The 57671-nt window shown below is 64.9% G+C and carries 51 protein-coding genes (2 of these 51 cut by a window edge); 33 read left to right on the forward strand and 18 right to left on the reverse strand.

All coding sequences use genetic code 11. The features are described 5' to 3' along the window. Positions 1-3039, reverse strand: partial view of a TM0106 family RecB-like putative nuclease gene (locus CH289_RS16230; protein ID WP_094728168.1) — the 5' portion only. The gene continues 384 nt to the left of window position 1, outside the view; 3039 of the gene's 3423 nt are visible here — the first part of the coding sequence; its start codon is at positions 3037-3039; its stop codon lies beyond the left edge, outside the window. A gap of 56 nt (positions 3040-3095) precedes the next feature. Here CH289_RS16230 and CH289_RS16235 point away from each other — a divergent pair, with 56 nt between their 5' ends. Continuing rightward, positions 3096-3710 carry an alpha/beta hydrolase gene (locus CH289_RS16235; protein WP_020113087.1) on the forward strand — a complete coding sequence of 205 codons (615 nt, stop codon included), beginning with the start codon at positions 3096-3098 and terminating at the stop codon, positions 3708-3710. A gap of 43 nt (positions 3711-3753) precedes the next feature. Here the strand turns inward: CH289_RS16235 and CH289_RS16240 are convergent, their stop codons facing one another. Next, the gene (locus CH289_RS16240; protein ID WP_027499048.1) at positions 3754-5541 is read right to left on the reverse strand and encodes an AMP-dependent synthetase/ligase; all 1788 of its coding nucleotides are present in this window, start codon (positions 5539-5541) and stop codon (positions 3754-3756) included. A 450-nt stretch (positions 5542-5991) separates the two neighbouring features. On the opposite strand from CH289_RS16240, the gene CH289_RS16250 reads away from it, so the two are divergent. The 5 genes from CH289_RS16250 to CH289_RS16270 all read left to right on the forward strand — a co-directional run bounded on the left by CH289_RS16250 (position 5992) and on the right by CH289_RS16270 (position 12921). Then, positions 5992-7683, forward strand: a complete 1692-nt coding sequence (locus CH289_RS16250; protein WP_170945279.1) for a DEAD/DEAH box helicase — start codon at positions 5992-5994, stop codon at positions 7681-7683. A gap of 134 nt (positions 7684-7817) precedes the next feature. Beyond that, positions 7818-9296, forward strand: coding sequence for a carboxylesterase/lipase family protein (locus CH289_RS16255; protein WP_094724297.1), 1479 nt, complete (start codon positions 7818-7820; stop codon positions 9294-9296). Between the two features lie 90 nt (positions 9297-9386). Further along, positions 9387-9881 carry a 2Fe-2S iron-sulfur cluster-binding protein gene (locus CH289_RS16260; RefSeq protein ID WP_019665325.1) on the forward strand — a complete coding sequence of 165 codons (495 nt, stop codon included), beginning with the start codon at positions 9387-9389 and terminating at the stop codon, positions 9879-9881. Continuing rightward, positions 9878-10873, forward strand: a complete 996-nt coding sequence (locus tag CH289_RS16265) for an FAD binding domain-containing protein (RefSeq protein ID WP_020113083.1) — start codon at positions 9878-9880, stop codon at positions 10871-10873. The genes CH289_RS16260 and CH289_RS16265 overlap by 4 nt, the downstream gene beginning before the upstream one ends. Further along, the gene (locus CH289_RS16270) at positions 10870-12921 is read left to right on the forward strand and encodes a xanthine dehydrogenase family protein molybdopterin-binding subunit (RefSeq protein WP_094724298.1); all 2052 of its coding nucleotides are present in this window, start codon (positions 10870-10872) and stop codon (positions 12919-12921) included. The genes CH289_RS16265 and CH289_RS16270 overlap by 4 nt, the downstream gene beginning before the upstream one ends. A gap of 40 nt (positions 12922-12961) precedes the next feature. Here CH289_RS16270 and CH289_RS16275 read toward each other — a convergent pair whose 3' ends face one another. From CH289_RS16275 to CH289_RS16290, 4 genes are read right to left on the reverse strand one after another with little or no spacing between them, the layout of a single operon-like run. Beyond that, positions 12962-13708 carry an amino acid ABC transporter ATP-binding protein gene (locus CH289_RS16275; RefSeq protein WP_019665322.1) on the reverse strand — a complete coding sequence of 249 codons (747 nt, stop codon included), beginning with the start codon at positions 13706-13708 and terminating at the stop codon, positions 12962-12964. After that, entirely contained in the window at positions 13705-15189 is a 1485-nt protein-coding gene (locus CH289_RS16280; protein WP_094728169.1) for an ABC transporter permease subunit, read from the reverse strand. Before CH289_RS16280 ends, CH289_RS16275 begins: the two co-directional genes overlap by 4 nt. A 9-nt stretch (positions 15190-15198) precedes the next feature. Further along, positions 15199-15681 carry a RidA family protein gene (locus CH289_RS16285; protein ID WP_020113080.1) on the reverse strand — a complete coding sequence of 161 codons (483 nt, stop codon included), beginning with the start codon at positions 15679-15681 and terminating at the stop codon, positions 15199-15201. A 1-nt stretch (position 15682) separates the two neighbouring features. Further along, positions 15683-16249, reverse strand: a complete 567-nt coding sequence (locus CH289_RS16290; protein WP_033188082.1) for a histidine phosphatase family protein — start codon at positions 16247-16249, stop codon at positions 15683-15685. A 77-nt stretch (positions 16250-16326) separates the two neighbouring features. On the opposite strand from CH289_RS16290, the gene CH289_RS16295 reads away from it, so the two are divergent. After that, entirely contained in the window at positions 16327-17502 is a 1176-nt protein-coding gene (locus CH289_RS16295; RefSeq protein WP_094728170.1) for an acyl-CoA dehydrogenase family protein, read from the forward strand. Between the two features lie 10 nt (positions 17503-17512). Continuing rightward, complete coding sequence (locus CH289_RS16300) at positions 17513-18610, forward strand: acyl-CoA dehydrogenase family protein (protein WP_019665317.1); 1098 nt, start codon at positions 17513-17515, stop codon at positions 18608-18610. Positions 18611-18663: 53 nt separating this feature from the next. Here CH289_RS16300 and CH289_RS16305 read toward each other — a convergent pair whose 3' ends face one another. Further along, positions 18664-19458, reverse strand: a complete 795-nt coding sequence (locus CH289_RS16305; RefSeq protein ID WP_094728171.1) for an alpha/beta fold hydrolase — start codon at positions 19456-19458, stop codon at positions 18664-18666. A 190-nt stretch (positions 19459-19648) separates the two neighbouring features. Between CH289_RS16305 and CH289_RS16310 the strand changes: the two genes are divergently transcribed. Next, positions 19649-20554 (forward strand): phosphodiesterase, encoded by a 906-nt coding sequence (locus CH289_RS16310; RefSeq protein ID WP_019665315.1) that lies wholly within the window; start codon positions 19649-19651, stop codon positions 20552-20554. Between the two features lies 1 nt (position 20555). Here CH289_RS16310 and CH289_RS16315 read toward each other — a convergent pair whose 3' ends face one another. The 3 genes from CH289_RS16315 to CH289_RS16325 all read right to left on the reverse strand — a co-directional run bounded on the left by CH289_RS16315 (position 20556) and on the right by CH289_RS16325 (position 23218). Further along, on the reverse strand, positions 20556-21986 hold the full coding sequence (locus tag CH289_RS16315; protein ID WP_019665314.1) for a stealth family protein: 1431 nt from the start codon (positions 21984-21986) through the stop codon (positions 20556-20558). A gap of 229 nt (positions 21987-22215) precedes the next feature. Then, the gene (locus CH289_RS16320) at positions 22216-22575 is read right to left on the reverse strand and encodes a VanZ family protein (protein ID WP_020113078.1); all 360 of its coding nucleotides are present in this window, start codon (positions 22573-22575) and stop codon (positions 22216-22218) included. A 10-nt stretch (positions 22576-22585) separates the two neighbouring features. Then, entirely contained in the window at positions 22586-23218 is a 633-nt protein-coding gene (locus CH289_RS16325; RefSeq protein ID WP_019665312.1) for a class I SAM-dependent methyltransferase, read from the reverse strand. A gap of 85 nt (positions 23219-23303) precedes the next feature. Here CH289_RS16325 and CH289_RS16330 point away from each other — a divergent pair, with 85 nt between their 5' ends. Further along, complete coding sequence (locus tag CH289_RS16330) at positions 23304-23783, forward strand: phosphoribosyltransferase (protein ID WP_019665311.1); 480 nt, start codon at positions 23304-23306, stop codon at positions 23781-23783. Positions 23784-23858: 75 nt separating this feature from the next. After that, positions 23859-24941 (forward strand): M20 family metallopeptidase, encoded by a 1083-nt coding sequence (locus tag CH289_RS16335; RefSeq protein ID WP_020113077.1) that lies wholly within the window; start codon positions 23859-23861, stop codon positions 24939-24941. On the opposite strand, the gene CH289_RS16340 is transcribed toward CH289_RS16335, so the two are convergent. Beyond that, positions 24902-25927 (reverse strand): LacI family DNA-binding transcriptional regulator, encoded by a 1026-nt coding sequence (locus CH289_RS16340; RefSeq protein ID WP_020113076.1) that lies wholly within the window; start codon positions 25925-25927, stop codon positions 24902-24904. The two genes, CH289_RS16335 and CH289_RS16340, sit on opposite strands and share 40 nt — an antisense overlap. 214 nt (positions 25928-26141) lie before the next feature. Between CH289_RS16340 and CH289_RS16345 the strand changes: the two genes are divergently transcribed. The 8 genes from CH289_RS16345 to CH289_RS16380 are packed head-to-tail and all read left to right on the forward strand — an operon-like array spanning position 26142 to position 33132. Beyond that, entirely contained in the window at positions 26142-26984 is an 843-nt protein-coding gene (locus tag CH289_RS16345; protein ID WP_020113075.1) for a BtpA/SgcQ family protein, read from the forward strand. A 4-nt stretch (positions 26985-26988) separates the two neighbouring features. Continuing rightward, a complete protein-coding gene (locus CH289_RS16350; protein WP_020113074.1) occupies positions 26989-27885 on the forward strand; it encodes a carbohydrate kinase family protein in 897 nt (298 codons plus the stop codon). Next, positions 27886-28899 (forward strand): substrate-binding domain-containing protein, encoded by a 1014-nt coding sequence (locus tag CH289_RS16355; RefSeq protein WP_019665306.1) that lies wholly within the window; start codon positions 27886-27888, stop codon positions 28897-28899. It abuts the gene before it with no gap. 3 nt (positions 28900-28902) lie between these two features. Beyond that, entirely contained in the window at positions 28903-29688 is a 786-nt protein-coding gene (locus tag CH289_RS16360) for an ATP-binding cassette domain-containing protein (protein WP_019665305.1), read from the forward strand. Further along, entirely contained in the window at positions 29685-30719 is a 1035-nt protein-coding gene (locus tag CH289_RS16365) for an ABC transporter permease (protein ID WP_019665304.1), read from the forward strand. The genes CH289_RS16360 and CH289_RS16365 overlap by 4 nt, the downstream gene beginning before the upstream one ends. Then, positions 30683-31744, forward strand: a complete 1062-nt coding sequence (locus CH289_RS16370; RefSeq protein WP_231383916.1) for a phosphotriesterase family protein — start codon at positions 30683-30685, stop codon at positions 31742-31744. Before CH289_RS16365 ends, CH289_RS16370 begins: the two co-directional genes overlap by 37 nt. Positions 31745-31753: 9 nt before the next feature. Further along, a complete protein-coding gene (locus CH289_RS16375) occupies positions 31754-32506 on the forward strand; it encodes a glutamine amidotransferase (protein ID WP_094728172.1) in 753 nt (250 codons plus the stop codon). Next, complete coding sequence (locus CH289_RS16380) at positions 32503-33132, forward strand: TenA family protein (RefSeq protein WP_019665301.1); 630 nt, start codon at positions 32503-32505, stop codon at positions 33130-33132. The genes CH289_RS16375 and CH289_RS16380 overlap by 4 nt, the downstream gene beginning before the upstream one ends. A gap of 60 nt (positions 33133-33192) precedes the next feature. Here the strand turns inward: CH289_RS16380 and CH289_RS16385 are convergent, their stop codons facing one another. Further along, positions 33193-34257, reverse strand: a complete 1065-nt coding sequence (locus tag CH289_RS16385) for an NADPH:quinone reductase (RefSeq protein WP_094728185.1) — start codon at positions 34255-34257, stop codon at positions 33193-33195. Between the two features lie 33 nt (positions 34258-34290). Here CH289_RS16385 and CH289_RS16390 point away from each other — a divergent pair, with 33 nt between their 5' ends. Next, positions 34291-34803: a mycothiol transferase gene (locus CH289_RS16390; protein WP_033188085.1), complete on the forward strand. Its 513-nt coding sequence runs from the start codon at positions 34291-34293 to the stop codon at positions 34801-34803. Here the strand turns inward: CH289_RS16390 and CH289_RS16395 are convergent. After that, positions 34773-36179 (reverse strand): MFS transporter, encoded by a 1407-nt coding sequence (locus CH289_RS16395; protein WP_094728173.1) that lies wholly within the window; start codon positions 36177-36179, stop codon positions 34773-34775. The two genes, CH289_RS16390 and CH289_RS16395, sit on opposite strands and share 31 nt — an antisense overlap. Before the next feature lie 66 nt (positions 36180-36245). Here CH289_RS16395 and CH289_RS16400 point away from each other — a divergent pair, with 66 nt between their 5' ends. Further along, positions 36246-36896 carry a TetR/AcrR family transcriptional regulator gene (locus tag CH289_RS16400; protein ID WP_019665297.1) on the forward strand — a complete coding sequence of 217 codons (651 nt, stop codon included), beginning with the start codon at positions 36246-36248 and terminating at the stop codon, positions 36894-36896. On the opposite strand, the gene CH289_RS16405 is transcribed toward CH289_RS16400, so the two are convergent. Next, the gene (locus CH289_RS16405; RefSeq protein ID WP_019665296.1) at positions 36878-37378 is read right to left on the reverse strand and encodes an SRPBCC family protein; all 501 of its coding nucleotides are present in this window, start codon (positions 37376-37378) and stop codon (positions 36878-36880) included. The genes CH289_RS16400 and CH289_RS16405 overlap by 19 nt on opposite strands. Beyond that, a complete protein-coding gene (locus tag CH289_RS16410) occupies positions 37375-38196 on the reverse strand; it encodes an SDR family NAD(P)-dependent oxidoreductase (protein ID WP_019665295.1) in 822 nt (273 codons plus the stop codon). The genes CH289_RS16405 and CH289_RS16410 overlap by 4 nt, the downstream gene beginning before the upstream one ends. 72 nt (positions 38197-38268) lie before the next feature. Between CH289_RS16410 and CH289_RS16415 the strand changes: the two genes are divergently transcribed. Next, positions 38269-39291, forward strand: coding sequence for an iron-siderophore ABC transporter substrate-binding protein (locus CH289_RS16415; protein WP_094728186.1), 1023 nt, complete (start codon positions 38269-38271; stop codon positions 39289-39291). A 5-nt stretch (positions 39292-39296) separates the two neighbouring features. On the opposite strand, the gene CH289_RS16420 is transcribed toward CH289_RS16415, so the two are convergent. Then, positions 39297-39764: a GbsR/MarR family transcriptional regulator gene (locus tag CH289_RS16420; protein ID WP_020113066.1), complete on the reverse strand. Its 468-nt coding sequence runs from the start codon at positions 39762-39764 to the stop codon at positions 39297-39299. 35 nt (positions 39765-39799) lie between these two features. After that, positions 39800-41278 carry a cryptochrome/photolyase family protein gene (locus CH289_RS16425; RefSeq protein WP_019665292.1) on the reverse strand — a complete coding sequence of 493 codons (1479 nt, stop codon included), beginning with the start codon at positions 41276-41278 and terminating at the stop codon, positions 39800-39802. A 57-nt stretch (positions 41279-41335) separates the two neighbouring features. Between CH289_RS16425 and CH289_RS28765 the strand changes: the two genes are divergently transcribed. The 10 genes from CH289_RS28765 (at position 41336) to CH289_RS16470 (ending at position 51180) form a co-directional block, all read left to right on the forward strand. Next, positions 41336-41470 (forward strand): ParA family protein, encoded by a 135-nt coding sequence (locus CH289_RS28765; protein ID WP_143545090.1) that lies wholly within the window; start codon positions 41336-41338, stop codon positions 41468-41470. 52 nt (positions 41471-41522) lie between these two features. Beyond that, on the forward strand, positions 41523-42263 hold the full coding sequence (locus tag CH289_RS16430) for a GNAT family N-acetyltransferase (RefSeq protein WP_019665290.1): 741 nt from the start codon (positions 41523-41525) through the stop codon (positions 42261-42263). Positions 42264-42325: 62 nt separating this feature from the next. Beyond that, on the forward strand, positions 42326-43996 hold the full coding sequence (locus tag CH289_RS16435; RefSeq protein WP_094713710.1) for an alkaline phosphatase D family protein: 1671 nt from the start codon (positions 42326-42328) through the stop codon (positions 43994-43996). A gap of 92 nt (positions 43997-44088) precedes the next feature. Further along, positions 44089-44931 (forward strand): oxygen-dependent tRNA uridine(34) hydroxylase TrhO, encoded by an 843-nt coding sequence (gene trhO, locus CH289_RS16440; RefSeq protein ID WP_020113064.1) that lies wholly within the window; start codon positions 44089-44091, stop codon positions 44929-44931. Beyond that, positions 44924-45820, forward strand: coding sequence for a pseudouridine synthase (locus CH289_RS16445; protein ID WP_094728174.1), 897 nt, complete (start codon positions 44924-44926; stop codon positions 45818-45820). Before trhO ends, CH289_RS16445 begins: the two co-directional genes overlap by 8 nt. A gap of 95 nt (positions 45821-45915) precedes the next feature. Next, complete coding sequence (locus tag CH289_RS16450; RefSeq protein WP_019665286.1) at positions 45916-46260, forward strand: hypothetical protein; 345 nt, start codon at positions 45916-45918, stop codon at positions 46258-46260. Then, positions 46250-47779 (forward strand): ATP-binding protein, encoded by a 1530-nt coding sequence (locus tag CH289_RS16455; protein WP_256977261.1) that lies wholly within the window; start codon positions 46250-46252, stop codon positions 47777-47779. Before CH289_RS16450 ends, CH289_RS16455 begins: the two co-directional genes overlap by 11 nt. Then, positions 47776-48435, forward strand: a complete 660-nt coding sequence (locus tag CH289_RS16460) for a response regulator transcription factor (RefSeq protein ID WP_019665284.1) — start codon at positions 47776-47778, stop codon at positions 48433-48435. The genes CH289_RS16455 and CH289_RS16460 overlap by 4 nt, the downstream gene beginning before the upstream one ends. Next, on the forward strand, positions 48432-49931 hold the full coding sequence (locus CH289_RS16465) for an SLC13 family permease (protein ID WP_033188090.1): 1500 nt from the start codon (positions 48432-48434) through the stop codon (positions 49929-49931). The genes CH289_RS16460 and CH289_RS16465 overlap by 4 nt, the downstream gene beginning before the upstream one ends. Before the next feature lie 28 nt (positions 49932-49959). Further along, positions 49960-51180, forward strand: coding sequence for a glycerate kinase family protein (locus tag CH289_RS16470; RefSeq protein ID WP_033188091.1), 1221 nt, complete (start codon positions 49960-49962; stop codon positions 51178-51180). Between the two features lie 146 nt (positions 51181-51326). Here the strand turns inward: CH289_RS16470 and CH289_RS16475 are convergent, their stop codons facing one another. Then, positions 51327-56795, reverse strand: coding sequence for an ATP-binding protein (locus CH289_RS16475; RefSeq protein WP_094728175.1), 5469 nt, complete (start codon positions 56793-56795; stop codon positions 51327-51329). An 801-nt stretch (positions 56796-57596) separates the two neighbouring features. Here CH289_RS16475 and CH289_RS16480 point away from each other — a divergent pair. Next, positions 57597-57671, forward strand: partial view of an AAA domain-containing protein gene (locus CH289_RS16480; RefSeq protein ID WP_094728176.1) — the 5' portion only. 4623 nt of this gene lie beyond the right edge of the window; the window shows 75 of its 4698 coding nt (coding positions 1-75); it begins with the start codon at positions 57597-57599; its stop codon lies off the right edge, out of view.

A 57671-nucleotide genomic window follows, 5' to 3' on the forward strand; every position in this document is an offset into this window, starting at 1 on the left:
GCCGACCATCTTCTCGATCTGTCGACGAACTTCTTCTGCTTCTTCGGGCGATTCGGTGGTTCTGGCGTCGTGGTCGATGGTCACCGTGTGCAGTCCGGGTCGCAGGCCGTCCAGGACGCGTCGGGACGTGGCGTCCTCGTTGGAGAACAGTTTGTTCTCGTAGGACAACGCGGAGACCGGTGCGCACAGGTCGGGGTGCATGCGCCAGGTGCGGCTGAGGAAGTAGCCGCGGTCGGCGGGAAGTGCACCATGCCCGGCGGCGAGCCATCCGAGCGCGGACTCGTCGACGGGCTCCGGATGTGTTCCTTGGCTGACCTGGGGGAGTTGCTGAGGGTCGCCCAGTAGCAACAGGTTTCGTGCGGACCCTGCGACGGCGATGGTGTTGGCCAGGGAGAATTGTCCGGCTTCGTCGACGACGAGCAGGTCGAGCGATCCGGGGACGACGCGGGTGGTGTGCGAGAAATCCCAGGCGGTTCCGCCGACGACGCAACCCTCCGCTGCGTCGGCCACGAAGGACGGGTACTTGCCCTCCTCGAGCTCGGTCACGCCGTCGGGCGCCTTCTTCTTGCCGACGAGCTGTTCGGGGACCCCGGCGCGGACGATCCCGTCGAGCAGGTTGTCCACCACAGAATGTGACTGTGCGACAACGCCGATACGCCAGTGGTGATCGCGGACGAGCGAGGAGATGACCGCGGCCGCGGTGTAGGTCTTGCCGGTTCCGGGTGGTCCTTGCACGGCGAGGTACGAGTTGTCGAGATCGGTCAGTGCGCCGAGGATCGCGCCGATGTAGTCGCTGCCGACGACGGCGGGAAGCCCGGAGCCGGACCGCGTGCGAGGAGCCGACCGTGATGTCAGATCGGCGACTGCCGTTGCAGGGAGGTCGGGCAACGATGCCGCGAGTTCCTCGGCGGCAGTGACGATCGCCGCTTCGATGCTGACCGTGGGGATGGGTGAGACCGGCGCTGCGGCCATCGGCAGCGCCGACCACGGGTCCGCGCCTGCTGTCAGCTTCTCCTCGATCACGACGACGTCGTCCTCGGCCTCGACCAGGTCGCCTCGGCTGCACGCCCGGTACGACGGGTGAGGCTGTTCCAGGCCGTCGGGTGCGGGTGTGTCGTAGAGCAACCGGACCGACTTCTCGACGCTTCCCGCGCCCGTCAGTCTCAGTCGCCGTCTCAGCAACTTCTGCCGCGGCGTGGTCTTCGCCCATTCGCTCTCGGCTTCCGCCGAGTCGACGGTGAACACTCCCGGGGCGTCGGCCCACTCGTCGACGGGGCTCTGCAACCGGTCGAAGTGTGCCCACCAGAACGGCTTTCGTTCGCGTCGGTGGTATCCGATGGATCCGCCGTAGAGTGCGACGGCGTGCTGAAGATCGGACCTGTCGCCGGTGAGTCCGGCGAATTCGCGGAGCGATTCTTCCAGCGGGGTGGCTTCTTCCTCGGTGTCGGCGCCGATGTCCGCCGCGTGGCGGGGTGGGATTCCTGCGTCGGAAGCCCTCTCCAGCAGCCAGTCTCGTAGTTTCAGAGTGGAATCACAGTCGTAGCGGTTGTAGTCGGCGATCTCGTTCAGTAGTGCATCGGCTTCCTCGGTCCTGCCCTCGTCTCGGAGGTCGCACCAGTTGGCGTACTCGACGATCGACGCCGCGGCGTTGGTGACGTCGCCGTCGCGACCCGCGGGCATGTAGAGGGGTTCGAGTTTCTTGATGCTGTAGGAGCGTTCGCCGATGCGTAGCGATGCTCGTACGACGGGGTAGAGGTCGACGAGCACGTTGTCGCGGAGGAGGTCGTCGACGACCTCCTCGCCGACGCCGTATCGCCCGGCGAGCCTGAGCAGCGCGGTCTTCTCGTAGGCGGCGTAGTGGTAGACGTGCATGCCGGGAAATTGTTTCCGGCGTTCGACGACGTAGGCGAGGAAGTCGATCAGGGCCTGGCGTTCCTGTACGCGGTCGTGCGCCCACAACGGAAGAAACTGCCCGTCGGTGTCGAGAACGCCGAACAGATATTCCAGGCCCCACTCGGTGGATCCTGCCGGGAGTGCAGCCCGCGGATCGGCTCCTGAGGTTGGTTCTGCCCAGAGTGGGTCGCCTTCGAAGTCGAAGAAGATGTCGCCGGGATTCGGTTCGGGGATGGCGCCGAGCGCGTCGGCGTCGAAGATCTCGTACTCTGTTCTGCCGCTTGCGGACTGGGTGATCTGCAGACCTGCTTGCGCGCGCAGGTTGCCGAGGATGCGAGCCGAGATGCCGTCGATCGGGCCGTCGCCGGATGCCAGTTGGACGGTTGTGGTGACGTCGGCGTCGTGCAGATGCGCTCGGTGACCTCCGGTCAATCCGGCGACGAGGAGGAGGTCGTCCCGTGCGACGACTTGCTCGTCGCACATCTCGCAGCGCCCGCACTTGGTGAAGCGCGGGTCGGCCCAGTCGACGGCGTCGCCGTCGCGCACGTGTTCGTCGAGGATGTCTTCGAGGTGGGCACGTTGGCGACGGTAGATCGGGAGTAGGTTCCGCCTGGCGTGGTCGGTGGTCGTTCCGTCGCCCAGCATGAGGTGCAGGGTGTCGGCGACATCGATTCCGCTCGATCCGAGTGCGTCGGCGTAGGCGGCGAGCTGCAGTAGTGCCGGGACGCGTGCGTGGCGGGACAGCTTGGTGTCGTACACGGAGTACCCCGCGTCCTCCTTGACGAGGAAGTCGCAGAATCCGAGGAACCGGCCGTCGAAGAATGTCGCCTGGTACAGGACGTCGTACCCCCACAGCGCGGTTTCGATGGTGGCGGCGTGCGCGTCGGCGAGGCCCTGCATGGTTCGTTCGGGGCGCGGCATGATGGACACGCCCGCGCCGAACCGTTTCCGGAACGCGTCGAGTTGGCGTCGTTCGTGGGCGAATCCGAGTTCCGACGTGCGTTCCAGCATCGGGTCGGGTGCGGTGGGGACCGGCTTCGTCCGGCCGAGTTTGGTGTCGAGGGTGCGCAGCAATGCGTATTCGCATTCGGCTGCGGCCGACAGGTCGCTGGCGCTGTAGATGACCTGATCACCGAGTACGAACACGCGCCCAACTGTAGGTGAATGCAGCGACAGGTCCGTCGAGAAGGCAAAATAGTCGAATGCCGTTTTTCGAAGGAGTCACCGGGGCCGTGCACTATCGGTCCTGGACCACGCCGCATCCCCGTCTCGTACTGGTGTTTCTGCACGGCTTGGGCCAGAACAGCGGCAATTATCATCGGTTCGCCCGCGTCATGAACACCGAGAACATCGACGTGTGGGCGGTCGATCACGTCGGTCACGGGCTGACCGAGGGCGAGTTGTCCGACGCGTCGCAGATCACCGGTCTTGCCGACAATGCCCTGCAGCTCGCGGACATCGCACGCTCCGAGCGTTCGGGTGTCCCGGTCGCGCTGATGGGCCACTCGCTCGGTGCCGCGACGGCAATCTCTGCGCTCGGAAAGAACCCGGACGGTTTCGCGTCGGTCGTACTGTGCGGAACTCCCAAGTCGACGACGGGCAAGCCGACCGATCTGAGCGATTCCACCTTGCCGCTGCTGGCGATGCACGGTGTCGACGACCGCATGGCGCCCATCGACGCAGTCCGGTCGTGGATCCCGAACGTGCCGGGCGCCCGCCTTCGTGAATTCGAGGACGCGGGCCACGATCTACTGCACGAGAAGGTTCACCGGACGGTTTCGCTCGAAGCCGCGGAGTTCCTCCTGACACACGTGTGACGGGCGGCCCGGTCCGGGTCCGCCCGCCACACGCAGAAACTGTCTACTTGGCGTAGATCGACTCGATCTCCGAGCCGCGCTCCTGGTGGATGATGTTCCGCTTGAGCTTCATCGTTGGGGTCAGTTCTCCCGATTCGACGGTGAAGTCCTGCTCCAGGATCTTGTACTTCTTGATCTGCTCGGCGTTGGACACCTTCTTGTTGGCGTCGGCGACGGCCTTGTCGATCTCGGCGACCAAGTCGGGGTGCTTCTTCAGGTCCTCGAACGAGATGTCGGTGAGGTTGTGCCGTTCCTTCCACCCGGGCAGGGCTTCGGGATCCAGGGTGAGAAGCGCGCCGATGAACGGCTTGGCGTCTCCGACGACGAGGGTCTGGCTGATCAGGGCGTGTGCGCGCAGTGCGTCCTCGAGCACGGCAGGTGCGACGTTCTTGCCGCCGGCCGTGACGATGATTTCCTTCTTGCGGCCGGTGATGGAGACGTATCCGTCCTGGTCGATGGCACCGAGGTCGCCGGTGTGGAACCACCCGTCAACGATGGACTCCGCAGTCGCCTTCTCGTTGTGCCAGTAGCCACCGAAGACGACCGGGCCCTTGAGCAACAGTTCGCCGTCCTCGGCGATCTTGGCGGCGTGGCCGTTGAGCGGTTTGCCGACGCTGCCGATGCGCTGCTCGGCGGTGGTGTTTACGGTGATGGCCGCGCTGGTCTCGGTGAGGCCGTAGCCCTCGTAGACGGGGATTCCCACGCCGCGGAAGAAGTGACCGAGGCGTGCGCCGAGGGGAGCGCCGCCGGAGATCGCGCGGTCGCAGTTGCCGCCGAGTGCTGCGCGCAGCTTGGAATAGACGAGCTTGTCGAACACGGTGTGCTTGATGTTCAGGAGCAGTCCGGCGCCGCCCTTGTCCTGGGCTTCGCTCCACTCGATCGCGGTGGCCGCGGCCTTGTCGAAGATGCCGCCCTTGCCGCCGTCGTGTGCCTTCTGTTTGGCCGAGTTGTAGACCTTCTCGAACACACGCGGGACGGACAGGATGAAGTCCGGCTTGAACGTCGCGAACTGGTCGAGCAGCGTGGTGATGTCCGAGGTGTGGCCGATAGTGGCCTTCGACTCGAATGCGCCGAAGGAGACAGCGCGTGCGAACACGTGCGCCATCGGCAGGAACATCAGGGTGCGGTTGCCCTCCTTCATCGAATCGTGCAGAGCGAGCTGTGTGGCCTGCACCTCGGCGTAGAAGTTGGCGTGCGTCAGCTGGACACCCTTGGGGCGACCGGTCGTTCCGGAGGTGTAGATCAGCGTTGCGGGCGCCGACGCCTTCACCTGGTGACGCCTGGTGTCGAGGTCCTCGTCGCTGATCCCTGCACCGCGGGTGGTCAGTTCGTCGATGGCGCCTGCGTCGATCTGCAGCACCTCGCGCAGGTCTGCTGCGCCTTCGGTGACCTCCTTCAGTGCCTCGGCATGTGCGGGAGTCTCGAGAATCAGCAGTTTGGTGGCGGAGTCCTCGAGGATCCACTGAGCCTGATCGGCTGCGGAGGTCTCGTAGATCGCGACGGTGCAGCCGCCTGCGGTCCAGATGGCGTAGTCGAGGACGACCCACTCGTAGCGGGTTGCCGACAGGATCGCGACGCGGTCGCCCAGCTCGACGCCGGAGGCGATCAGGCCCTTGGCGACGGCCTTGACCTCCTTGGCGAACTGCGCTGCGGTGACGTCGGTCCAGGTTCCGCCGACGAGACGCTGGAACGGTACGAGGTTCGGGGACTCCTTCTCGTACCGGAAAACGGTATCGGCCATCGAAGCATCGTCGGGAATGGTGAATGACGCCGGCACAGAATATTCGCGCACTGTAGGACCCCTCCGGGAAAATGACGTAACAGGTGTGCATTTCATCACATTCGGGGCCGTGTTGCACTACCGAGGGTGTCCGGTTTGCGAATTTTTCCGACCAGTCGTGTGGAGTTAGGTGTGACTCGCAGTGCACAATAACTGTTGCGACCGTCGATTTCGACAGCGAGTGTCGCCTCGGTCACCACGACACCGACGATGCTGGTCGGCGGGACGGGGCGTGGGAGGTGACGTCGACCGCTGATTTGCGACACTCGTCTGTCCGAGTCCGTGACAGGGACTAAGCTCGGCTGTATATGAGCACAATCGACTACTTGTTCAACACTGCCGAATCAGGATGCCGCTGTGACGACTGACGAGTCCACTTCGAGCGGGTCGGCATCGGCGTCCTCCGAAGCGACCCCCTCCGCCGAGTCCCCTTCCGAGTCTCCCACCACCACGTTCGCCGATCTGGGTATCGACGAGCGCGTGCTGAAGGCTCTGCATGCCGTGGGCTACGAGAGTCCGTCGCCGATTCAGGCGGCGACGATTCCGCCGTTGATGAACGGCAGCGACGTCGTCGGCCTCGCGCAGACCGGCACCGGTAAGACCGCCGCGTTCGCCGTGCCGATCCTGTCGCGTCTGGACGTAGAGCGGCGTGTTCCGCAGGCGCTCGTCCTGGCGCCGACGCGTGAGCTGGCGCTGCAGGTGGCCGAGGCGTTCGGCAAGTACGCGGCCAACATTCCGGGCCTGCACATTCTTCCGATCTACGGCGGCCAGGCCTACGGTATCCAGCTGTCCGGGTTGCGCAAGGGCGCGCAGATCATCGTCGGAACGCCCGGTCGTGTCATCGACCACCTGGAGAAGGGGACGCTCGATCTGTCGCATCTCGAGTATCTGGTGCTCGACGAGGCCGACGAGATGCTCAAGATGGGCTTCCAGGAGGACGTCGAGCGCATTCTCTCGGACACTCCGGAGTACAAGCAGGTTGCGCTGTTCTCCGCGACGATGCCGCCTGCCATTCGCAAGATCTCCAAGCAGTACCTGCACGATCCGGTGGAGATCACCGTCAAGACCAAGACGTCGACGGCACCGAACATCACCCAGCGGTACGTCCAGGTGGCGCATCAGCGCAAGCTCGAGGCACTCACTCGCATCTTCGAGGTCGAAGAGTTCGAGGCGATGATCATGTTCGTCCGTACCAAGCAGGCCACCGAGGAACTCGCGGAGAAACTGCGGGCCAGGGGCTTCTCGGCAGCGGCCATCAACGGTGACATCGTCCAGGCTCAGCGTGAGCGCACCATCGGTCAGCTCAAGAACGGCACCATCGACGTTCTGGTCGCGACCGATGTCGCGGCACGCGGACTCGACGTCGACCGAATTTCGCACGTCATCAACTACGACATTCCGCACGACACCGAGTCCTACGTGCACCGCATCGGTCGCACCGGGCGAGCGGGACGTGCAGGCGAGGCGCTGCTGTTCGTCGCACCGCGGGAGCGTCACCTGCTCAAGGCGATCGAACGTGCGACGCGTCAGCCGATCACCGAGATCCAGTTGCCGAGCGTCGACGACGTCAATGCCCAACGTGTCACGAAGTTCGGCGACTCCATCACCGAGAGCCTGAACTCGCCGAACCTGAGTTTGTTCCGCAAGCTCATCGAGGATTACGAGCGTGAGCACGACGTCCCGTTGGCGGACATCGCAGCGGCTCTGGCCGTTCAATCCCGTGACGGCGAGGAGTTCCTGCTCAAGCCCGAGCCTCCTGCCCCGCCGCGCGCACCTCGCGAGAAGCGCGAGCCGCGGCCGGCGCGGACGTTCGACGACGATGCCGCAAGCTCGCACCACCGCAAGACCGGCCAGGCGATGGCGACGTACCGCATCGCCGTCGGCAAGCGTCATCACGTCGCTCCCGGTGCCATCGTCGGTGCCATCGCCAACGAGGGTGGGCTCCGGCGCTCGGACTTCGGGCACATCAGCATTCGTCCCGATCACTCGCTCGTCGAGCTGCCCGCCGATCTCGCCGACGAGACGGTCGAGGCGTTGCGGCGCACCAGGATCAGCGGTGTGTTGATTCAGCTTCAGCCTGATTCGGGTCCTCCCGGTGGCCGCGGTGGCCCCCGCGGCGGCGGCAAGTTCAAGGGCCGTCGTCCCCGGGACTGACACGAGCACACGAGAAACCCCCACCCGCACGTCGGATGGGGGTTTTCTCGTGTCCACCGGGCCGGTGGTCGCGCACCTCGAGAATTCGATCGACTTGTCGGGACGACGCACCGCCGGCAGGGGATCATGAGTCGGTGATCGCGCAGACACTGTATGGACAGGTGCAGGGAATCGTCGACGACGGTGTGACCGTGTGGAAGGGAATTCCCTACGCGGCGCCCCCGGTGGGCGATCTGCGGCTGCGGGCACCGCGGCCGCCGACGGCATGGTCGGGCGTGCGCGACGCGACCGAGTTCGGGCACATCGCGCCGCAGACCGAGCACGGCCCCCTGCCCATCGACCCGGGCCTGACCGTCGGCGAGGACTGCCTGACGCTCAACGTGTGGAGCCCGGCCGGCGCCCGAGGCTTGCCGGTGATGGTGTGGATTCACGGCGGCGCGTACTACCTGGGCAACTCCGCGCAACGGGTGTACGACGGCAGGACGCTGGTCACCGACGGTCAGGTGGTGCTGGTGACGGTGGGCTACCGTCTCGGTGCGCTGGGGTTTCTGGATTTCTCGGCGTTCGGGGATTTCGATTCCAACGTCGGTCTGCGTGATCAGATCGCGGCTCTGGAATGGGTGCGGGACAACATTGCGGGCTTCGGCGGTGATCCGTCGCAGGTGACGCTGTTCGGGGAGTCGGCGGGCGGTGGGTCGGTCACCACCCTGATGGTCTCGCCTGCGGCTGCCGGACTGTTCCACCGGGTCATCGCGGAGAGCTCTCCGGCGACATCGGTGTACGGGGCGCAGAGGGCGTCGTCCATTGCGGAGCGTTTCCTGGAACTCGCGGGGGTGGAGGCGTCGGGACTGCGGGGGCTCGACATCGGGGACATCGTGCGAGCGACGGGTGAGTTGGTGCAGGAGATCCCGGCGAAAGTGCCGGGAACCTTGGCGCTGGCTCCCGTCGTCGACAGGGATCTGGTCCCGCACTACCCGGTCGCGGCCTTCCAGAAGGGGTACCAGCACGCGGTCCCTCTGTTGATCGGGACCAACCACGACGAATCGTCGATGTTCAAGCTGATGAAGTCGCCGTTGATGCCGATCACCCCGGACAAGGTGCACGAGATGTTCCAGGCGATCGCCGAGGATCATCCCGAGATGAGGTCCGACGAGGAAGTGGAGGTCACGTCGGCCTATCCGGGGTATCCGACGAAGCGGTCGGCGCTCGAAATTTCGCGCGATGCAGCGTTTCGAATGCCGACGCTGTGGATCGCGGAGGCGCACAGTCGTCGGGCACGCACTTTTCTGTATCGCTTCGACCAGGCGACTCCGTTCCTGAAGATCACCAGGCTGGGCGCGATGCACGGTACCGAGGTGCCCTATGTGTTCGGCAACTTCGGCGTCGTTCCCAAGGATCCGACGTTCAAGCTGGGTGGTCGCAGAACTGCAGAAGCGGTCGGTGAGCGTCTCCGGCGCCGCTGGGTCGATTTCGCGTACGGACGTGATCCGTGGGCTCCGTACGACGAGGCGACTCGGACGACTCTGTTGATCGACAAGCACGACACGGAGGTCGACGACCCGGACCGCGAACTCCGTCGGGCATGGGGTGAGGAGATTCTCGGGTTCACCTAGATTTACTCACATAGGCGAGGGAGGTTAGGCTGGCCTTTGTTGTGCGCCACTATGTTTGAGAATTCTACGATCCTGGGTAATTGCGACCGCATGACCAGAGTGACGCTGCGCGTGAACGGCACCGACCACGATTTCGACTGCGATGTGCGGACGACTCTGCTCGACGCACTTCGAGAACATCTCGATCTGATCGGCGCCAAGAAGGGATGCGATCACGGACAGTGCGGTGCGTGCACCGTGCTCGTCGACGGCCGCCGCATCAACAGCTGCCTCGCCCTCGCAGTCGGCTACCAGGGCCGCGAGGTGGTGACCGTGGAGGGCCTCGCCGACGGTGACACGCTCCATCCTGTGCAACAGGCCTTCGTCGACAACGACGCGTTTCAGTGCGGATACTGTACGTCCGGGCAGATCTGCTCGGCCGTTGCCGTCATCGAGGAGGCGAAGCAAGGCTGGCCGAGCGCGGTCACCGAGGACGATCACCCACGCCTGACCCGCGAGGAAGTCCGCGAACGGATGTCCGGCAACCTGTGCCGCTGCGGTGCCTACGCCAACATCGTGCCCGCAGTGATGGAGGCAAGCGAATGAAGACGTTCACCTACGACGTCGCCACCGACGTCGCCGACGCTGTGAATCGGCTTGCGTCGGATCCGGATTCCGCGCTTCTGGGCGGTGGGACCAACCTGGTCGATCTGATGAAGCTCGGTGCGGCGCAACCGTCGTCGCTCATCGACGTGACGAGGTTGCCGCTCGGTGAGATCGACATTCTGGACGACGGGTCGCTTCGGGTCGGCGCAGCGGTGAGCAACAGTGATCTGGCTGTGCATCCGGTGGTTCGCTCGCGCTATCCCGTGTTGTCGCGTGCGGTGTTGTCCGGTGCGTCGGGTCAGCTCCGCAACATGGCCACCGTCGGGGGCAATCTGTTCCAGCGCACGAGGTGTGTCTACTTCATGGACACCTCCAAGCCGTGCAACAAACGTGATCCTGGTTCCGGCTGTCCGGCCATCGCGGGTGATCATCGCAACCTCGCCATCCTCGGGGCGTCGGATCATTGTGTGGCGACGCATCCGTCGGACATGGCAGTGGCGTTGACCGCGTTGGATGCGGTGGTGAACATTCAGGGCCCGCACGGGGCCCATCGTGTGCCGATCGGGGAGCTGTACCGGCTACCCGGACACGATCCCGATCTGGACACCACCATCGGCCACGACGAGATCGTCACCTCCATCGACATTCCTGCGCTGCCCGACGGCGCGGTGTCGCTGTACCGGAAGGTGCGCGACCGTGCGTCCTACGCATTCGCGCTCGCGTCGGTGGCTGCGGTCCTTCGGGTGGAGGGCGGTCAGGTCACCGAGGCGCGCGTGGCGCTCGGCGGAGTCGCGCACAAGCCGTGGCGTGCGATCACCGCGGAGGGTGAACTGCTGGGCAGGTCGGCGAAGCACGAGGCGTTTCGTGAAGCGATCGACTTGGAATTGAAGGCCGCGGTGCCGTTGCGGGACAACGGGTTCAAAGTTCCCCTGGTGCGCAATCTGGTGACCGAGGCCCTGACCGATCTGGCAGCCAGGAGTGTGCAGGAATGAGTACCGCATCGATAGGGCAGTCGATCCCCCGGACGGAGAGCGTCGCGAAGGTGACCGGCCGGGCGCGATACGCTGTCGAGCAGCATGCGGAGACGGCGCCGGCCTACTGCTGGTATGTCCCGGCGGAGATTCCTACAGGTCGCGTCTCCCAGGTGACCGCGCCGGCCGACGTCACGCTGCTGTGGCACGAGAACGCCGAGAAATTGGGTGAGATCGAGGACACCGAACTTGCTGTGCTGCAATCCGATCGAGTCGCCTACCGTGGTCAGATCGTCGCCGCAGTGGTGGCCGACTCCCTGGAGGCCGCACGCGAGGGCGCCGCGCAGGTTCGGGTGACGTACGCGGACGAGGCGCGGCCGGACAACGAACTGACGACGGATCACGCGTCGCTGTATGCGCCGGAGACCGTCAACGCAGGGTTTCCGACCGACGTGACCGTCGGCGATCCTGACTCGGCGTTGGCGTCCGCGGCCCACGTCGTCGACCGCTGGTACACGACGGCTCCCATGCACAACAGTCCGATGGAACCGCACGCGACGACAGCGCTGTGGTCGGATGGTGTCCTGACGGTGTGGGATTCGACGCAGGCGCCTTCCGGAGTCCAGGGTGATCTCGCGACGGTGTTCGGTCTGGATCCGTCGAATGTTCGGGTCGTCGCCGAGAATGTCGGTGGCGGGTTCGGCGCCAAGGGCAGTACCCGGCCGAACGCGGTGCTGGCGGCCATGGCGTCGCGTGCCGTCGGCCGCACTGTCAAGCTGGCGTTGCCGAGGCAGGCGTTGTTCGATCTCGTCGGATACCGCACGCCGACGATCAACCACGTCCAGTTGGGTGCATCCGCCGACGGCACCCTCGCGGCGTTGGCACACGACACGTTTCAGCAGACGTCGCAGATCTTCGAATTCTGCGAGCAGACCGCGGAGTCGTCGCGCCACATCTACGCCTCGCCCCACCGTCGCACCACGCATCGACTGGCAGTGCTGGATGTCCCGACGCCGCGCTGGATGCGGGCACCTGGCGAGGCTCCCGGGATGTTCGCGGTGGAGACGGCGATCGACGAGTTGTCCTACGAGGTCGGAATCGATCCGATCGAGTTGCGAATACTGAACGAACCGGACGTGGACCCGGCGAGTGGCAACGCGTTTTCCTCGCGCAGCGTCGTCGAGTGTCTGCGTGAGGGAGCCGAGAGGTTCGGGTGGGCGGAGCGCGATCCACGTCCGGGGCATCGCAGGGAAGGGCGCAAGCTCATCGGTACCGGTGTCGCCACGGCGAGTTACCCGGTGCTGATCAGCCCGTCGACGGCGTCGGCGACGCGGGCCGAGGACGGCTCCGTCACGGTGTCCGTGGCGGCGTCGGACATCGGTACCGGCGCTCGAACCGTGTTGCGGCAGATCGCCGCCGATGCCCTCGGTGTGTCCGCGGATCTCGTGGTCCTGAAGCTGGGTGACAGTGCGCTGCCGAAGGCCCCAGGTGCAGGCGGTTCCTCGGGCACGTCGTCCTGGGGGTGGGCGGTGACGAAGGCGTGCACGGAACTCGCCTCGAAGACCGGCCCGGCCGAGGTCACCGTCGACACCTCCGACGACCTGGACGCGCAGAAGGACTTCGCACGCATGGCGTTCGGTGCGCAGTTCGCCGAGGTCGAGGTGGACGTCGACACCGGTGAGGTGCGGGTCCGGCGAATGCTCGGTGTCTTCGGGATCGGGCGTGTGATGAATCCGCGCCTCGCTCGGTCGCAACTGATCGGCGGCATGACCTTCGGGATCGGCATGGCGTTGATGGAAGCGGGAAACACCGATCCGGAGTTCGGCGGATTCTCCAACCACGACTTCGCCGAGTATCACGTTCCGGTGTGCGCGGACATTCCCGTCGACATCGAGGCGACCTGGGTCGAGGAGCGCGACGACGAACTGAGCCCCATGGGAGGCAAGGGAATCGGCGAAATCGGTACGGTCGGTTCCCCCGCAGCGATCGGTAACGCCGTCTTCCATGCCACCGGCGTGCGGGTCCGGGACCTTCCCATCACTCTGGACAAGGTCCTTCCGCACCTCTAGTCACGTGCGCGGAAATGTAGGCCAATGCCTACATTTCCGCTCACAGGAGCAGACGGCTGAGGAACTGCCTCGTTCGGGCCTCGGCGGGGTTCTTCAGTACGTCGGCGGGAGTTCCGCGTTCGACCACGACGCCGCCTTCGATGAACAGCACCTCGTCGGCGACCTGCTCGGCGAACCGGATCTCGTGGGTCACTATGACCATCGTCCAGCCCTCGGACGCGAGTTGTTTGATGACGGCGAGGACTTCGCCGACGAGTTCGGGATCGAGTGCCGACGTCGGTTCGTCGAACAGCATCAGTTTCGGTTTCAGCGCCAATGCCCGTGCGATGCCGACGCGTTGCTGTTGGCCGCCGGAGAGCTGGAACGGGTACTGATCGGCCTTGGCGTCGAGGCCGACCTGGTCGAGCAGGCGGTGTGCGTCGGCTTCGGCGTCCGCGCGGGGGCGCTTCTGCACGATGACCGGGCCTTCGGTGATGTTCTGCAACACGGTCTTGTGCGGGAACAGGTTGTGCTGCTGAAACACCATTCCGCTCTGGGCGCGATATGCGCGCAGAGCTGCGGCGGAGGGGTTCGCGCCGAAGTCCACGGTCACGTCGCCGATGCGGACGATGCCTGCATCGGCGGGATCGAGAGCGTTCAGAGATCGCAGAACCGTGGTCTTGCCCGATCCCGACGGGCCGATGATGACGGTGACCGTGCCCGACGGCACCGTGAAGGAGACGTCGCTGAGGACGTCGATCGGGCCGAACGACTTTCGCAGAGACTTGACTTCGAGAAGATCTGTCATTTGGCCACGTACCTGTCGAGTCGGACTTCGAGTTTGCCTTGGAAGAACGAGAGAATCATGCAGATCACCCAGTAGTAGAGGGCGGCGACGCTGTAGAGCGCGAAGAAGTCGAAGGTGGGTGCGGCGGCGAGCTGGGCGACGCGCAGAAGTTCGGTCACGAGGATCGTCGACGCCAGCGAAGTGTCCTTCACCAGCGAGATCAGTGTGTTCGACAGCGGAGGGACCGCGGTACGCAGGGCTTGGGGAAGGACGATGCGCTGCAGCGTGGTCCGGTAGCCCATACCGATGGTCTGCGACGCTTCCCACTGGCCCTTGGGCACGCTGAGGATGGCGGCTCGGATGACTTCCGCGGCGTATCCGCCGACGTTGAGGGAGAAGGCGATCACCGCGGCAGGGAACGGATCGATCACGACGCCGAACTGAGGCAGCGCGTAGAAGACGATGAACAGCTGCAGCAGCAGGGGAGTGCCGCGAATGATCGAGACGTAGAACCGGGCGGCCGACGAGAGCGCTGTGGTGGACGAGATCCGCGCCAGCGCGACGCCGAGGGCGATGACGAGTCCGACGACGAAACTGATGGCGGTGAGCGGAATCGTCATGGTGACGGTGGCCTTCAGCATCGGCCAGAGGTTGTCGAGGATCAGGTCGAACTTCGACTGTTGTTCGCTCGCAGCGCCGTCGGACGTCGGAGCCTGGGTGTCCGCGGTGGGTGCAGCGACGGCCGAGCCGAAGTACTTCTCGGAGATCCGGGCGAGTGTGCCGTCGGCCTGAAGGGTGTCGATCGCGGCGTCGATGTCGTCCATCAGTCCGCTGTCCTTGCGGGCGGCGAACGCCTGATAGCTGGTGTCTCCGGTTTGTGCGGCGACCTTCACGCCGGTGTCGCCGGTTTCCTTCAGATATTCGGCGACGGCGAGGCTGTCGTTCACGGTGGCGTCGACTCGGCCGTCCTTCACCAGGGTGACCGCTTGGACGAACCCTTCGACGGCCTCCACGTCGGCACCGGCATCGGCGGCCACCTCGGCCCAGTTGCTCGTCGACGACTGCGCGGTGGTCTTGCCGGCGAGGTCGGCGACGGAGGTGATGGAAGTGTTGTTCGCCGCGGTGAGGATCTCGCCTTCGGAGACGGTGTACGGCTTGGACAGGTCGTACGCGCTCTGCCGTTCGGGGTTGATGGTGACCTGGTTGGCGATCAGGTCGAAGCGCTGCGATTCGAGGCCGGCGAAGATCGAATCGAACGGTGTCTGCACGAATTCGACGCCGACCCCGAGTTCGCCGGCGACGGCTTTGACGACGTCGATGTCGTACCCGGTCAGTTGGCCGTCGGAACCTTGGAAGCTGAACGGACTGTAGGTCCCTTCGGTGCCGACGACGATCACGCCGTCGTCGCGGATCTTGTCCAGTACCGAACCGGACGATCCGCAGCCGGCCACGGCGAGCAGAGCGACGATCGCGGCCAGTAGAGCGAGCGCTTTTCGGTGCACTGGAAAAACCTACCCGTCGATTTCCAATTCCGCCGAGACAACCACGGCATTGTTCATCGGTAGCGCGGCCACGCCGATCGCGCTGCGGGCATGTGCCCCGATCTCCGGGCCGAACACCTGAAGGACGACGTCGGAGAAACCGTTGATCACGGTGGTGGTCTGTGTGAAGCCGTGGTCCGCGTTCACCATCCCGGAGACGGTCAGCCAGGCCGAGACGCGGTCGAGGTCGCCGACAGCGCGACGGACGCTGGCCAGCACCGCGAGAGCCGCGTCTCGCGCCGCGTCGGTGGCCGCGTCGAGGGAGATGTCCGACGGCACCGCACCGAACGGGCCTGCGAGGGAGCCGTCGGGACGCTGCGGTGAGTGACCGGATACGTACACGCGGTTGCCGCGGACCCGGGCCCAGTCGAAGCAGAATTCGAATCCGGGAGGTGCCTGCGCCTCGGCGGGGAGGACGAAGCCGAGTTCTTCGATGCGTTTCTCGATGTGCATGTCACCACAGCCTCGTCGTCGGGACACCGTTGATCGTCTCGACGGTCCATCCGGATCCGTCGTGCAGGAGCGTCGAGACGCCCGCGTTGAGGATCCGTGGGGACGTGACGCCCCGGATGGCGTCGAGAATGCCGCGGATGACTCCGCCGTGCGCGACGGCGATGACCGAGGACTCGGGATTCGCGGCCGCGATCTCGTCGACCGCGCGCACTCCGCGGACGATCATGTCGCGTCGTGGCTCGAGGCCGGGATACATCCCGTGCGGCCAGTGGGAGTACGCGTCGTAGTCGGTGAACCCCTCCGCGGCGCCGAAGTGACGTTCGGCGAGATCGGGGTAGGTGGCGGTGCGGGAGATACCGAGGTGCGAGCCGATGATGTCGGCCGTCTCGGCCGCACGCGAGAGCGGTGAGGAGACCAGCAGGTCCCACGAGTGATCGGACAGTTCGTACACGGCTTCGCGGGCCTGTGCGCGTCCGGTGTCGTTGAGTGGGATGTCGGAACTGCCCTGGAGACGGCCGTGAAGATTCCAGTCGGTTTCTCCGTGCCGGACCAGTGCCAGAAAAGTCATAGTGAAGAGAAGATTATCGCAGTTACCGCAGAGTACGGTCGAAGAGGACATACGTGGTCGATATCGGAGGCACCCTTATGAATCTTGCCCTGACAGAGGAGGAAGCCGCATTTCGCGACGAGATGCGGACGTTCTTCACCACCGAGATTCCCGCGGAGATCCGCGAGAAGAACCGGGTGGGCATCGAGCTGAGCCGTGAGGACATGGTGACGACGATGCGAATTCTCAACGCCAACGGCCTCGCGGTCCCGCACTGGCCCAGCGAGTTCGGTGGCAGGGATTGGACGGCAGTACAGCATCACATCTGGCTCGACGAGATGCAGCTGGCATCGGTTCCCGAGCCGCTCGCGTTCAACGCGTCGATGGTCGGGCCGGTCATCGCGACGTTCGGTTCGCGGGAACAGAAGGAGAAGTTCCTCCCGAAGACCGCGAATCTGGACATCTGGTGGTGTCAGGGATTCTCGGAGCCGGAGGCAGGTTCGGACCTCGCGTCGCTGCGGACGACGGCACTGCGTGACGGAGACGACTACATCGTCAACGGGCAGAAGACGTGGACGACGCTGGGGCAGTATGCGGATTGGATTTTCGCGCTCGTGCGGACGAATCCTGATGCGCCGAAGAAGCAGGCAGGTATTTCATTCCTGTTGATCGATCTGCAGACGCCGGGCATCACGGTGCGCCCGATCAAGTTGATCGACGGCAGCGTCGAGGTCAACGAGGTGTTCTTCGAGAACGTGCGCGTTCCCGCGGAAAACCTTGTGGGCGAGGAGAACCAGGGCTGGAGTTACGCGAAGTTCCTGCTGGGGAACGAGCGGACGGGTGTCGCCCGCGTCGGCCACACCAAGGTTCGGCTCGAGCGCGCGAAGGAGTACGCGGCGGCGACGAAGGTCGGCGAGGGTACGTTGCTCGAGGACCCGCTGTTCGCGGCGCGGTTCGCGGAGCTGGAAAACGAGGTTCTGGCACTGGAACTGACTCAGCTGCGATTGGTGTCGAGTTCCGCCGACGGCAAGCCCAACCCGGCGTCGTCGATTTTGAAGCTCCGCGGTTCGGAATTGCAGCAGTCCGCGACGGAGGTGTTGATGGACATCGCCGGTCCGGATTCGTTGCCCTACGAGGCCGGTGACGACATCGAGAGTCCCGGCTGGGCTCAACGTTCGGTTCCGACGTATCTGAACTATCGCAAGGTCTCCATCTACGGTGGCTCCAACGAAGTTCAGCGGCAGATCATCGCGTCGACGATTCTCGGACTGTGAGGGTAGGGCAATGGATTTCGAACTGAACGAAGAGCAGAAACTTCTCCGCGACACCACGCGTGAGGTGCTCACCCGCGCGTACGACACCGAGAAGCGCAACAAGATCGTGGCCGCTGATCCGGGGTGGTCGACGGACGTGTGGAAGCAATTGGCCGAGGTGGGTTTGCTCGGGCTGAGCTTCAGCGAGGACGACGGCGGCATGGATGCCGGTCCGGTCGAGATCATGGCCGTCATGACCGAGGTGGGTCGACGGCTCGCCCCGGAGCCGATTCTCGACGCCGTCCTCCTTCCCGGTGGGCTGATCTCCGCGGTCGGTTCTGCCGATCAGCGCAAGCGTGTGCTGCCGGGGGTTTCGGAGGGATCGACGTTGCTTGCGTTCGCGCACAACGAAACCGGCAGCCGGTGGCCCGACGTCGAGGTGAAGGTCGCTGCGACGGAGGACGGTGGATCCTGGTCCTTGAGTGGTGTCAAGAATCCGGTTCCGCACGGCGGTTCGGCGAACGTGATCGTGGTCAGTGCGGCGCTTCCGGGCGGCGGAACGGGACTGTTTCTGGTCGACGGTGACGCAACGGGTCTCGAGCGAAAGAGCTACGTGACGCACGACGGCGGCCGGGCGGCGCAGCTGTCCTTCACCGACGTCGCGGCCGAGCCGTTGGGTGACGGATCGGACGCGAGTGCTGCGATCGTTGCTGCCGAGGTCAAGGCGCAGGCTGCCCTGGCGGCCGAGGCTGTCGGCGCGATGGAGGAAGCGCTGCGTCTGACGACCGATTATCTGAAGCAGCGCAAGCAGTTCGGCGTTCCGCTCGCCAAGTTCCAGGCGCTCACGTTCCGCGCCGCGGACATGTACGTGCTGCTCGAACTGGCGCGCAGCATGTCGCTGTACGCGACGATGAACCTGGCCGACGACGTGGTCGATCAGATGGTGGCGTCGCGCACGAAGCTGCAGATCTCGCGGTCGTCGCGCAAGATCGGGCAGGAAGCGATCCAGTTGCACGGTGGTATCGGCGTGACCGCCGAGTACCCGGTGGGTCATTACGTGTCGCGGTTGACGGCGATCGAGCACACCTTCGGTGGTGCGGACGAGCACCTGCGCATTCTGTCTCGCTGATCCCACGTGCGCGGAAATGTAGGCCCTGGCCTACATTTCCGCGCACAGCGGAGTCAGGACGCGTCGACGATCAGGTCGACGACTGCACCCGGGTTGGACACGAGGATCGCGTGCGAGCCCGGGACCTCGGTGATCTCTGCGCCTGCGCGTTCGGCCATGAACTTCTCCGAGGCCGGCGGAATGATCTGGTCCTGCTGGGGGATCAGTGCGTAGCTCTTGGTGTCCGCCCAGGACGGCGGTTCGCTCGGCTCGATCAGGGCGGTGGCCGCGATCGACTTCTGGCTCGCGATCATCTTCGCCGCCTGCTCGTCGCTGACGTCGGGAGCGAAGTACTGCTTGAACAGACTCGGCGAGATGTAGCCGTCCACGTTCTTGCCGAGGATGTTGGTCGAGTCGTCGACGATGCCGAGGCCGAGCACCGGCGGCAGCAGCGATGTCAGACCGAAACGGAACGGGTCGAGTGCCAGCGCGGCGGGTTCGCCCGCGGCGGGTGCGAAGGCCGCGACGTACACCAAGGATTCCACGTTCGACGCGTGCACGTTGGTGATGACCGAGCCGCCGTAGGAATGCCCGACGAGCACTACGGGCCCGTCGATGCCCTGGACGACCTTCTCGACGGCTGCGGAGTCGTAGCCGGGCCCACGGAGCGGGTTGTCCGGAACGACGACGTCGTATCCCCGAGCGCGTAGGTCTGCTGCGACGCCGTCCCAGCTGGAGGTGTCGGCGAAGGCGCCGTGGACGAGCACGACGGTGGGCAGGTCCTGCGCAGCTGCGGTTCCTGTGCCGAGCAGCAGGCTTGCTGCCAGTGCCGCGGTGGCAGCGGCGACTTTGGATCGAGTGAACGTCATGGGCGGGATCCTCTCGTAGGGAGTGGACCCAAATCTAGGCCACTGCGCCGGTGCCGGGACTCCCGGCAGATGTTCGTTCCATGTTGGTGTGACGTACCCGCGCTATTTTCCTCTGGAGTCTTGGCTAGGGTTGAGGAAGAGGACCACGCGATCAGCGTGCCCACCACGGCCGATCGGAAGCGAGTTACCGATGAAGGCTCGGACGGCGGAGTATCCACGCCCGAATCACTGCTTGTTGCACGTCAGCGATACCCATCTGGTTGCCGACGGAGATCTGTACGGCGCAGTGGACAGTACTGCCAGGTTGACCCGTCTTCTCGCCGACGTCGAGGCGTCCGGTGTTCGCCCCGACGCGTTCGTCTTCACGGGGGATCTGACCGATCGAGGGGAGCCGGGCGCGTACGACACCTTGCGCCGCCTCGTCGAACCCGTTGCCGACGCCTTGGGTGCGACGGTCGTCTGGGCGATGGGCAATCACGACGATCGGGCGACGTTTCGGTCGCGGCTGCTCGATCAGGAGCACGCGTCGGGGTCGGTCGATCGTGTCCACGACATCGACGGCCTCCGCGTGATCACCCTCGATTCGACGGTCCCCGGCGCACATCACGGTGAAGTGACGGCCGCGCAGTTGGATTGGCTCGCCGATGTTCTCGCCACCCCGGCCGAGTTCGGGACCATTCTCGCCATGCATCATCCTCCGGTTCCGACGGTGCTGGATCTGGCGGTGCTCGTCGAACTGGTCGATCAGCACAGGCTGGCCGACGTGGTCCGCGGCACCGATGTTCGGTCCATCATCGCCGGGCATCTGCATTATTCGACGACGGCGACGTTCGCCGGAATTCCGGTGTCGGTGGCGTCGGCGACGTGTTACACCCAGGACTTGAGTGTGGAGCCGGGCGCGATCCGTGGCCGGGACGGGGCCCAGGCGTTCAACCTGGTGCACGTCTACGACGACACCGTCGTGCATTCGGTGGTGCCGATAGGCTCGTACGACACCGTCGGCGAGTACGTCTCGGCCGACGAGGTCGCACGGCGGCTCGACCGCGCGGGCGTGACGATTGCCGACAGCACCCGCCACTCGAGAGTGGACGTCTAGTTCACTCGGCCCGAGCCGAACTTTCCCACGGCGCGACGATGGGGAAGTAGCGGTCGAGGAACTCGGTGACGCGATGGGTGCGCACTTCGAGATCGACCTCCGGAAAGCTGCCGTCGTTGAGACAGAAGAAGTCGACTGCGCGTTTGGGCAGCATCGATTCCATCCGGTGGAGACCGGCGTATGCCGTGGTGTCGATGTAGGTGACCTTCGCGTCGCGTTGCACCACCGCTCGGCCGCTCATCAGGGCGTAGTAGTGGTAGAGCGAGTTCGTCACCGAGATGTTGGTGCTCGCACGGAACACGCTGGCCGCGGTGGACGCGAACTCGTCGGGAAACTCGTTCTCCATCTCCTGCATGACGCTCTTGCGCAACGGGGTCGCTGCGTGTTCGAGGTGGCGGGTGGTCGTCATGCCGAATCGGTCCTGTAGGAGCCGACGGTTGACGCGGGCGGCGTTCTCGAATCCGCTCCGGTCGGCGTCGTTGTAGCCCAGTCCGATTCGGATGGGGGCTTCGATGAACATGCTGATGCCGCCGGGGGAGAAGAACATCTGCGGTCCGACGGGTCGACCGAAGAACATGTCGTCGTTGGAGTAGAGGAAGTGCTCGGACAGTCCGGGGATGTGGTGCAGCTGGCACTCGACGGCCTGTGAATTGTGGGTCGGCAGTACGGACGTGTCGACGAAGAAGGTCTCGCTCGGCACGAACGTGACGCGTGGATCGTCGGCGAGCCACGACGGCCGGTCGGAGTCGGTTGCGACGAAGATTCGCCTGATCCACGGTGCATACATGTGGATCGATCGGAGGGCGTACTTCAGCTCGTCGATCTGACGGAAGCGTGCGGCGGACGCGTCCCCCTCGCCGACGACGTAGTTCTGCATGCGCTTCGCGCGTTGAGCCTGGAATTCCGCCGACGAACCGTCGACCCAGGAGAACACGATGTCGATGTCGAAATTGATGTCGGACGCGTGGTCGGCGAACATGTTCTCGATGGTCGGCCACGTCTTGCCGAACCGGTCGACGGTGCCGCGTACCGCTTCCTCCGGTTTGATCGTTCGGCGGGTCAGAGAGTTCTCGACGGGCAGAACGATGTCCGACGCCGAGATGTCCCACAGTTCGATCTGTACCGCGGTGGACGCGCCGTAGTTCAAACCGCTCGTCGGTTCTGCGCGGGGTCGGAACAACCGGAAGATTCGTGCGTTGGGTGAGTCGTCGAGTCCTCCGTCGGCGACGAGCACTGCCTTGCCGCGTTTGACGTCGACGGTCTTGCAGTAGAACGGCTCGGCGGTGCATGCCGCCACCAGTGCGTCCCGAAGAGCAGCGCGACGCGAATCGTCGATGGCGACGACCGGACGTTCGTCGTTTCCTCGCACCAGGAGGTACGGGATCGCTGCGTCGTCGAGCACGGCCCGAACGAACAGAAGATCCTCGACCATCGCCTGGTGAGGCGTCGTCGAGGTGATCTTCAGTGCGAACCGACCGCCGAACGGAACGATGTCCGCGCGGCCGGTGAGGCGTGCAGTCGTATCGGCCGACGCGCCGAGGACGGGTTCGTCCGAGTCCTGCTCGGGAGGAACGAGGTAGATATCGTGCGGAGCGGACGTCGAGGTGATGGTGAACCTTCCGGAGGTGGCGTGCGAGCCGAGGACCCCCGGAGCAGTGTGCTCAGTGTATAGCCGACCGGGCCGGAAGGACGCGGACGGCGATCAGCAGGCCTGCGCAGACGCCGAGGACGTCGAACACCGCGTCGAGTGCCGACCCGCTGCGCCCCAGTGGAAGCAGAGCCTGGAGGACCTCCGACGCCGCCGCGAACGCCACCGTCCAGGCGAGGGTCACCCGCACGGTGATACCGGCGAATCGCGACGAGTACGCCAGCGCCGCGAACAGGAGGAAGTGAATGATCTTGTCGCTGTGCTGAAAACCACTGGGAACGCCGGACGCCGGTGTGAACAGGATGATCATTGCCGCCGACAGCGACACGGCCAACGGGGCGTAGTACTTCAGCGGCATGTACTTCAGCGGCATTCGGTCGAGTCTAGGTGCGTTCCGTCGGCTGGGAGCGACGCAGGAGGACCACCGTGTCGGTGCGCTCGGCGGGTGTGCCGTCCGGGTCGATTCCGGGACGGGCGCGGTCCTCGGCGACGACCGTCGTCCACTGGTCCTCGTCGAAGAGGGCAGTGATGGTGTCGACGTCGAACAGCATCTGCGCGTGCTGGTGGTGCGACGCGAGGTGGTCGTTGGGGCTGTGCCCGACGATCAGCAGGTGCCCGCCGGGGGCCACCGCGGTACCGAAACGCTGGAACGCGGGGCCGACCTGATGGGGAGGCAGTTGGAAGAAGTGCGCAGTGACGAGGTCGTACCGTTCCTCGGGCTCCCACGTCAGCAAATCGCGGTGCAGCCACGTGATGGTGCGGTCGCCTTGTGTCTCTCGGGCGCGCTCGATGGCAACCGCCGAGATGTCGGCGCCGGTCGTCGTCCACCCGTTGTCGGCCAGCCAGCGTGCGTCGCCGCCCTCGCCACTGCCGATGTCGAGCGCAGTTCCCGGGATGAGCTCGGAGGCCTCGGTGATCAGGACTGGGTTGGCGTTCCCGCTCCAGCGCTGCGCCTGCTCGGTGTAGAGATTGTCCCAGAAGGCCTGATCGAACACGGGCTCGTCATGTGTGTGCATGGGTCCAGGATGCAAGGCTTCTTACCGATTCGCAACACTGTTTGCTGTTTCGGCAAGACTTTGTCGATCGGCCTACGCTTCGTGCATGACAGACGGAGGACGCGAAGTCCTGACCTGGGAGACGTTCGGAACCGCATCTCGTGAGCTGACGCGGTCGATTGTGGACAGCGGGTTCGAGCCCGAAATCGTGATTGCGATCGCTCGCGGCGGTTTGATCCCTGCAGGCGCCATCGCGTACGCGATGGGAATCAAGGCTGCGGGCACGCTGAACGTGGAGTTCTACTCCGACGTCGAGGAGACGCTGCCGGATCCGGTGGTTCTGGAGCCGCTGCTCGACACCGACGCCATCGTCGGCAAGCGGTTGCTCGTGGTCGACGACGTCGCGGATTCCGGTCGCACACTCGCACTCGTCGTCGAGCTGCTGAAGAAACACACGGACGAGGTGAAGTCGGCGGTCATCTATACCAAGCCGCAGTCGATCATCGCACCGGATTTCTCCTGGCGCGAGACGGAGCTGTGGATCAATTTTCCGTGGAGTACTTTGCCCGTCATCACCCCCACGTGAGTGGAAATGTTTGCCCCAGCAAACATTTCCACTCACATCGGGCATGGACGCGCAACCTCAGGGCATACTCGGGTCATGGATTCCAGCGGATTGCTCTCGGAACTGGTGACACAGCGAACCGTCTCGGGTGACCCGGCGCCGCAACGCCTCTCGATGGAGGTGATCGTGTCGGTGATCCGGTCCGCGGGAGTCGCGACAACAGTCGAAGGCGACCCCGACGGACCGCATCCATGGATCCTGATCACCAACGAGGCCCCGCCGGGTACGCCGCGCTTGATGTTCGCGTGCCACGTCGACACGGTTCCTGCGGGCGATCCATGCAACTGGGAGTTCGACCCCTTCGCCGCATCGATCGAGAGCGGTCTGATGCTCGGCAGGGGGGCCTCGGACATGAAGGCGGGTCTTGTTGCAGCAACTGCCGCGGTGATCGATGCACTGCAGCGAGGCACCCCGATCGCGTTGTTGCTGACGAGCGACGAGGAGATCGGATCGCTGGGGGCGAGGGCGTCGCGGCATGCCGTTGCCGAGTGCACCGTCGGCGCCGTCGTAGTACCCGAGGCGACGGCGAATGTCGTTCACCTCGGCCATCGAGGGGCGCTCTGGCTCGACATCGGCACCAAAGGTATTGCGGCGCATGGGAGTACGCCGTCGAAGGGTGAGAGTGCGATCATGAAGTTGGTCGACGTTCTCTCGCGCGCGCGGACCGAGCTCCCGCTTGGATCCGATGCGTTCTTGGGGGAGGAGACCTTCAACGTCGGCACGATCGACGGCGGATCAGCGCCCAACATCGTCCCGGACGCCGCGCATGTGGTCGTCGACCATCGCACTGTGGGTAACGGCTCGGAACTTGTGTCGTGGTGGCGAAGTCAGCCGGAGGTCGACTCGGTCTCGGCGCGGATCGATCTCCCTGGAGTAGTGACGTCGCCCGACGCGCCGTGGGTTCGAGACATGTCCTCGACGATCGCGGGCACGCCGGTCACCTACTTCACGGACGCGTCGATTCTGGCCGAAGCCGCGCCGGGAGCCCCGATCGTCGTCTGGGGTCCCGGAACGCCGGCGTTGATGCACGCCGCGAACGAAAGCGCATCCCTCGCGGAAGTGGACGGAGCGATCGAGGCCTACACGTCCGCCGTCCGTGCCTGGCCCACGGTCGACTGACGAACGATCAGCTCCGGCTTCAACGCGATGTGGGCGGTGCCGGCGTTGTCGGAATTCATGGCTTGGTCCAACAACCGCGCGGCCTCGACCGCGATCCGTTCCTGAGGTTGACGAATTGTGGTGAGCGGCGGATTGCTCAGTGCCGAGAACGGAATGTCGTCGAATCCGGTGACAAGCACATCGCCGGGAACCGATAGGCCAAGGCTCTGGCACGACTGCAGCACACCGAGCGCGATGAGATCGTCGGCGCACACCACTGCGTCGGGCTTGACGTTCTCGTTCAACATCTTTCGAGACGATTCGCGTCCCCATTCGATCGAGTAGTCGCCCAGCAAGGTCCATTCGTCCCTGGTCTCGATCCCGACCCGCTTGGCATGCCGGAAAAATCCAGCCCGCCTGAGTTCGGTCGAAGAATTGGTCAACTCCGAGCTGATGAACGCAGCGCTACGAACCCCGTGTGAGGAAAGATGCTCCATCACCAGGGACTGTGCGGCGTCGTCGTCGACGCCGACCCAGTCGGTGTGCGTATCGAGGGCGAAGCGGTCGAGTTGTACTACGGGTAACGAACGGGCGCTGGTGCGCACTGCTCTGGCTGACCGTTCTCCGTGGCACGGGCTGATGATGATGCCGTCGACCTGCCGAGACACGAGACTGCGTAACCGTTTCGCCTCGACGTCGGGGTCGGAGCGCGAGTCGCACAGGAACAGCTGCAGACCTCGCTGCGAGAGAACGTGCTCGACGTTGACCACCAGCGACGTGAAGAACGGGTTCGCGATGCTGGGGACGACCATCCCGACGGTGTCGGTCCGGCTTCTTCGTAGCGAACTTGCGATGATGTTGCCCGAGTAGCCGAGATCGTCGGCCGCCTGGCGGATCGTCTTCGCCAACTCGTCCGAGACCGGTCGCGAGCCGGAGAGAGCGCGCGACACCGTCGCGGTCGACACTCCTGCGCGATCGGCTACATCGCGGATGGTCGCCTTGCGCATTCTTCTCCTACAACTCTTCGGTGAGCCCCGAGATTATCGAACCGACCGGGTGCTTGGTGTCGAAGTAACACAATAGAGGTAATCGTTTACATAAACGACTCGCGAATTCCTTGACACAACCCGGTGGACATCGCATACGGTGCATGTACGCAAGGCAATCGATTACATCCCGAGGTCTTCGGGTCGCCTGTTCTCTGGACTCTAGGAGTATTTCGTGACCGCTTCACCGCTGGGAGTGTTCCCGGCCAAGCCGTCGGCGCTGGCCGAGATGTTCGACGGCAATCCCTCGCTCATCGGAGCGATCCACCTGCCTGCGTTGCCGGGTAGCCCCCACTACACGGGACAGCCCGTTGCCGAGATTGCTGCATTCGCGGTCGAGGAAGCGCACGCCTACATCGACAACGGGTTCGACGGTGTCATTGTCGAGAACCATTGGGACATACCGTTCCTCAAGCCCGGCGAGCACGGCTACGAGACGGCTGCAAGCATGGGTGTGGTCACCGCAGCCGTCGTCGCCGATTTCGGCAAGCGGGTGGGAGTCAGCATCCTGTCCAATGCGGGTGAGTGCGGAGTCGCTGCCGCGTGGGCAGCGGGCGCCAGTTTCGTACGCGTCAATCAGTGGGCCAATGCGTACGTCGCGAACGAAGGATTCATCGAAGGCCAGGCCGCGAAGACCACGCGCTTCCGTCACCGGATCGGCGCCGACCCCATCCGCATCTTCGCCGACGTTCACGTCAAGCACGGTGCGCACGCGATCGTCGCTGACCGCACCATTGCCGAGCAGACGGAGGACGCCGAGTTCTTCGATGCCGACGTGTTGATCGCCACCGGATCTCGCACCGGAGACGCAGCGTCGGTGGACGAAGTGTCCGTCATCAAGAGCAACACCGTTCTTCCGGTCATCATCGGCTCGGGCATCACGGCCGGCAACGTTGCATCGCTGATGAAGGAATGCGACGGAGCGATCATCGCGTCGTCGGTGAAGGAGAACAGTCGTTGGTGGGGGCGCGTCGCGGCCGAGAAGGTGCGCGCAGTGTCGCGCGCAGCAGGTAAATGACGCAATGATCGTATTCTTCGGCTACGCCAACAACGATGTCACGGTCCATGTTCCGCACGTACCGGTTCTCGGCGAACGCGTACAAGCCACGTCCATCTCGATGATCGACGGCGGTATGAACGCCAATGCAGCCGTCTCCGCTGCGCGGATGGGGGCACAGGTGGCCTTCGCCGGTGCTGTGGGCCCGGACACTCGATCTGCCGAGTTCCTCGCGCATCTCGAACTCGACGGCGTCGACACCAGCTGGTCACCGCGTGATGCGTTTCTCTCCACTGCGGTCGTGCTCATCGCCGACGGCGGGGACCGTTCGATCATCAGCCAGGACGATCCCAACGACGGAACGCGCATCGGCGAACTGCTGGGCAGAATGGAGAATGCGGGCGGCGGGCGATTGTTCGTCGACGGTTACCGCGCAGCCATCCTGCCCGATCGGCTTCCCGAGAACGTGAGCCTGGCAATCGATCTCGATGGATGCGAGGACAGGGCCGCAGCTCTGCGAGCCTTTGCTCTCGCCGATCACGTCATCGTCGGACGACCCCTCTGGGAAGAAGTATTCGGCATCGAATCCGAACACTGGTCGACGCTGACCGCAGAGCACGGCACCACACTCGTCGTCACCGACGGCGAGCGCGGATGGACGCTCGTCACCGAAGACGGCGACACCACGCACGAGCCCGCAGTGACGGTGGAGGTCATCGACGCCGTCGGCGCAGGCGACTGCTTCTGCGGGACGTACATCGCCTTCGTCGACGCAGGGAGAACACCACTGGAGGCTGCTCGCCTTGCCGGTGCATCCGCTGCGATGGCGTGCGCGACCGCAGGCCCACGCGGATGCCCGAGTCTCACCGAACTGACCCGATTCACCGAATCGCTCACTACCCTCGATCTTCAGGAGATCTAAATGATGAAACGCGCTCTTCCCCTCGCCATCGGTGCCGTCGTCGCGCTGACCCTCGCGGGATGCGACTCGGCCGCGCCCAGCGATTCCGCCTCGGGCGGTGACGCGGCGGCATCCGCCATTCCTGGCCCGTCGCGGGTCGCCGAGACGTGCGAAGGCAAAACCGGGACGCTCAAGGTAGGCCTGGTCACGATCAACCTGCAGGCGCTGTTTTTCAACCAGATCAACAGCGCAGCACAGAAAGTCGCCGACGACGCGGGCGTCGATCTGCAGATCATCAGCGGCAACGACGACTCCGTCACACAGGCCAACGCGTTCGACAACCTGATTGCATCGAACGTCGACGCAATCATCGTGGCAGCCATCGACACCGACGGAATCAAACCGTCGATCTCCAAAGCAGCCGCCGCAGGCATTCCGGTGGTCGCCGTCGACGCAGTGGTCGACGACCCGGGCGTCTCGACGCAGGTCGGCACCGCGAACGAGCAGGGCGGCATTCAGATCGGTGAGACGTTGACCGAGCTGTCCGGTGGTACCGGCACGGTCGGCATCGTCGGCGCGCTCAACAGCACCATCCAGCTCGAGCGCCAGAAAGGCTTCACCGACACCGTGTCCGCGTCGGGAATGACGGTAGGCACGGTGGTCGACGGTCGAAACATCCAGGAAAACGCCCAGACCGCCGCGGAGAACCTGCTGACGGGTAACCCCGACATGGAGTACGTCTACGCAACCGGCGAACCGGCGCTGATCGGACTCGTCGCAGCAGTGAACAGCCAAAGCGCCCAGGACCGAGTCCAGGCCGTCGGATGGGACCTCTCGGATCAGGCTGTCAGCGCGCTGAACGCAGGCTGGCTGAAGGGCGTCGTGCAGCAGAACACGTTCGATTTCGGATACGAGTCGATGAACGCCGCGATCGACCTCGGTTGCGGTCGAACCGCACCCGCCGACATCCCGGTCCCGACTCAGATCGTCACCCCGGACAACGTCGACGACTACCTCTACTACCTGGAGAAGTAAGTGATGGGATCTCCGAATACCGACGCGGCTCCTCTCATCGAGCTCTCCGGAATCACCAAATCGTACGGTCCGGTCAAATCCCTTCGCGGAGTCGATCTTCGGCTCGGCGAGGGTGAAGTGCTCGGGGTCGTCGGAGACAACGGCGCCGGCAAGTCGACGCTCATGAAAATCCTTGCCGGCGCCGTCCAACACGATGGCGGCGACATGCGCGTCAACGGCGAGCCCGTGCGGTTCTCGACGCCACTCGATGCGCAACAGAAGAAGATCGGGATCGTCTACCAGGATTTGGCGCTGTGCGACACGCTGGATGTCGCGAGCAACCTCTTCCTCGGTCGCGAACCCAGGAAAGGGCCGTTCCTCGATCGGCACGGAATGCACGAGAAAGCGGCGCAGATTCTCGCGGACCTGCACGTCAAGGTGAAGTCGACCTACCAGGAAATCGGGCAACTCTCCGGCGGTCAACGCCAGACTGTCGCCATCGCACGAGCGGTGTCGTTCAAGCCGGACGTCCTGATTCTCGATGAACCGACCGCGGCCCTCGCCGTCGCCGAGGTCGAGTCCGTTCTGAAACTGATCACCGACGTCGCTGCCCAGGGAGTAGGCGTCATTCTCGTGACTCACCGACTGCAGGACCTGTTCCGGGTCTGCGACCGCATCACTGTCATGTACGAGGGCGAGAGCGTCGACGACGTACCGATCGAGGATCTGAACATCGAATCGCTCGTCGGACTGATCACCCGCACGCCCGTCCCGGCTCGTACAGCGGCCACACCTGGAGTTGCGTCATGATCACACTCGACAAGAATGCACAGCCGTCGGTACGGAAACTTGCGGCTCGCCCCACGTTCTGGCAGGCGACGAACAAGCCGACTGTGGCGATGTTGGCTGTGACGGTCGCTGTGGCGCTGGTGTTCTCGGTGACCACCTCGTCGTTCTTGACCTTCACCAACATCTCGAACCTTGCGACTCAGATCGCACCGGTTCTGATCATTGCGGTCGCGATGACATTCGTGATCACTACGGGGCAGATCGATCTGTCGGTCGGCGCAACGGTCGCGTTCGTGGCGGCGATGAGCGCCGAGTTGATCCAAGCGGGCGTCGACTCCTCCGTCGTGTTCGTCGCTGCCCCGTTGATGGGCGCGGCGTGGGGGCTCGTCAACGGGTGGCTCGCGGCCTACCAAGGTATTCCGCCGTTCATCGTCACCCTGGCGACGCTGTCGATCATCCGCGGTATCGCGCTCTACCGCACCGAGGGGTTCTCGGTACCGATCCCGCCGCAGACATCCTTTGCGAAATTGGGCACCGCGTCGTGGCTCGGGTTCTCGGCAAGTGCGTGGATCGCATTGGTCGTTGTGATCATCGGTGCGATAGCTCTGAACAGAACTCGATTCGGACGCTACGTCACCGGAATCGGTTCCAATGTCGAGTCGGTACGCCGATCCGGAGTCAACACCCGCCGCGTCCTGATGATGACCTTGGTGTTCACCGGCCTCGCGGCAGGAATCGCTGGTCTGCTGATCGCTGCCCGTCTCGGCTCGGGGTCGGCGAACTCCGCCAACGGTTTCGAGTTGACCGTCATCACCGCTGTCGTGCTCGGAGGTACCAACCTGTTCGGTGGCCGAGGCACGGTGATCGGCACGGTGATCGGTGCGGTGCTGACGGGCATCATCGCCAACGGACTCACGCTGCTCGGAGTCAGTCCGTTCCTGACGCCGATCATCACCGGAATCGTTCTGTTGGCTGCGATCTGGATCAACATGCGCGGCCACTCGCTTGCGCAACTGTGGAAGCACTTGCAGAGCGCGCCGGGCCGAACATGATCGTCTCCACCGTCACCGGTCCGATCGACTCGTCCGAGTTGGGGTTGGTCCTGCCGCACGAACACCTTCACAACGACGCATCGGTGGCCTACTCGGAATCCGAGGATCCGGTCGTCGCACGTGTTCTGGCGGGACCGGTCCGTGCCGCGGATGCATGGTTGTTGCACGACAACCCATATCACAGCCTCGACAACTGTGGTGTGGACGACGCCGCCGCCGTGCTCGACGAACTACGCGTCTTCGCCGAGCACGGGGGCACGACGGTCATCGATCTGACGCCCCCTGGAATCGGCCGTCGACCGGACATTCTCGCGGAGTTCTCGCATACGTCAGGAGTCCGTGTCGTCATGGGCTCCGGGTGGTACCTGGAGGCGACGCACCCACCCGAGGTCGAGAAGCTCGGCGTCGACATGCTCGCTGCAACGCTGATCGACGAGTTCGGTGCGGGTGGGGGCCCGAGACCGGGAGTCATCGGGGAGATCGGGGTGTCGCCGGCGTTCACACCCGCCGAAGCCAAGTCCCTCCGGGCCGCATGTGTGGCGCAACGAGAGGTGAATGTGCCTCTGTTCGTTCATCTGCCAGGCTGGAAGCGGTTCGGCCACAATGTGATAGACATCGTCGTCGACGAGATGGGCGTGGCGCCGCATTCCGTGGTGCTGTGTCATATGGATCCGTCGGGATCCGATCCCGATTATCAGTGTTCCCTGGCCGACCGTGGTGTCTTTCTCGAGTTCGACATGATCGGCATGCCGTTCGAATTCCCGGGTGAGGGGCAGTCGCCACACCCGGCGGAGACTGCCCTTGCCGTCGCCGGCCTCGTAGGTGGTGGCTACGGAGGCCAGCTGCTGCTCAGTCACGACTTGTTTCTGAAGTCGATGCTGCGCAAGCACGGCGGAAACGGATTGTCCTACGTACCTGTCTCTTTCGCCGCACGGCTCGTGCGCGGCGGAATGGACCCATTGCAGGTGTCCTCGCTCATGCGAGACAACCCGAGGTCGCTCTTCGAGCAGGCCGGAAAAGGATAGAGAAGCTACATGGGTAAGAAAGTTCTGATCGCAGGCGAAAGCTGGATGACCACGTCCACCCACGTCAAGGGCGTCGACGAGTTCACTGTCCATTCCTACGTCGAGGGCGTTGGTCCATTGAAGGATGCGTTGGTCTCCCGTGGGCACGACGTCGTGCACATGCCTGCACACCTTGTTCCGACTCGGTTCCCCGGCACGCGTGAGGCCCTGTCCGAGTACGACGTCGTCGTACTGTCGGACATCGGAGCGAACTCGATCCAGCTTGCGCCCGGGGTGTTCGACAGGTTTCAGGCTGGTGAAGACCGTCTTGTCGCACTTCGTGATTGGGTATTCGACGGTGGTGCCCTGATGATGATCGGTGGGTACCTCTCGTTCTCGGGATTCCAAGCACGCGGAGCTTTCCGTCAGACCGCTCTCGCGGACGCATTGCCGGTGACGATGTTGCCGGAGGACGATCGCGTCGAGACCCCCAGTGGGATGACCCCCGATGTTGTGGATTCGTCGCACCCGGCGCTCGGGGGTAGCGGACGTCAGTGGCCGGTGTTGCTGGGATACAACCGGGTGGTGGCGAAGGACGGTACCTCGGTGCCTGCGACCATCGACGGAGATCCGCTCGTCGTGGCGGGCGAGTACGGTTCCGGACGCTCCGTCGTCTTCACCTCGGATTGCTCGCCGCATTGGGCGCCTCCGGAGTTCTGCGAACAGTGGGCGGGATACACCGACCTGTTCGACGGCTTGATCACGTGGGTGGCAGGGGAATGAGTCGATCCGTCGATCTGGTCGATCGGCAGAGGGACAACCTCGCACAATCGAGGTGCGTCGAGTTCATCGTTCGATCGATCGACGGCAGCTTGTCGGATGCCGGCTTCCGCAAGTATCTGGTCATCGAGGAAGCATTCGTTTTGACAGCGGTCCAGATTTTAGGGTTGGTCGTCTCGGAGTCCGAATCGCTCGACGACGCCTTCGATCACGTTGTGTCGCTATCGAATCTCGTGGGTGAGCAGCGTCGGTACTTTGCCGACTTGCGCAGCGAGTTCCCGTACGACGGTGATGTCGGGGCACTGGTGATGCGTTCGTCCGCGCTGACGACGTATGCCCTGGGGCTGGCGCGCGAGCACGGTCGCACGGCGGCGCTGGTGGGGATGTTCGCCGCCGAGACCCTGTATCTCTCGTGGTGCCGTGAGGCGATGGCTGTCGACGTTACCCGTGAACCCGCACTTGCCCACTGGATCGCAATGCATACCGAACCGGCCTTCGTTGGTCAGGTGGAGGCCCTGGCGGTCGAGGTCGACGCCATTCCGGAGAACATCACGGACGACACTCTCGACACCTGGTTCTCGGGCATGTTGTCCGCCGAGGATTCGTTCCACCAGGCAGCAGGCGGCTGAGAGCGTCCCCCCTGGTGAGTGGAAATGTAGGCCCTGTCCTATATTTCCACTCACATAGGGTCAGAGGTCTATCAGCACCTTTCCGACGGTGCCGTTTTCCACGGCATCGTGGGCAGCTGCGGTGTCTGCCAGGGAGAAGCGGTGCAGAGGTAGGCCCGCGTCCTCACCCACCTCGAGGACGCCGGCTGCAGCAGCGGCTGTGACGTCTTCTTCGGCGGCTTTCAGCGCGTAGGCACCGACGGTGTAGAGCAGCACGAACTGGTAGCGGGCGTTGGTCACCATGTTCGGCCGAATGTCGAGGGTGAAGCTGTCGCCGCCGTTGTTGGCGTATATCGCGATCGATGCGCGGTTCGCGGCGACGGCGGCGTTCAACTCCGCGTTCTGCGCGGGCGCGACCTCGACGATCAGGTCCACTCCTTTCGGTGCGATCGCGCGGATTTCGGAGGCGGCGTCGCCGATCTTGTAGTTGACGACGTGGTGGGCTCCCGCGGCTGTCGCGAGGGCGGCCTTCTCGGGTCCGCTGACGGTGGTCACGACGGTTGCTCCTGCCCATCGGGCCAGCTGGATCGCCGCGTGCCCGACGGCTCCGGCGCCACCGGCCACGAGGACCGTCTTGCCGTCGAGGGCGGAGGGGTGCAGTCGTGTCGGTCCGTCCTCGGAGACCGTCAGGGCGCGGTGAGCGGTCATCGCGGGTACGCCGAGGGATGCGCCGACGTCGAAGGAGACGTTCTCGGGTAACCGGACGACGTGGTCGGCGGACACGACGGTGTACTCCTGGGCGGTGCCGGAGGGGCGTTGGTACTGGGAAAGATAGAGCCAGACGCGGTCGCCGTTGGCGAGGCCTTCCACTCCCGGTCCGGTGGCGTCGACGGTGCCTGCGCCATCCTGGTTGGGGGAGACCTCGTCGAAGGCGAGTTCGCCGGTCGCGCCGCTTCGGTTCTTCCAGTCGGTGGGGTTGACGCCGGAGACGGCGACCTTGACGCGCACTTCGCCTGGTCCTGGTTCAGGGATGTCGCGGTCCTCGAGGGTGAGTACGGATGAGTCGCCGGTCCGGGTGTACCTGATTGCCTTCATGCTCGGTGCAACGGGCGCACGGGTGATGGAAATTCCGGTGACAGAATTCATCGTGGGGTATGCATGAGATGTGCCGACGAAAGGATGCTCGTGAATCACGCCGAAGTACTGGTGGACGCTTTCGAACGTGTCAAGGGTGTCGTGCACGATACCCTCGACGACATCCCGGAGCAGGCCCTGACGTTCCGCGCCGACTCCGAGGCCAACACGGTTGCGTGGTTGATCTGGCATCTGACGCGTGTGCAGGACGATCACATCGCCGGGGTGGCGGGTTCCGAGCAGGTGTGGACCGCCGATGGCTGGAGTGACCGGTTCGCGCTGCCGTTCGACGACGATACGATCGGTTACGGGCAGTCGTCCGACGACGTCGCAGCGGTGGCGAGCAGTGCTGATCTGCTGCGCGATTACCACGACGCCGTCCACGCGAAAACTGTTGCTTACGTGCAGTCTCTGGGTGCCGAAGATCTGGATCGGGTGGTCGACGACAATTGGGATCCGCCGGTGACCCTCGGTGTTCGCCTCGTTTCGGTCGTCTCCGACGATCTTCAGCACGCAGGCCAGGCTGCCTACGTTCGGGGGCTCGCGGAAAGAGCGTGATCGACAGCAGGTTTCGGAAATCCGAGGGACAGGACGAATCCGACGGCGAGTAGTCCTGCGCAGGCGAGCAGGGCGAGGCTGTATCCGTGTACGAGGTCGGCGGGCTGGGAGCTGGTTGTCGCTCCGGCTGCGACCGACACCAGCACGGCGAGACCGATGGATCCACCGATCTGACGCGACGTGCTGAGCAGTCCGGACGCCATTCCGACCTCGTCGGGCGGTAGGTCGGCGGTCGCGATGTTGGACAGTGGCATGAAGCTGAGTCCGACGCCGACGCTCAACAGGATGGATGGACCGAGCAGTGTCGCAACGAAATTGCCCTCGACGTCCATCAGCGAGAACCAGAACAGTCCGGCGGATGCCAGGGCGGTGCCGACGGCCAGGAGCGGCTTGGCGCCGATGCGGCTGAGCAGTGCGGTGGAGACGACGATCGCGAACACGAGGCCGACGCAGAACGGTAGGAACGCGATGCCGGTGCGGGTAGGGGAGTAGCCGAGTCCGCGTTGTAGGTACAGAGATACGAAGTAGAAGCCACTGAACTGTGCTGCGCACAGGACGCACATGATGATGTTCGCCATGGCGATGCGTGGTCGACGCAGGGTGGCGAAGCGGACGAGGGGCTCGGTGGCGCGCGTCTCCGCGAGGACGAAAGCGACGAGAAGCAGGACGCTCGCGCCGAACCCGAGAAGCACGTACGCGTCCGTCCATCCGCGCGACTCGGTCTGAATCACGGTGTAGGCCAACAGCACTATGGCTCCGGTGGCCAGTACGGCACCTGGAACGTCCAGGCTGCCCACGCGCTCGTCGGTGTGGTGCGGCATCCCGATGTAGGCGGCGATGCCTGCGATGACGGCGAACGGCACTGCCGAGAACATCACGAGCCGCCAGTCGACGGCGTCGGTCAGCAGTCCGCTGAGAACCACGCCGATGGCGCCGCCTCCGGCGGATGCCATGGCGCCGATTCCGAAGGCCTTGGCGCGTTGCTTGCCGGTCGGGAACGCCGAACTCAACGCGGCCAGGCCTGCGGGGGCGATCAGTGCTGCGCCGAGGCCCTGTACGGCACGTGCGGCAACGAGCATCCAGGGCTGGGTGGCCAGCGCGCCGAGCACGCTCACCACTCCGAAGACGGTGAATCCGGCGAGTAGCACCGCGCGGGTGCCGACGACGTCGCACAGTCGCCCGCCGAGCAGCAGCAGCCCGCCGAATGCGAGGGCGTAGGCGTTGACGACCCAGGACAGGTCGGCGTCGCTGAATCCGAGCGAGGACTGGATGTCGGGAAGCGCGACGTTCATGACGGACATGTCGAAGGCGACAAGGAACTGGGCGAGGGCAGCCGAGGTCAGAATCAGACCCGGACTAAATATACGGTCTCTCATAATTAATTAGGATTACCTGATTCGGTTTCGGATGGCAACACCGTCGACTCGTGGTTCACTGAAACGGTGAGCACACGCACCCCGCGCCTCGGGCGTCCCCCGACGGTCTCTCGCGAGCAGATCGTCGCCGCGGCGAAGGCTCAGCTCGACGCCGGCGGTATCGACGGATTCAGCATGCGGTCCCTTGCAGCCGACGTCGGCGTCTCACCCATGGCGATCTATCGGCACGTCGGTGATCGTGAGCAGCTTCTGTCCCTCGTGCTCGACGAGGTGTCCGAGTCGTTCCCGTCGATAGATCTGCCGCAGGAACCGCGTCGGCGAATCGTGGTGCTCATCGGAGACGTGTTCGACGTGCTGGTCGCCGATCGCTGGATCGCCGACGTGTTGCGCACCGGCAACAGGGGCGGCGCGGGCGCATTGTGGCTGGTGGATCGAATGCTCGGTGCGGCTGGGGAACTCGGTCTCACCCCGGGGGAGTCGATGGTGATGTACCGAGGGTTGTGGAACTACACTCTCGGCGCCGTGTTGAACCTGGCGTCGGCGCAGCCTCGTGCTGCCGACGATCCGTCGCCGATGACGGTGCGCGTGCAGCAGATCGGGGCCGCCGAGCTCCCGCATCTCGTTGCTGCGTCCGGGATCGACCTGCAGTCGAGCGCCAAGGATCTCTACATGCAGGGCATCGAGTTTCTCCTCGACGGCTACTTGCGGGCGAAGTGAGTTCGCAGGTTCTGCAACGTCTTCCGGATGTTACGACGCTGGAACTCGGGGAAGGTCTTGCCGCTCGTGACAATCTTGTCGAACACGAATGCAACTGCGTCGGGCCATTTTCGACGATCGTCGGTCCAGGTTTCGGTGACTTTCGTTCCCTGAGGCGTGGGCTCGAAATCGTATCGCCACGTCGCGTTCGCGCCCTTCAGGCGAGGAGATTTCACGCCGATCGCGAAGACTCGAAACTCGAACGTCTTCCCGGGGTCGGCGACGGTCACCGTCGAGCGTGTCACCCACTGCGCCCGGCCCCGCTTGTTGCGGCCGTCGAATTGCATTCCCACGTAGGCGGAGTCGCGCGGGTCGAGCACGACGGCGCCGAGGTTCTCGGGACTCCACGATCCCATGTGTGTGGGGTCGCTGATCGCGTCGTACAGTTCCTCGGCGGTGGCGTCGACGACGATGCTGTCGGAGACGGTGAATTCGCGCGTCATGACGACGTTCCCTTTCGAAGGCCCGGATGGCTGCGGGCGAGGACGGGTACCAGCAGTGTTCGCGGCGTGACTGCCGCGAAGATCGATGCGACGCGGTTGATCAGTCCTGGGATCGCCACCATCTGCCCCTTGGCCATTCCGTCGACGGCGGTCTTCGCGACGGCATCCGCAGACACCCACATGACGGGCGGCAACGCTGCTTCGGCGTCTTCCTTGGCGAATCCGGCGGCTTCGCCGAAACCGGTGTCGACGGGGCCGGGGCACAACGCCGTCGCGGTGACACCGGTCCCTTTCAGTTCGCCGCTCAGGCTCTGGGTGTAGGAGAGCACGAAGGCTTTGCAGGCGCCGTATCCGGCCTGTCCGGGAAGCGGCTGGAACGCTGCGGTGGAGGCGACGTTGAGCACGGCCCCGCGTCGCCGAGCGGTCATTCCGGGGAGGAAACGACTGCACAGGTCGGCGACGGACGCGACGTCGACCTCGATCATGTTCAGCTCGGCGTCGGGATCCGAGGCGGCTACGGGGCCGAGGGTGGACAGGCCCGCGTTGTTGACGAGGATGTCCGGGACGAGCCCGAGGTGCTCGATCCGCTGCAGCAGGTCAGCCCGGTCGGACCTGACCGACAGATCGGCAGGAAGAACCTCCACGCGGACCCGAGCGCTCAGTTCGTCCGCCAGCTCCCGTAACTTCTCCGCCCGTCTCGCGACGAGGGTGACGCCGTGGCCCCGCGAGGCGAGTTCGCGTGCGATGGCTTCGCCGATGCCCGACGAGGCGCCGGTGACGACGGCAGTGCGGTCCGGAGCGGGACGGGGAAGGCTCATGTGCACCACCGTAGCGTCTGTGAACTTTCATTCGATTTGAAAACTTGAGATAGGTTAGCCTATGGTCAATTGATGATCATCGCCTCTCGCCGGCGCGCTGCGGCGCTGTCCGGACTCGTTGCTACAGCGTTGGTTCTCGCTGGGTGTGGGTCGACCGAACCCGCCGACTCGGACACCTCGGGCGATTTCGCCGCCGTCACGATCGATTCCGCGCTCGGCCAAGCCGTCATCACCGAGAAACCGGAACGCATCGTGACGCTCGGCATGGGATCGGCCGAGACGGCGATCGCACTGGGCACCGTTCCCGTCGGAGTCGAGGAATATCCGTGGGGAAGTGACGATTCCGGGTATCTGCCCTGGATCGACGAGGCGCTGGACGACGACCGGTTGCCGCAGCAGTTCACCGGCGGAACCGAGCTGAACATCGAGGCGATCCTCGCACTCGACCCGGATCTGATCCTGGCGCCGTGGTCGGGAATCACGCAGCAGCAGTTCGACGCACTCAACGGCTTCGCTCCCGTGGTCGCGTACGAGGAGCAGCCGTGGACCATCACCTGGGAAGACCAGATCTCCGTGATCGGCAAGGCCATGGGTGAGCAGGAGCGCGCGGCGGAGGAGATCGACAAGATCAAGAGCCGGTTCGCCGACGCCACCGCCTCGCATCCGGAGTACGAGGACGTCTCGTTCTCCTACATCTACAACACCGGCCCCGGCACGCTCGGTGTGTTCCTCGCGGAGGAGCAGCGGGTCGCGATGGTCCGTGCACTCGGACTCCAGGTCGATCCCGTGGTCTACACCCTCGACGAGACCGAGGGCACCGATTCCGCGGTCATCGGGCTCGAGAACGCCAACCTGTTGAACGATTCGGATCTGATCTACACGTTCTACTCGGACGCGCAGAACCGCAGCGACACCGAAGCGCAGCCGGCGTACAACCAGATCCCCGCGGTGAATCGCGGATCGGTCGTGGCGCCCACCGAGCAGCCGTTCGTCACGGGCTCCTCGATCATCAACCCCCTGACCGTTCCGTGGGCGCTCGAGCGATACGTCCCGATGATCGACGAGGCCATCGCGAAGCTGCCCGCTCGGGGTTGACCGAGCTAGGAATCCCGTTCTTCCTTGAACCGATTCCACTCGCTGCGCAGCATCCGGTTGTCGATGATCCACCCCATGTAGTCACGCATGTTGAGCACACGGAGATACGCCGGCCCGCTCGGGTCGGCGTATTTCAGTGCTTCGGTGGCCAGTGCGCGCTGATTCTCGAGGTAGGCATGTTCGGTTTCGAGGAATCCGCCCCAGACGTCCGCGTCCATGACGTAGTAGTGCGTCCGATCCTTCGGTCGCCGAACCTGTTTGACGAATCCGCGCGTGATGAGGCGTCGGATGTAGTTCGATACCGATCCGCGTGAGGTGTTCAGAGCCTCGGCGAGTTCGGCAGCACTCACACCCGGTGTCTCGTCGATCAGCAGATACCCCATGATCCTGCCCTCGATGCGCGACGCCCCGCCGGACTGCCAGTAGTCGGCGAAGCGCTCGACGAACCACTCGGGGAATCGACCGTCGTTCATCGATGATTCTCTCGTTCCAGCACGGAACGATTGTGTCAGAATACCTCTCGCTGTGCCTCCTGCTCGAGGACCTGGTCGAGGTCGGACAACCTGTTCATCGAGGACACCTGGCGTGCGGTTCGGTGGTTGTGAGACAACCGATCTCGATGGCGGTGCACGAACGCCCAGTACCCGGCCGTGAACGGGCACGCGTCGCGCCCGAGTCGCTTCTTGGGGTTGTACTCGCATCCACCGCAGTGATCGGTCATTCGGTTCAGATAGGCGCCGCCGGATGCGTACGGTTTCGTGGCGATGAGACCGCCGTCGGCATGCTGGCTCATGCCGATGACGTTGACGGGCATGACCCACGCGAACCCGTCGACGAAGGCGGTGGCGAACCACTCGGTGAGGGCGCGAGGGTCGTAGCCGCGCTGCAGTGCGAAGTTGCCCAGGATCATCAACCTCGGGATGTGATGCACCCAGCCGCGGTCGCGGAGTTCGGACAGTGTGTGCGCCAGGCAGGCGGCGATCGGCTCGTCACCGTCGAGGTCGGTGAACCACTTCGGCAGCGGGACGTGAGCATCGAGTTCGTTCCGATCGATGTACTCGGGTCCGAAGTGCCAGTACAGATGCCACACGTACTCACGCCATCCGAGTATCTGCCGGACGAACCCCTCGACCGACGCCAGCGACGCGTCGCCGTCGCGCCAGGCCTTCTCGGCGGCCTCCGCCACGTCGATCGGCTCGAGCAATCCCATGTTCAGCGGCACCGACAACAACGAATGCGCCATCGTCCAGTCCTGCGTCATCACGGCGTCCTCGTACTTGCCGAAGTCCTGAAGTCGGTAGGACACGAAGTGCTCCAAAGCCTTTCGTGCCTCGGCTGCAGTCACCGCGAACAGTCGGGGGCCGTCGTTGCCGACGGTGTCCAGCTCCATCGCGTCCAGATCTGCGCGTACCTGCTCGTCGATGTCGTCCTCGGTCGGCCACCACGGCGGGTCGACGCCGAGCGTCGCCTGCTTCTTCGGTGGTGGCTCACGGTTCTCCTCGTCGAGATTCCAGACACCCTGCACCGGTTCGTCACCGGACATCAGGATCTCGAAGCGTCGCCTCTGATCGCGATAGAAGGTTTCCATCCGGAACTGGTGACGATTACCTGCCCACTCCGCGAAATCCGCTCGACTCAGCGCGAACATCGGCGTCGGCAACACGTCCTCGACGAGACCTTCCTGGAACAACCCGTCGACGAAGGCCTCGGCTGCGTGCGATGTCGGCTCGAAGACCACGACGGGCTTGCCGAACTGTTCGAGCGCCTCCCGATAGGTCTCGGTTCTGAGATAGGTCGCGCGGTCTCCCAGCTCGTCGGCCAGGTGCCTCATCCCGGACAGCACCAGGTGGAGCTTCTGCCGGTGGAAAGGCCGTCGTCGGAGCACGCGTGCACTCTCGATCAGCAGAACCTCGCGGTCACGGAAGTCCGGCGTGGAATGGAAATGCGGACCGAGTTGATCGCCGAACAGCCAGAGCGGGGAGTTCATGCACGGCAGAATGCTCCCATCCATAGGCCTGCAAACCCGCTCGCTGTGTGCTGAACTGTGCGCGATACAGGGAGGTGGCCTGCACTGGCGACTGTCATCGCCACGATCGATACGAAGGGCGGCGTCGGGAAGTCCACGACGACTGCTGCCGTGGCCGAGCGCATCATCGCGACCGCCGGTGTGTATCCGTAGTCAGAATCTTGCTGATCGCAACCGGTGACGGAGGCAGCGGCGGCTCCTAGCCTTGGTCGACGTGACCGTCGATCTACCCCGGAATCCAGGATCAGCAGTACGTGAGAGCGCACATCCGCTCGACGACGCCGTGCGGGAAGCGCTGCTCGGCGAGCATGCGCGTTTCGCGCAGTGGCGAGGCCGAATCGGTCGCTATCACCCTGATGTCGCGGGACACCTCGGGCACCCACAGCAGCTGTCGACACAGGACTGGGACGACCTGGCCGGCATAGTCGGTCCCGGTGAGGAGACCTCGGTCCGAGGGTTCGGTCACGAGGTACCGGCAGGGTGGGAGGTCGTCGGCGGGTTCGATTCGGTGCAACTCGACGGGTCCGCGCTCGCCGTCGACCACGACCCCGACGCCGTCGTCCTCGGCGCCGACGACGTCCCGGACATCCTCGATCTCGTCGGCCGCACCAACCCCGGCCCGTACCGCATCCGGACCGTCGAGATGGGTCGGTACGTCGGAATTCGGGTCGACGGTCGTCTGGTCGCGATGGCGGGAGAGCGACTTCACCCGCCGGGATGGACCGAGATCAGTGCTGTCTGCACGGACCCGGCCTTTCGTGGTCGAGGTCTGGCCACGAGGTTGGTGCGCGACGTCGGTGCAGGCATCGTCGACCGCGGCGAGACCCCGTTCCTGCACGCTCTCGCGTCGAACGTGACGGCGATCAGCCTCTACGAGACGCTCGGTTTCAAGCTGCGCAAGCGTTCGTATGTCACTCGGGTACGCACACCGGCAACGGATCGGTGAATTTTCCGCCGCTGTGGCCAGCCCGACTTGACCGGGGCCCGAAGTTCGCATGAACTGGCTCGGTGATCGTGAACGAGGGCGTGTCCAGACGAGGGTTTCTTCGATCGTCGACGGTTGCGCTCGCAGCTGCGGGGGCAGCGTCGGCGTTGCCTGCCGTGGCGCACGCTCAGGGTGAGGATTTCGTACCGTTCCAGCACGGCGTCGCGTCGGGGGATCCGACGCCGGATGCGGTGATTCTCTGGACTCGTGTCACTCCGGAGCCCGGTGCAACCCCGGGCTCGGGCCTCGGCCCGGCCACGACCGTGCGGTGGCGCGTGGCCACCGACGCTCAGTTGACGAACCTCGTCCGCAGCGGCGCTGTGACGACCGACGCCGGGGTCGATCACACCGTCAAGGTGGACGTCGACGGGCTGACGGCGTCGACGACGTACTACTACAGCTTCGAGATCGCCGACGGTGACGCCGCGGGTGTGCAGTCGGTCGTGGGTACGACGTCGACGGCTCCGGCGAACGACGCGGACGTCGAGCGAATCAGGTTCGGTGTCGTGTCCTGCTCCAACTGGGAGTCCGGGTACTTCGGTGCCTACCGACATCTGTCGACGCGGACCGATCTGGACGCGATCATCCACCTGGGCGATTACATCTACGAGTACCGCACCGGAGAGTTCGCCGGAAAGAACGGCGTCATCCGCGTCCACGATCCGGTCCACGAGATCGTGAGTCTCGCGGACTACCGGACCAGGCACGGCCAGTACAAGAGCGACCCCGACCTGCAGGCCGCGCATCTGGGGGTGCCGTGGATCTGCACCTGGGACGACCACGAAAGCGCGAACGACGCCTACGACGGCGGAGCCCAGAACCACCAGCCGGAGACCGAAGGGCCTTGGAACGTCCGCAAGGCCAACTCCGTCCAGGCCTACTACGAGTGGATGCCGGTACGAGCGGCGGGAACACCGCAGAATCGGCACCTGTACCGCAGACTCCGCTTCGGCAATCTGCTCGAGTTGTCGATGCTCGACCTGCGGACCTACCGATCCAAACAGGTTTCGCCGACGGCGGGAGCCGAGGTCGATTCACCCAACCGCACCATCACCGGCGCAGACCAGATGCAGTGGCTCACCGACGGCCTGATCAGCTCACCGACCCGCTGGAAGATCGTCGGCAATCCCGTCATGATCACCCCGGTGCTGGTCCCGCCGCTCGAAAGCGAAGCTGCGCGGGCGTTGACCGGGCTGCTCGGCATCCCCGAAGGCGGAGTGCCCTACATGGCCGACCCCTGGGACGGCTACACCGCCGACCGCAAGAAGCTGCTCGCCGCCATCGCGGACAACGGCGTGAACAACACCGTCTTCATCACCGGCGACATCCACTCCGCCTGGGCATGCGACATCCCTCAGGACGCTGCCCGCTACTTCGAAACCGGTGGCGTCGCGACGGAGCTCGTCGTCACCTCCGTGTCCTCGGCCAACGTCGACGACCTCACCAAGACCCCGCCGCATACCCTGGGCCGAGTCGCGGAGGCCGCGCTGACCACCCTGAACCGACACATCCGATACGTCGAACTGGACAGCCACGGGTTCGGAGTCTTCGACGTCACCCCGTCGGGCGTCCAGATGGACCACTGGTTCCTCGACGCCAAGGAGGACCCGCTCACCGGAGTGTCCTGGGCAGCAGGCTTCACCGTCGGCGACGGCATCGCCCGCGTCGACCCCGCTCCACTCCCCGTCCGCTAGCCGACCCCTCTTTTTTCGGACCGAACGTACCGTTCGGTCACTCTGAGTGAGCGAATGTGCCGTTCGGTCACCACGGGCGGCATACTTGAACCATGGCTGTACCGAAGATTGTGCTGTTCTACGTGTTCACTCCGCTGCCGGATCCCGAGGCGATTCGGCTGTGGCAGCACACCTTGGCAGCGTCGAACAACCTCACCGGGCGCATTCTGATTTCGGAGCACGGCATCAATGCGACGGTCGGCGGTGATGTGGAGGACGTCAAGAAGTATGTCCGCGGCACCCGAAGCTATGCACCGTTCAAGGCAGCCGACATCAAGTGGTCGGAGGGGCTGGGGGACGATTTTCCGCGCCTGTCGGTGAAGGTTCGGCCGGAGATCGTCACGTTCGGGGCGCCGGAGGAGTTGAAGGTCGACGAGAACGGCGTGGTGGGCGGGGGAGTGCACCTCAGTCCGCAGCAGGTCAACGATCTGGTTGCCGAGCGCGGCGATGACGTTGTGTTCTTCGACGGCCGCAATGCGTTCGAAGCGCAGATCGGCAAGTTCAAGAACGCCGTCGTCCCGGATGTGGAGACGACGCGGGATTTCGTGGCGCAACTGGACTCGGGCGAGTTCGATCACCTGAAGTCCAGCCCGGTGGTCACGTACTGCACGGGCGGCGTCCGCTGCGAGGTGCTGTCGTCACTCATGCGTTCCCGCGGATTCGAGGAGGTCTACCAGATCGACGGTGGAATCGTCCGGTACGCAGAGACTTTCGGCGACGATGCATTGTGGGAAGGATCGTTGTACGTGTTCGACAAGCGGATGACGGTCGACTTCTCCGACCACACCGAGGTGATCGGGAGATGCACGGTGTGCAGCAACCCGACCTCGAGATATCAGGATTTCGACGGCGACGACGGGCGGGGCCTTCGCTTGGTATGCGTGGACTGTGCCTGAGCATTCACAGCCTCCTCTGCCGTATCGGGACGGTCTCGCGCCGTTGAGAATCCGCCTTCCGCACGACGACTCGTCCGTACTCGTTCTCGACTACCTGCAGCGTGAGCATCCCGGAGACGACTGGGTGACGATGTTGACCGGCGGCGAGGTGGTCGACGAGAAGGCTCGGCCTTGGACCGTCGAGAGTCGTTACGCACCAGGGAGGTTCGTCCACTTCCATCGCGTGCCGGCACCCGAGACTCCGGTGCCGTTCGAGCTCGACGTTCTGTACGACGCGGAGGGCATCGTCGTCGTCGACAAACCGCATTTCCTCGCGACGATTCCTCGCGGAATGCACGTCACCGAGACCGCGACCGTCAGACTGCGTCGCATCCTCGGTTGCGAGGACCTGACGCCCGCTCATCGTCTGGACAGAGCGACGGCAGGAGTGTTGATCTTCACCCGCTCGCGGGAGCTTCGGCGTCCGTACCAGGAACTGTTCTCCTCGCGGGCAGTGCTCAAGGAGTACGAGGCAGTCGCTGGATTCGATCCGTCTCTGGAATTCCCCCGGGTGGTGCGCAGCCGGATTCTGAAGGATCACGGTGTGATGGTCGCCCGCGAGGAACCGGGGGAGCCCAACAGCGAGACCCGCATCGAACTCGTCGAACGGTTCGGTGACACTGCTCGCTACCGGCTCTTCCCGCACACCGGCCGTACTCATCAGCTTCGGATTCACCTGTCCTCGTTGGGTATTCCCATCAAGGGCGACTCCTATTATCCGATCTACACCCGGACTGCAGCCGACGATTTCGACTCGCCGTTGCAGCTGCTCGCCCGTGCGGTGGAGTTCGACGACCCCATCACCGGTGGGCGTCGCAGATTCGTGAGCCGGCGGACCCTCGCGGGCTGAGCCGGGGTCGAGCCGCCGCAAGAACAAGACGCAGATGAAGAAACCTTCATGTGCGTCTCATGGGTACGTCATGGATTCCCGGCATAGTTCTACCCATGCACTCCTCCCGACCGCTCGCCGTCGGCGCGATACTCGCAGCCGTCGCGTTCGTCTTGGCGGCAAGTTTCCTCCTCACCCGCGCCCCTGATCCGGAGTTGGATCCGGCGCCGGTGGTGGTGAGCGTCGTACCGACTGCAACCCAGCCGACTGCGACCCAGCCGACCACGACCCAGCCGGCCCCGCAGCCGCCGACCGAGCTGCCGCCACCGCCGCCTGCCCCTGCCCCAGCCCCAGCGCCTGCTCCCCAGGCTCCCGCGCCGGCTCCTCAGGCACCGGTGATTCCGTACGACGACGACTGGGACGACGACGGCGACGACGGTGGGGACGACGATGACGACTGATACGACAGCTCCCGACTCGACTGCTCCCGATTCGACTGCAGTGACCAGGCGCGGATCCTCCCTTCCGGCTCGCTGGAAGATCACGGCCTGGATCATGCTGACGACGCTTCTGCTTCTGGTCGTCGTTCTGGTCACGGCTCGTAATCTGCTGCTGCGTGACGTCGACGTGCGAGCCAACGACGACATCGTGCAGGAGGCAGACGAGTTCAGGACGTTCGCCGCGGAAGGCGTCGACCCGACGACGACGCGCCCGTTCGTGTCCGTCGAGCGGCTGCTCGAGGTCTATCTGGCGCGGCAGTCGCCCAGCCTCGGTGAGGTGATGATCGGAGTCGTCGGCAACGACGTCGTCGGACAACCTCGTGGGGATGTCCCGGACGCGTTGATGCAGGATCCGGGACTGGTGCGTTCGTCGATCGACTCGGCGCAGCCTGCCGGCGTCATCGAGACGGTGTCGGGTCAGATGCGCTGGGGACGAGTCGATGTCGACGACGTCGCCGGGACGGGCGGAACGTTGTTCGTTGCGGTGTTCACCAAGTCCGGACGCGACCTCGTGGGCCGCACGATGCAGACGATGGCTCTCGTCGGCATCGTCGGATTGTCGCTCACGGCAGGCGTCGCGTATCTGGTGGCAGGCCGCATCCTGGCACCGGTGCGCACCGTGCGTACCGTTGCCGCGGAAATCGGTGAGACGGATCTGACCGCGCGGGTGCCGGTGCACGGTCGTGACGACATCGCCGACCTCGCCGAGACGTTCAACGCGATGCTGGATCGGCTCGAGAGCGCCTACACGACGCAACGCCAGTTCGTCGACGACGCCGGCCACGAATTGCGGACCCCCATCACGATCGTCCGCGGGCACCTCGAGCTGATGTCCGATGACCCCGACGAGCGGCGCAAGACGTTGGCGTTGGTGGACAGCGAGCTCGGACGAATGGGCCGGATCGTCAGCGATCTGCTCATGCTGGCGAAGGCGGAGCAACCGGACTTCGTCGTCCGCAAGACCGTGGACGTAGCTCAGTTGGTCCTCGACATCGAGTCGAAAGTGCAGACGATCGGCGATCGGCAGTGGTTGCTGATGGAGGTCGCGGAGGGAACGTGCAGTCTCGACGCGGAACGTGTGACGCAGGCGATGGTGCAGATGGCCGCCAACGCGGTGGGACACACCGCGGTCGGGTCTCGAATCCGGCTGGGGTCGCGCTTCGACGGCGACGGAGACGGAAGGGTCTTCTCGTTGTGGATCACCGACGACGGCCCCGGTGTCCGGCCCGAGGACGCGCCGCTGATCTTCGAACGATTTCAGCGAGGGTCTCCGGCCGATCGGACGACGCCGCAGCAGCGCTCGGGTGCGGGACTCGGCTTGGCCATCGTCCGAGCCATCGCCGACGCGCACGGCGGGTCCGCCTGGGTGCGCAGTGTGCACGGCGAGGGCGCGACCTTCGGCCTCGACCTGCCGAGCCCGGGACACACCGTCATCACCGAACAACAGTACGACGACACCGCCACGAAGGAGATCTCATGAGCCGCATACTCATCGCCGAGGACGATGTGCACATTGCGTCGTTCGTCGGAAAGGGCCTGCGCGCCGCTGGATACAGCACCGAGCATGTCGCCGACGGTGAGACGGCGCTCATGATGGCCCGCGAGGGCGGGTTCGACATGGTGGTGCTCGACATCGGGCTCCCGTCGATGGACGGCTTCACTGTTCTTCGTCAACTTCGGGGTGAGGGCGTGAGCACTCCGGTCGTCGTCCTGACGGCCCGTGACAGTGTCCGAGACACCGTGGCCGGACTCGAAGGCGGCGCGAACGATTACATGACCAAGCCGTTCCAGTTCGCGGAATTGCTTGCACGCGTGCGCTTGAGATTGCAGGACGACGTGTCGATCGGTGCGGAGTCGTCGCTGGTGCTGCGGGATCTGAGCTTGGACCTGCGGTCTCGCCGAGCGCAGATCGGCGATCGGGTGGTCGATCTGACGGCACGTGAGTTCGCGTTGCTCGAAGTCTTTCTCAGACACGCCGATCAGGTGCTCTCCCGGGAGCAAATTCTGGGTCAGGTGTGGGGTTACGATTTCGATCCTGCGTCCAACGTCGTCGACGTCTACGTTCGGGCGCTGCGCTCGAAGATCGGTGCCGAGCGTGTGGAGACGGTGCGCGGCATGGGATATCGATTGCGATGACCGAGACACGTTTCGCAACAACCCCGCCCACCAAGCTCGGCCGCACCGGGCCCAGTCGCCCGAGGATGCGGATCCCCGCGCCGACGCTGCCCATTGCGCTCAGCGGTGTCGTCGTCCTGCTTCTCTGCGTTCGCGTGGTGTTCGCCGGTGTCGCCGGGGACCTCTCGTTCGACGGAACGGTCACGGTGCTTGTCTTCCTCGTCGCGGTGTGGATGTGGATTTTCGCGCCGGTGGACGACACGTACGTCGCTCTCGGCGCGGCACTCACTCTGGTCCTGGCAGGTCCGGTCGACGCCGAGACGTTCACCGGCACCCTGGGCGACACCGTTATCTGGCTGTTGGTCGGATCCTTCGTCATCGCCGCAGCAGTCACGGCGAGCGGACTGGCGTCGTGGGTCGCCGCGCGGGTGTTGTCCGCGGCACGCACTCCGCGCCAACTCGTCCACCTCGTGACCATCGTTCTGCTCGTCACCACCTACGCGATTCCAGCGACGTCGGGGCGGGCCGCCCTCGCACTCCCGGTGTTCCTGGCGTTGGCCGCGGTCCTGCGGCACCGTCCGAAATTGGTGCTGGCCTTGGCGATCGTATTTCCGTCGGTGATCCTGTTCTCGGCCGTCGGTTCACTGCTCGGTGCAGGAGCGCATTTGATCACCAGCGAAATCCTGCGGACCGCCACGGGCTCGGGAATCGGCTTTCTGCAGTGGATCCTCCTCGGTCTTCCTCTGGCGATCGTGTGGTCCCACATTGCGGCCGAGATCGCGCTGTCGCTCTTCACCGACCGATCCGAGCGTGCACATCCGATCACGCTGAGCACGAACGCATTCGGTGTCAGCTCGGCCGCACCCCTCACCAGGCCGCAGCGTCGGCTCGTCGCGTTGCTCGGCGTCGTGATCGTGCTGTGGTCGAGTGAACCGCTGCATGGCATCGACCCGGCGATCGTGGCGATGATCGGAGCGCTGTTGGCGGCGGCTCCGCGCCTGGGTGCTACCACGCTGCCTGCCGCGCTCAAGACCATTCCGTGGTCGCTGTTGCTGTTCATGGCGGCGACGCTGTGTCTGGGTGTCGCCCTGACCACCAGCGGTGCCGCCCAGTGGTTCGCCGACCTTGCGTTCGGCCCGGTTCGTGGAATGGGCGGGTCGGCAGCCACGTCGTTCGTGGTGGTCGTCGTTCTGGTGTCGCTGGTGTCCCACTTGGTGATCCAATCGCGTTCGGCTCGGTCCGCGGTGCTCGTCCCCATCGTGATCGCCACGGCACCTGCCTTCGGAATCGATCCTGCTGCAGCGGCATTCGCATCGACCGCCGCCGCGGGATTCTGTCTGACTCTCACCAGTTCTGCCAAGCCGGTTGCCATGTTCGCTGCCTCGGACACCGTCCCCGGCTACTCCGGATCACATCTGCTTCGGATGTCCGCTGCCCTCGCTCCGGTATCGGTGGCGCTGATCCTCGCCTGCGCGTTGTGGGTCTGGCCCGCACTCGGGCTGTCCCTGCATTCCTGATCGTCCACGTCCCCAGAGGAGAACCCCCATGTCCAATCGCGTCCCGCAGAGAATTCTCGTTGCTCCCAGCGGTTTCAAGGAAAGCCTGTGCGCAGAGTCGGTGGCGACCGCCATCGCTGCAGGTGTGCGACGCGTACTGCCCGGGGTGCGCGTCGACACCGCGCCGATCGCCGACGGCGGGGAAGGCACTGCACGCACTCTGGCCGCCGCGACGCGAGGACAACTGCACGACGCGGTGGTGACGGGACCCGTCGGACAGGCGGTGACCGCGCAGTGGGCAACCCTCGGTGGTTCGGCGACCGGCGTCGCCGTCGTCGAAATGGCCGCTGCCGCTGGGCTTTCACTCGTACCGGCCGACATGCGTGACCCGGGGGCGACGACGACGTACGGCGTCGGGCAGCTCATTGCGGCCGCACTCGACGCCGGGGCCGAGCAGATTCTCGTCGGCTGTGGGGATTCCGGGACGTGCGACGGTGGGGCCGGAGCACTGCAGGCGCTCGGTGCTCGGATTCTCGACGCCGAGGGGATCGAGATCGGCCTCGGAGGAAACGAACTGACCCGAGCCGTGTCGATCGACCGGAGCGGACTACATCCGAGGTTGGCCGACGTGGAAGTGGTGTTGGCCTGCAACCCGCACAACGTCCTGTGCGGTTCGGGCGGGGTGGCACGCGTGTTCGGGCCACAGAAGGGCGCGTCCACGACGCAGGTGGAACGCTTGTCCGAGGCCCTGGACAACTGGGCCGACGTCCTCGAACGCGACGGAGTCCACGACGGCGACATCCGGCACGGCCTCGGTACAGGAGCGTCGGGAGGGCTGGGCGCCGGTCTCGCAGCCGGTGTCGGGGCCGCCCTCCGGTCTCGATTCGACGCCCTTCTCGATTCGGGACTGTCCGGAATCGACCTCGACCGCCGAATTCGCAAGGCGGACCTGGTGATCACCGCCGAAGGGTCGATCGACTTCCAGACCCCGAAAGGCAAAGTCCCCGCCGAAGTGGCGCGGCGCTGCCAACGACTCGGCGTACCTCTCATCGCGCTGGCAGGATCGCTGGGACAGGGTGCGCCGGCTGTCCACGACGTCGGCATCGCAGCCATCGCATCGATCATCACGGTCCCCATGCCCCTGGCCGAAGCCGTAGCCAATGGCGAGTCCCTGCTCACCGATGCAGCGGAGCGAACGATGCGGATGATTCTCCTCGGCGGCGCCGTCTCCGCACGGTCCGGTGGCAAACGACGCAAGGGTGCCGCCTAGCCGCCGCGCACCCCCTTTGGGTGGGACCGAATGAACCGTTCGGTCACTCCAAGTGACCGAACGTCACGTTCGGTCCGGAAAATGGAGGCCAGCCCGGACACGACTGCGCCCCCTGACCGTTGGTCAGGGGGCGCAGCGGTTGGAGGTTATGCCTGTGCGCGGGCGATGCCTCGTTCGATGGCTGCGATGATTTGTGGTCGCAGTTCGGCGGCGGGGACGATGTGGTCCACGGATCCGACTTGTTGTGCTCGCTGGATGTTGTGGATTGCTTCGAATTCCGCGGCGACTTCGCCGAGTTTGGCGTTGCGGACGTCGGCCTTGGTCGAGGCCAGTTCGACGCGTAGGTGTGCGCGTTCGGCGTCGGTGTCGGCTGCGGTGAGCCGGGCTTCGAGTTCCTTCACCGCGTCGTCGGCTGCGGTGCGGGCGTTGACGTCGCGGGTGAAGACGACGGCTGCGGCGGGTGCACCACCGAGGACGGAGGCGAAGGAGCCTTCGACGGCGAGAACTTCCATGTTGTCGTTGAGTGCTCCGGAGAACACCACGAATGCGCCGCCGTGGTAGCGGGAGACGACGCAGAACACGATGGGTCCGTCGAAGTTGACGATGGCCCTTCCGATTTCGGCGCCGTATTCGAGCTGGATGTTGCGCAGCGACTCGGGTGAGCCGTCGAAGCCGGACAGGTTGGCCAGCACCACGATCGGACGTGATCCGCTGGCGGCGTTGATGGCTCGTGCGGTCTTCTTCGACGAGCTCGGGAACAACGTGCCCGACGTCCACTGGTCCGGTCCGTCGGCGGGGAACCAGCCCTTACGGGGGATGGCCCGGGATTCGATGCCGATGACCGAGACGGGGATTCCGGCGAGGTGTGCATCGAAGACGACGGAGGTGTCGGCGTCGGCCATGTCGGCCCAGCGCTCGAGGACCGAGTGATCCTGGTCGACGACGGCGCGCATGACGGTGCGGATGTCGAACGGCTTCTTGCGGTCCGGGTTGGTTGCGCTGGAGAAGATGTCGCCGACGGTGGTGAAGTCGCTCGACGGGTGCACGTGCGGGTAGCTGCGCACGTCGCGGTCGGTCGGGTCGGCGGTGACGGCGCGGCGTGGGAAGCGTTCGCCGGGCAGCGCGTATGCGTGGTCGTAATGCGCGAACAGAACTTCCACGGCGGCACGCAGGTTCGGTGCCCAGTACTGGGCCTGGCCGTTCGGTCCCATGACGCGGTCGTAGCCACCGATGCCGAAGTTGTCTTCGGCGGAGACTCCACCGGAGTAGTCCAGGGACTGCTTGCCGGTGAGCACCATGGCGCTGTCCGGGGTCATCACGAGGATGCCCTTGGTGTGGGCGAGCATGGTCGCCTCGGCGTTCCAGTACGGCTGGGCGCCGACGTTGATGCCTGCGACGATGATGTTGATCTCGCCGCCGCCCTGGGTGAACGTGATGATCCGGCGCAGGCCGCGCGAGACCCAGTCCATGTTCTCGGTTCCGGTGGCCATCGAGATGGTGGCGCCGGAGGACAGGGCGAACCATTCGACGGGTGCGGCGATCTTCTCGGCGAGGTCGATGGCGGCGACGATGCGGGAGCATTCTGCTTCGGCGACGGTGCCGAGCGCCTTGGTCGGGTCACCGAACAGGGCGACGCGGGTGATGCCTTCGGGGTAGCGCTCGCTCGGTGTGGTGACGACGCCGGCGATGATGCCCGCCTTGTTCTTTCCGTACGGACGGTCGACGGCGCCGAACGTGCCTGCTTCGTCGAAGTCGTATTCGGTGAACGTTCCGCCTGCTTCGGTCAGCAGAGGGATCAGCTCGTACGGGTACACGGTGCCGCGTGCCTGCGAACGCTGAACCTTCTGGGTGTACTCGTCGATCGGGCGCAGCGGCTCGGTCGGCTTGTCGGTGACCTTGGCGACGATGCCTGCGCCGGAGCGGTAGGAGAAGCGGATCGCGACGTCGCGGGGGACGGAGTTGACGCCATCCTTGAGGCGCGCGATCAGCGTGATCTCTTCCAGGCCTGCGCCGATGGTTGACGGCGCGATGTGGCGTGCGATGGTCGCCAGGCGGTCCTCGGGTACGTCGAGCACGGGCCAGACGTAGAGGGTGACGCGGTTGGCGTCGAGGCGCTTCTTTCCGCGCTGTGCCTGGAATCGACGGATGCCGTCGAGGCATGCTGCGACGGTGCGCTCGATTTCGGGGACGGCGACGACTTCGCCGTTCTCGTCGAGTTGGGTGGTGACACCGCGGATTTCGGCGAGAGCCATGAGGCGCTCGTCGGACGGGTTCTCTTTCGCCTTGAGCTGGAAGAGGTACGTCCCCGGAGTGGCAGGCAGACGCTTGCCGTCGAAGTTCTTCAGGCGCCACAGATCCAGTCGCTGCCCGGTGAGCGGGTGCATGTCGCGGATGACGATGTCCTCGGCGAGCGGTTCGGAGCCGTCGACGTTGGGTCGGCGGAACGTCACGTTGCGAACGTCGTCGCCGCAGACGGTGATGGTGATGCGACGCCATCCACGTGTGCGGGGATGCTCGGACAGCACGGCGTGAATGGTCGACGAGATCTCGTCGCCGTCGGCGGGAGCGTCGGGCCAGGAGAGGTAGAGGTCGACGGCGAGGTGCTCGGGGGTGGGGCCTGCGATGTCGTCGATGGCGTCGAGAGTCGCGCGCAGTTCCGCGAACGACGTTGCGGTGGAGACCAAGTGGAGACGCTCACCGGCGAGTTCGAAGTTGCCGGTGACGAAGTGCTTGCCTTCACGGTCGAACGCCTTGACGTCCTCGAGCGTGCGGATCTCGTAGAACTGCCTGGTGATGACCTCGAGCAGGGCGCCGGGGTTCTCGATACGGGATGCGAGGAGGTCGATCAGTGGTTCCGGCGTCGAGACCAATGCGTCGATACGTGCCGCGTAATCGTGGGCGTCGGGGTTCTCGGCGAGGTACTGCAGGCTGCCGCGAACTCCGTCGTAGACCTGGTCGCGTGCACGTGCGATCTGCGGGGCGTCGAACAACCGGAACCGTAGGTTGCGGGCGACGTCGCCGATGACCGGGTAGCGAGCCTGGGTGGCGACGATGAGTCGCTCGAGCACGTCGCCGATCGCGGATTCGCTGGCTTGCTGGGCAGCGGAGTCGGTCAACCAGTGGTCCAGCAGAGCAGCGACGACGGGAACCTGGTTCTCGATGCGTTGGAGTGCGAGGAAGACGCGGTAGACGGCCTCTTCGAGCTCGGGGCCGCGTTCCAGATCGCCTGCGTCGTAGTGTCGAAGTGCACGAGAGAGCTTGCTGCGGAACGCATCCGGCAGTCCTTGGACGTCGGCGTCGAGTGAGCCGAGGAACGAGTGGAAGTGCTCACGCGGGGAATGGACACGCTCGTCGGTGTTCTCCTCGTCCATCGTCGGACGATTACGGGAGAGCTCGCAGATGTCGGCGAAGGTGTTGAGCAGAACCAATTCTGCATCGACGACGCTGCGGTCGTCGCGTGGAACGTCGGCACGCAGGGTTTCGTACTCGGTCAGCAGGGTGCGCGCACGCGATGCGCTGACGTCGAATCCGGTAATCAGGGCAGACAGTTCCTCGAGTACGCCCAGCGCCTGGCAGCTCGCCGACGCACCGGATGCGAGGTCCGCCGTGCGGAATTCCACCCGTGCCGTCTGGCTGGCGGCCTTCTGCTCGCCTGCCTGGTCGACACGCAGCAACGCGGCGCCGGAGTCGACCTGGCCGTTGACCGAGGCGAGTACCTCGCGGACCTTGCCGGCGTAGGGGGAGCGGACCGCGGTTTCCATCTTCATGGATTCGAGTACGACGAGGGTCTGCCCTGCCTCCACGTCGTCACCCACGGCGACGGGGACTGCGACGACGACGGCAGGTGCGGGGGCGCGGACGAGGCCCGCCTCGTCCTGGCTGATCTGGTGGCTGATGCCGTCGACCTCGACGAGGAAGTGCGCGGCCTGCGCGACGGTCACGACGGAGTATCGGCGGCCACCGAGGACGAGTCGGCTCTCGTATGCGCCGAGGCGTTCGACATCGACCTGCAGGTCTCCGCTGTCACCGTCGACGCGGTAGCTGTGCGGTCCGGTCTGGCCGACGGTCAGCTTGTAGGCCTGACCCTGGTAGCTCAGTTCCACGGTACGGCCGACGGTGTGGCTGGCGCGGGGGCGTCCGCCGCGGGCTGAGGTGAGGAACGACGCACGTTCGTGTGCTTCCTCGGCGTCGTATGCGTCGATGGCCGCGGCGATGATCGCGATGTCGGCTGTGGCCGTCGGGCCTGCGGGGGTGCCTGCGTCGGTGCGGTCGAGCCAGCCGGTGTCGGCGGAGGCGGTGATGACCTCTTCCTTGTCGAGCAGGCCGAGCAGGAACGACTTGGTGGTGGTACCGCCGTCGATGACGACGGTGGTCTCGCGCAGTGCGTTGCGCAGGCGGGCGAAGGCCTCGCTGCGATCGCGGCCCCAGGCGATGACCTTGGCGACCATGGAGTCGTAGTCCGGGGGAATGACGTCGCCCTGGGCGATACCGGTGTCGACGCGGATGCCGGTGCCGAGCGGGAACTTGAGCAGTTCGACGCTGCCCGGTGCCGGTGCGAAGCCGTTGTCGGCGTCCTCGGCGTTCAGGCGTGCCTCGACGGCGTGACCGAACTCGGCTGGGCAGTCTCCTTCGAGGCGGTGGCCGCCCGCGACGAGAATCTGCAGCTTCACCAGGTCGATTCCGGTGGTGTACTCGGTGATCGGGTGCTCGACCTGCAGTCGAGTGTTGACCTCGAGGAACGTGAAGATCTTCTGCTCGGGCTGGTACAGGTACTCGACCGTGCCTGCGCCTGCGTATTCGGCTGCGCGGACGAGTTCGGCGGACACGGACCGCAGGTGGTCGGACTGTTCCTTAGTCAGCAGCGGCGAGCTGGACTCTTCGATGACCTTCTGGTTGCGGCGCTGGATCGAGCAGTCGCGTACGCCCGGAGCCCAGACATTGCCGTGGTTGTCGGCGATGACCTGAACCTCGACGTGGCGGGCGTCGGTGACGAGACGTTCGATGAACACGACCGGGTCACCGAAGGAACGCTCGGCCTCGCCCTGGGTGCGCTCGAGTGCGAGTTCGAGTTCGTCCTCGTGGAAGACCTTGCGGATGCCGCGGCCACCACCACCGGAGCGGGCTTTGATGATCAGCGGGTAGCCGATCGCCTGGGCGTGACGACGAGCGTCGGCGCGGGTCTCGACGGGTCCGCCGGACCACGGTGCCACGGGGACGCCGACTTTCTCGGCGAGGAGCTTGGCTTCGACCTTGTCGCCGAGCAGGCGCATCGCGCTGGACGACGGACCGATGAAGGTGATGTTCAAGCGAGCGACGATGTCGGCGAACGCCGGGTCCTCGGCGACGAATCCCCATCCGACCCACACCGCGTCCGCGCCGGACTCGACGAGGGCGGCCTCGAGCACCTCGTAGTCGAGGTAGGCGGAACCGGACGCGGGCTTACCCAGGGTGACGGCCTCGTCGGCTTGGCGCACGAACATGGCCCGACGCTCTGCTTCGGTGTGCAGCGCGACCGTCCGGATGCCGTAGTCGTGCTCTGCGTTGAGTTCCTTGACGGCCCTGATCAGGCGTACTGCCGCCTCGCCTCTGTTGACTACTGCAATCCGCTTGAACAACGTGTCTCTCTTCGTCTCGGGTGAACTCGGTCTGTCTCACGTCGGGCACTACTTTTCGAGCCCGTCGGGTTCTATCAGATCTTCGGTCGGCGCCAGGGCCGATTCGGGGAATCTGCTTCGTCGTGGTCGGTCGAACGGTGCTGTTGGGTGGTCACACTGTGCCGATGTGTCCTTGCGGTGGCGACCACGCCCGATTCTCCGATCTCGACGGCTTGTACTCGTGGCCCGTCGATATCGGATGGGCCTGTCTGAATGTCGACTTATTCTAGCCGCTCACAGCACGTTTGCGATGTCAACTTCCGACTCGGTGGATGTGACAGATATCGCGTTGTTCAAACCTCAACCACCGCAGGGCATTTCACGAGCTATTCGCGATTCCTCTATGAATTGTCACGGAAGACTTGACGGCATACTGGCGAGTAGCGTTGGCAGAGGCCGACTTTCACGTTGTGGAACGTTCCCGGTTACCGGCCGGTACATTACCAGCGGGTAGGGGTGTCGGTGGGTCCCGCCCGACACTTCGACGCGGGCTCGATCGCCCTTGGTTGGCCTGTGAGTGCGGCCGACGTCGAACAACGCGCGTTGTGAACTTGCACGATAGACCGGGCAACCGGTTCGGAGACCATGACCATTACCGTCCCGGAGACTATTCTGGCGGTTCAGTGCAAGCATCCGACCTGTTCCAGGATGGCCGTTTCGAAGAGTGCAGAGGTAGTGGCAGTGTCGACTTCATCGGTTCCGGGCCGCGGTCATACGGGCCTCGGTCACGCAGGCCTCGATGGTCAGAATGTGGAAGGCCGAGTGCTTCGGCTGCTGCAGTTCCTGCGGGAGATCGTCACGGCACGTACCGAGCCGACGCTGGATTACGAGGATCAC

This window comes from Rhodococcus sp. RS1C4 (assembly GCF_002258225.1).
Taxonomy (GTDB): Bacteria; Actinomycetota; Actinomycetes; order Mycobacteriales; family Mycobacteriaceae; genus Rhodococcoides; species Rhodococcoides fascians_E.

Excerpts from the sequence above, each read along its gene's own strand:
- CH289_RS16470 (WP_033188091.1), top strand. The coding sequence starts at position 49,960 with ATGTCCAATCGCGTCCCGCAGAGAATTCTCGTTGCTCCCAGCGGTTTC.
- CH289_RS16320 (WP_020113078.1), bottom strand. The coding sequence starts at position 22,575 with ATGCCGCTGAAGTACATGCCGCTGAAGTACTACGCCCCGTTGGCCGTG.
- CH289_RS16360 (WP_019665305.1), top strand. The coding sequence starts at position 28,903 with ATGGGATCTCCGAATACCGACGCGGCTCCTCTCATCGAGCTCTCCGGA.
- CH289_RS16385 (WP_094728185.1), bottom strand. The coding sequence starts at position 34,257 with ATGAATTCTGTCACCGGAATTTCCATCACCCGTGCGCCCGTTGCACCG.
- trhO (WP_020113064.1), top strand. The coding sequence starts at position 44,089 with ATGGCTGTACCGAAGATTGTGCTGTTCTACGTGTTCACTCCGCTGCCG.
- CH289_RS16305 (WP_094728171.1), bottom strand. The coding sequence starts at position 19,458 with ATGACGTTCACTCGATCCAAAGTCGCCGCTGCCACCGCGGCACTGGCA.
- CH289_RS16375 (WP_094728172.1), top strand. The coding sequence starts at position 31,754 with ATGGGTAAGAAAGTTCTGATCGCAGGCGAAAGCTGGATGACCACGTCC.
- CH289_RS16450 (WP_019665286.1), top strand. The coding sequence starts at position 45,916 with ATGCACTCCTCCCGACCGCTCGCCGTCGGCGCGATACTCGCAGCCGTC.
- CH289_RS16460 (WP_019665284.1), top strand. The coding sequence starts at position 47,776 with ATGAGCCGCATACTCATCGCCGAGGACGATGTGCACATTGCGTCGTTC.
- CH289_RS16325 (WP_019665312.1), bottom strand. The coding sequence starts at position 23,218 with ATGCACACACATGACGAGCCCGTGTTCGATCAGGCCTTCTGGGACAAT.
- CH289_RS16465 (WP_033188090.1), top strand. The coding sequence starts at position 48,432 with ATGACCGAGACACGTTTCGCAACAACCCCGCCCACCAAGCTCGGCCGC.
- CH289_RS16380 (WP_019665301.1), top strand. The coding sequence starts at position 32,503 with ATGAGTCGATCCGTCGATCTGGTCGATCGGCAGAGGGACAACCTCGCA.
- CH289_RS16310 (WP_019665315.1), top strand. The coding sequence starts at position 19,649 with ATGAAGGCTCGGACGGCGGAGTATCCACGCCCGAATCACTGCTTGTTG.
- CH289_RS16285 (WP_020113080.1), bottom strand. The coding sequence starts at position 15,681 with ATGCACATCGAGAAACGCATCGAAGAACTCGGCTTCGTCCTCCCCGCC.
- CH289_RS16260 (WP_019665325.1), top strand. The coding sequence starts at position 9,387 with ATGACCAGAGTGACGCTGCGCGTGAACGGCACCGACCACGATTTCGAC.
- CH289_RS16335 (WP_020113077.1), top strand. The coding sequence starts at position 23,859 with ATGGATTCCAGCGGATTGCTCTCGGAACTGGTGACACAGCGAACCGTC.
- CH289_RS16265 (WP_020113083.1), top strand. The coding sequence starts at position 9,878 with ATGAAGACGTTCACCTACGACGTCGCCACCGACGTCGCCGACGCTGTG.
- CH289_RS16415 (WP_094728186.1), top strand. The coding sequence starts at position 38,269 with ATGATCATCGCCTCTCGCCGGCGCGCTGCGGCGCTGTCCGGACTCGTT.
- CH289_RS16290 (WP_033188082.1), bottom strand. The coding sequence starts at position 16,249 with ATGACTTTTCTGGCACTGGTCCGGCACGGAGAAACCGACTGGAATCTT.
- CH289_RS16365 (WP_019665304.1), top strand. The coding sequence starts at position 29,685 with ATGATCACACTCGACAAGAATGCACAGCCGTCGGTACGGAAACTTGCG.
- CH289_RS16270 (WP_094724298.1), top strand. The coding sequence starts at position 10,870 with ATGAGTACCGCATCGATAGGGCAGTCGATCCCCCGGACGGAGAGCGTC.
- CH289_RS16410 (WP_019665295.1), bottom strand. The coding sequence starts at position 38,196 with ATGAGCCTTCCCCGTCCCGCTCCGGACCGCACTGCCGTCGTCACCGGC.
- CH289_RS16390 (WP_033188085.1), top strand. The coding sequence starts at position 34,291 with ATGCTCGTGAATCACGCCGAAGTACTGGTGGACGCTTTCGAACGTGTC.
- CH289_RS16330 (WP_019665311.1), top strand. The coding sequence starts at position 23,304 with ATGACAGACGGAGGACGCGAAGTCCTGACCTGGGAGACGTTCGGAACC.
- CH289_RS16235 (WP_020113087.1), top strand. The coding sequence starts at position 3,096 with ATGCCGTTTTTCGAAGGAGTCACCGGGGCCGTGCACTATCGGTCCTGG.
- CH289_RS16315 (WP_019665314.1), bottom strand. The coding sequence starts at position 21,986 with ATGGTCGAGGATCTTCTGTTCGTTCGGGCCGTGCTCGACGACGCAGCG.
- CH289_RS16300 (WP_019665317.1), top strand. The coding sequence starts at position 17,513 with ATGGATTTCGAACTGAACGAAGAGCAGAAACTTCTCCGCGACACCACG.
- CH289_RS16350 (WP_020113074.1), top strand. The coding sequence starts at position 26,989 with ATGATCGTATTCTTCGGCTACGCCAACAACGATGTCACGGTCCATGTT.
- CH289_RS16295 (WP_094728170.1), top strand. The coding sequence starts at position 16,327 with ATGAATCTTGCCCTGACAGAGGAGGAAGCCGCATTTCGCGACGAGATG.
- CH289_RS16395 (WP_094728173.1), bottom strand. The coding sequence starts at position 36,179 with ATGAGAGACCGTATATTTAGTCCGGGTCTGATTCTGACCTCGGCTGCC.
- CH289_RS16275 (WP_019665322.1), bottom strand. The coding sequence starts at position 13,708 with ATGACAGATCTTCTCGAAGTCAAGTCTCTGCGAAAGTCGTTCGGCCCG.
- CH289_RS16405 (WP_019665296.1), bottom strand. The coding sequence starts at position 37,378 with ATGACGCGCGAATTCACCGTCTCCGACAGCATCGTCGTCGACGCCACC.
- CH289_RS16425 (WP_019665292.1), bottom strand. The coding sequence starts at position 41,278 with ATGAACTCCCCGCTCTGGCTGTTCGGCGATCAACTCGGTCCGCATTTC.
- CH289_RS16455 (WP_256977261.1), top strand. The coding sequence starts at position 46,250 with ATGACGACTGATACGACAGCTCCCGACTCGACTGCTCCCGATTCGACT.
- CH289_RS16420 (WP_020113066.1), bottom strand. The coding sequence starts at position 39,764 with ATGAACGACGGTCGATTCCCCGAGTGGTTCGTCGAGCGCTTCGCCGAC.
- CH289_RS16340 (WP_020113076.1), bottom strand. The coding sequence starts at position 25,927 with ATGCGCAAGGCGACCATCCGCGATGTAGCCGATCGCGCAGGAGTGTCG.
- CH289_RS16355 (WP_019665306.1), top strand. The coding sequence starts at position 27,886 with ATGATGAAACGCGCTCTTCCCCTCGCCATCGGTGCCGTCGTCGCGCTG.